A 57,379-nucleotide genomic window follows, 5' to 3' on the forward strand; every position below is an offset into this window, starting at 1 on the left:
TGGCTTGGGTTGCGACAAAAGAACCGAGCGAGTATCCATGAACTAACAGATGTTTTGGGTGAATCTCTTGTTTTACGTAAACAATTTGCTGTTTGGCATCAGCCAACAAACTAGCGACATCGGCCTTGCCATCACTGGCACCTAAACCTCGCCGATCAAAGATCACCATATCTTGCTGATATTCCGCCAATGACAACATGGCATCAATACCGCCTTGCGCCAGTTTCATGCCATTGCCCGCAATGTAATAGATCAGATCATCTGATGTTTTATTATCGAAATACAGACCAACTAACGTTGCCTGCCCATCACTACTGGCTAAGGTTAGTTTTTTGATTTGATAATTGGGGAATTGTGTTTGCCACTCAGCAATCATGGCATCACTTACTGCAATGGGGGTTTCATCTTGCGCGATAATGTTATCGGTCACTGCAGCGGTACAACCAGAAAGAACCACTAACGAAATGCCGATAAGGCCTAACTTCTTAAACATATGACATCCTTGTTTATACGATTTGTTATTTTAAGCCATAAGCTTTAGTGACTAATTAGCAAACTCAATAACTCGCTATCAATCATTTACTTGTAAGCAAGCATGTAGACCACGGAACAGATAACATGTTCATTAAGAAGCAGGTTTTTCTAAACACGCTGCACTTACCGAGTGAACTCCAACCCGATGTAATTAAAACCTGCATAGAACCGGCGACGGCAAGTTACTGGCACTTCGCACAGAGCAACTTATTGTGGTTATTCACCTGCTGTAGGGACAAGAAGCAAGCGCCTAGTACACAGCTATTTAGTGACATTTAAGCTCGAGGCTAGCCACTGCCCCGTATGTACTGGGAATTTAGGTGAATCATCACTTATGATACCGAGCTGAAATCAGTGATGACCCGCTACTAAGCGACATTAAGGCTGAATGTCATTCAGCCTTAAACAAAAAGCCCTATTACCTTTGGTAGAGGGCTTTTTGGCAACCACACATCAAGTTTATGTTACATTAAAGCCTGTCAAATATTGAACCAATGCTAGGTGTAAACAGTTTGTGATACAGCTTTGTTGCGTAGTTATCAGTCATCCCTGCAATATAGTCGCATAAAACCCTTTCTTTATTTTCAGCAATTTCATACTGATGAAGAGTACTAGACGGCAGTAGTCTATTAGGGTTTTCTTTGAGTACTTCAAACAGTTTAAGCACAATCTGTTGCCCTTTGTATTCTAAAACTTGAACCTCTGGAGTTTTAATCACTCTTTTCATTACAAATTTTTTTAAAATTTTTAGAATTGCTTTGCTGTCACCAGGCAATATCGCCTGATACCTGAGCAATGGGGTTTCAAAATCAGTATTTTCGGCTATCGAAACTGACGATATGAAATGACCAATTAATTTGCTTATTGCATGTTTTCTTTTTTTATTTGAATCTGAAAATAGATTTTTAGTGTAAAAATCAATATCTTTAACTATGTCATTAGATGAGTATTCCATTATTTTTTCTACAACATCACAGCGCCACATATTTTCGTTTATTAGTCTGAGTGCTATACCATCTTCAAAATCATGCACACCATATGAGATGTCATCTGCTAATTCCATGATGCTTGTATCAAATGATTTAAACTTTGTTTCCGCATGTAAATTCTCACCATAACTCAGTGATTTGAATAACTCTTTATCACTCCTTGGTATTTCATGAAGTATCCAATCCAACTCGTCTACCTCATCATCTAGTATGCATTTTGGTGGATGCCAATTATCGAGATTAATTGACGATATGGGTGTACTTATTGGTTTGTAATTTTGTGATTGACTATATGGTACAGGATATTTAATCAAACCAAGTAATGTTCTTCGAGTAAGATCCATTCCGTGTTCAGGAGAATACTCAGATAGTTTAGTAACAATTCGAAGCGTTTGACCATTACCCTCAAAACCACCATATTTAAGCATTGAAAAATTTAAAGCAACCTCACCACCATGACCAAAAGGTGGGTGACCTAAATCATGTGAAAGACCAATCGCCTCTATCAAACTAAGTGAGGGTAACCACAAGGTATAGTCTTGATTCCCACTATATTTCTCACTTAAATATTCACTAATACCTGAACCAATTTGCGCGACTTCTAATGAATGAGTTAAACGAGTTCGATAAAAATCATTTTCACCAATACCTAAAATTTGAGTTTTAGATTGTAATCGTCGAAAAGCTGATGAATGAATTACTCTTGCTCTATCTCTTTGAAACTGTGAATCAGCCGTATCTGAATTAAATCTTTTCCGAGGATATTTTTCATCACTATTTCTTTTTCTTTCTGTCCAATAATCCATATATCCTCCTTTAATATAAAATTATATTAAACGACATAGTGCCGTAATTTCACGCCGTATAATGCTGTCACCCTTACCAAATACGGTTCAATTTATTCCGATATATCACTGAACACAATAGAAAATCAGAAAATTTTGCTGCATATCTAACAACAAACAGTTAAACGTTTCTAAAGTTACAAACAACTCATAGCTGGCAGGATAACACCGAGAATACCCAGCACAGACAGGCTTGTGGCCGTCGCCAGCATGGATGCTGGCGTCGAGCTTACATGGACGTATTCACAGCGTGCCACAAGCATGTCTGTGCATTGCCCACCGCAGGTGATTAAGCACTCCACACTAAACAAACCACGCCGTAGCCAATTGGCAATAAACAAATCCACCAGCAACACCAACGAACCTAATCTGAAATTGCCAAATTTCAGGCATAAAAAAACACTCGCCGAAGCGAGTGTTTTTAAAACCAAAAGCGTAATGAACTAACGCAAATTAGTTCACGCTCTTTTCTCTAAGGCTTAGTTAACCAAGCCACGACGTTTCAACAGTGCATCAACCGTTGGTTTCTGACCACGGAAGTTGATGTAATCTTGCATCAAATCGTGGCTGTTACCTTGTGACAATACCGCTTTACGGTATTTGTCGCCGTTTTCGCCTTTCAGACCGCCCATTTCCATCATGTGTGCAAATGAGTCAGCGGCGAATACTTCGGTCCACAGGTACGCGTAGTAACCGGCGTTATAACCGCCTGAGAAGGCGTGGCTGAAGTAGGTTGAGCGGTAGCGTGGCATGATTGGCGCATAGTCCAAACCATGTTTTGCTAGGGCTTTGGCTTCAAACGCTTGGGCATCTTTGATTTCGGTGCCTGGTTTGATTGAGTGCCATTCCATATCCAGCAGTGCTGCGCCCAAGTATTCAACGGTGTTGTAACCTTGGTTGAAGCTAGCTGCCGCTTGGATTTTTTTCAGCAGTTCAGCTGGAATCGCTTCGCCCGTTTTGTAGTGTTTGGCGTAGTTTGCCAGCACGGCTGGGTCCAATGCCCAATCTTCGTTAGCTTGTGATGGGAACTCTACGAAGTCACGTGCAGTAGAAGTACCTGCCAAGCTTGGGTATTTAACTTGTGAGAACAGGCCGTGAATACCGTGACCAAATTCGTGGAACATGGTGACCACTTCGTCAAAGGTCAGCAGGGTTGGTTGACCCGCCGCTGGTTTTGGAATGTTCAGCGCGTTGTAAACCACTGGTTTTTGATCTTTGAGGAAGTTCTGCGTCACGATCTCATCCATCCATGCGCCACCGTTTTTGCCGGTACGGGCATAGGGATCAAGATAGAACAAGCCGATGGTGCTGCCGTCTTTGTCGTGTACTTCCCACGCTTTGACGTTTTCTTCCCATACTGGCAGATCTGGACGTGGCTTGAAGCTGATGCCATACAGTTTGTTCATGGCGAAGAACAGGCCGTCGTTCAGTACGGTGTTAAATTCAAAGTACGGTTTGATTTGGCTTTCGTCCAAGTCGTACTTAGCTTTGCGTACTTTCTCGGCGTAGAAGTTCCAATCCCAAGGTTGCAGTTCAAAATCGCCGCCTTCAGCTTTGATTTCGGCTTGAATATCTGCGGCTTCTACTTTGGCTTTAGCCACGGCTTTGGGCGCTAAGTCGTCCAAAATGCCAAATACCGCTTCTGGGTTACCGGCCATTTGGTCAGCCAGTTTGTAGTCTGCCCAAGTGGCATAACCCAGCAATTTGGCTTTGTCGGCACGCAGTTCAGCTTCTTTGATCACGATTGGACCGTTGGTGTCTTTGGCGCGATTGGCTGAGGTTTCCCAGATTTTTTTACGCAGTTCGCGGTTTTCTAGGCTCATCAGGATCGGTTGGCGAGTGGTGTTCACCAAGGTGATCAAATAACCTTCTTTACCCGCAGCTTTGGCGGCATCAGCCAGTGCGGCGATTTCATCATCGCTCAGGCCAGCCAGCTCAGCTTTGTCAGTCACCAGAATGGTGTCATCTTTGAATGATTTCAGGATGTTCTGACCAAAATCAGTCGACAGTTTAGACAGTTCGCCGTTCAGCTCGCGCAGTTTGGCTTTGTCAGCGTCTGACAGTTGCGCACCGGCGCGAACAAAATCTTCGTAATACTTAGTGACCAGACGTTGTTCAACTTCGCCCAAGCTATCTTTGGCATCGTAAACCGCTTTAACGCGCGCAAACAGTTTTGGATCCATGTAGATGTTGTCTGAGTGTTCAGTCAGACGCGGCATGATGTCGCCTTCGATTTTCTGCACTTCGTCGTTTGACAGCAAGCCAGAGTATTGGAAGAAGGCGCGCAGGGTGCGATCCAAAATTTGGCCGCTTTGTTCCATTGCCACAACGGTGTTGTCGAAGCTGGCCGCTTCGCTGTTGTTGATAATGCTTTGGATCTGTTCGTTATGCTGTTTCAGACCCGCTTCGAATGCTGGTACAAAGTCGCTAATTTTGATTTTGTCGTATTGTGGCGCTTCGTAATCCAGTGGGCTTTTGCTCAGCAGTACATTTTCTGCAGTAGCTGCGGCCGGTGCTTGAGTTTGCGCGGCAGGCGCTTTGGTTTCAGCTACAGGGGCTTTTGATTCACCACAGGCGCTCAGCACCAGTGTTGCGCCAATTGCTGTAGCAATAATAGTTTTACGCATCTTGACTCCATTTATTATGGTAGGTTACCGCTTCGTTATAAGCTCCAGTGCCGTCACTGCAGTTGGCGGTAATCCAAGGTTAGACCGCTGCAAACCATAGCAATTTTCACGGCGAAGAAACAACTTAGAGTTGTAAGAATTTCTGCCTTAATGCCAATAAAATGGCGATTCGTACAAATTGCCAACGTTTGCTTAGCAAGCGCATACGCCAATTGCTGCAATTAGCGACAACACGGGCGTTTTGTTACAACTCCAACGGCATTTTTAATTCACACTTGCCGCCGCACACGGCAAACTATGCGCACCAAAAGATTCAACCAAGAAAACTGTTTAATGGCCCTTAATAAACCCTTTATGCTCTCGGCGCTGACACTGCTGGTTGGTAGCAGTGTGGTATTTAATGCCGCTGCGGCCGCCACCGAAGTGAAACTGCGTGTGCTAGAAACCTCAGATTTGCACACCAATATCATGGATTACAACTATTACGCCGACACGGTAGATCCCACCATTGGTTTGGCGCGTACCGCCAGCTTAGTTAAAGCCGCACGCGCCAGCGCCACAAACAGTGTGTTAGTTGATAACGGTGATTTACTGCAAGGCAGCCCGATGGGCGACTACGTGGCGCACCATGGCATTGATAAGGGTGACATTCATCCGGTGTACAAGGCGATGAACCAACTGGGTTACGCCGTGGGCAACATTGGTAACCACGAATTTAACTACGGTTTGGAGTTTCTGCAGCAGTCACTGGCGGGCGCCAAATTCCCCTATATCAATGCCAACGTGTATTGCGATGCCGATGAATGTTGGGACGGCAAAAAGCGCGGCGACCATCTATTTACGCCGTACCTGATCAAACCCACCAAAGTGGTTGATGAAGCGGGCCAAGAGCACACGCTGAACATTGGTTATATCGGATTTGTGCCGCCGCAAATCATGCTGTGGGATAAACAAAACCTGCGCGATAAAGTGCGTGCCGATAGCATTCTGACCACTGCACAAAAGCTGGTGCCAGAGATGAAAGCCAAAGGCGCTGACATCATTATTGCAGTGCCACATTCAGGCATTGGTTCGAGTGAGAACCCAGGCGATCCCAACGCGGAGAATGCCGTGTATGCGCTGACCCGTGTTGACGGTATCAATGCGATTTTGTTCGGTCACAGCCACTCTATCTTCCCTGATCCACGCTACAAAGATCTGCCGAACACCGATATTGCCAAAGGGCTGATGAACGGCATTCCAGCCGTGATGCCGGGCCGTTGGGGCGATAACATGGGGCAAGTGGATTTCACCTTAGCGTTGGAAGACGGCAAATGGCGTGTGGTGGATGCCATCGCTAAATCGGTACCGATTTATGATGGTGCCGCGCACCAATCATTGGTAGCGGCAGATGAGCAGGTGCATCAAGCGGTAGCTAAAGAACACCAAGGCACTATCGACTTTATGTCGCGCCCAATTGGTCGCGCGTCTGGCGATATGTATAGCTTTTTGTCGCAAGTACAAGATGACCCAACAGTGCAGATTGTGGCTGATGCGCAGCACATCAAAGTGGCGCAAATGCTGCCGATGGAGTTGAGCAATCTGCCAGTATTATCGGCGGCAGCACCATTTAAAGCCGGTGCTCGTCAAACATCGGCCAGCGATGCCAACCAATATATTGAAGTAAGTAAAGGGCTACTGACCTTTAAAAATGCGGCGGATTTGTATCTGTTCCCAAATACTTTGGTGGCGGTAAAAGTGACTGGGGCGGAACTGAAAGATTGGCTGGAATGTTCAGCGAACCAGTTTAACCAGATCGACCCGAACAGCGGTGCGCCACAACCACTGATCAACTTCAATCACCCCACCTATAACTTTGACGTGATTGATGGCGTGAGTTATCGCATCGACATTACCCAACCAAGCAAGTTTGATGATAACTGTCAGGTGGTTAACCCGAACGCTTCTCGTATCACCAAACTGAGTTATCAATCAGGTGACGGCCATATGTTTACCGGCAAGGCGCTGGATGCGATGGAGTTTATCGTGGCGACCAACAACTATCGCGCCTTTGGCGGCAAGTTTGCTGGCACCGGTGCCGACCACGTGGTGATGGAACTGCCAGATACCAACCGTAAAGCCTTGGTGGATTACATCAGCATGATGTCACAAGCCGATGGTCACGGTGGTTTTAAAGCGACCGTGCGCCCAGAAGCTGACTACAACTGGGACTTTGTTGATATCCACAGCGCCACACCGTTGGATATTCGCTTTTCTACCCAAGATAGCGCCAAAGCGGAAAGCTTTATTAAGGCGAACCATCGCCGACCGATGACCAAAATTGGCGTAAAAGATAACGGATTTGCGGAATACCGTATCGACCTCAGCGGCAAATAAACGCTAGCTGCATGGTAAAAACGCCCCCGTCATCGACTGGGGCGTTTTTATATTGTAAGTAAACTCCACTACCTTTGACGCAGCGCCCTTTCATAGCGTCGCCCCTAGATGCACTGATAATAATGAGCGGCTCGCCGACACAGATCATTATTGCTGCTCTGACACTGTCACATGTGACGCCTCGCTAACTATTGCGATGAAACATTGACCGGTGCATTTTTAGTCGAATAGGTAAATCAACTATTTAGATCCGTTTCCGCCAAACATGAACCACTGATACTCACCGACCAATAAGGACCAACGCCATGGACCAGTTTGAATACCAGATCAAACTCATTAACGGATTATTTAAACTGCGCTCAACGAAAACGGCTGAGATGCAGAGCGTATGCACTGAGATGGGAAAAGATGGCTGGGAATTAGTCACTGTCACCTACGACTGGCTAACGGTTTCATATCACCTTTATTTCAAACGTAAGCTTATTGGCCAATCATGACGTACGAAATCAACACAGTGCCATTCATTCAGGTGAGCGATTTTATGGCTATCATCTGCGCTAACGCGTTAAAAAACAGCATTATCCAGTAAAAAGCTCCTCTATGGCGCCTTTGGGATATTGCCAATTGGCTTCACGCCAAGGGCAAAATATCAGGTAGCATGCTCGCATCCGCTAAAACAAAAAGTCTGATTAATGCCGCCTTAGAAAATCGACTTTACCAGCAGGAGTTCTTTAGCGCTGAGGTACAGAATGTTCAAACAAAAATCCGAGTGTTTATGGCACTCGGATTTTTTATCGCGGTTCTACTGCTCGCTGAGTAACCTAGTTAGATACTCACCTGCACGCGTTTAGCAAAATCTTGCTCAGCAAAAGCGAGTAATTCAGCAGCAGAAGTGATCGGCGCACTGGCGCGTAACAGCTTAAGACGACCGGGTTCGGAGAAGTGGGTAAAATGCACCTCTTCATCATCTTTCATCACTACATAATCACACTGATCGTTAGCGGCACACCAGATAACCCGCTCGGCGGTGGTATGTTCGCGCATGGATTGCTCAACGGTAAATTTGGCTGTCATGTTCGCCCTCTTAATCGTTACGGCTAATACCGCCATTGTAGAAAGCTTGCTGGTCTTGCGTGAGCCGCGCTTAGTTACAAAAGGTGCGAGATCGCATTTTTACCGCATGACAGACAGCAGTACTTATACGATAAAGCTGCGAATACGCGCGGCGATGGTTTGTAACTCGCTGGCATCCGCCGGTTCACTGGCATGAGCTTTCAACGCTTTGAGCGGCCCCGGCACCAGATGAAAATGCAGATGTGGCACGGTTTGTCCGGCATAACTGCCGTTATGTTGAAACACGCTGCTGCCATCAACCCCCATCGCTTGTTCTAACGCTTTCCCCACTTTTTTAATGGTGGCTAACACCCCGCTGGCCGCATCATCGGGCAGTTGATATAAGGTCACCGCGGGTACTTTAGGAAGCACCAACAGGTGCCCCGGCATTTGCGGCATGATGTCCATAAACGCCAGCGTGTGCTCATCTTCATACACCTTAATGGCGGGCAGTTCGCCACGAATAATGCGCGCGAAAATATTGTTAGTGTCGTAATTTAAATCCATGATGTGATGCTCTATTTTTTGGTTGCCATAGTGTTGCAGAACACAAATGAATTGAACAGCATTGGCGAGAACATCTTAATTCGACGCGCAAAAGCAGTTAAGCTATGCGCCATTAGCAGCAGCCCGTGATTTGAGGACGACATCATGGCGACCATTCGTCAACTTACGCATACCAATGGCTTAGAATATCTGCAGATTGTTTCCGCCCGCAGTGAAGCGCGGATCTTTTTGCAAGGCGCGCAAGTGGAGTATTTTGCGCCTAGCGGCAAAGCGCCGTTATTGTGGGTTTCAAGTGCCGATGAATATCAGCCGGGAACTGGCGGTATTCGTGGTGGCATTCCGGTGTGTTGGCCGTGGTTTGGTAACCATGAAAATAGCGATTGGCCGGCGCACGGTTTTGCTCGCAACAAAACGTGGGATTGGATTGGCACACAGGTGGAAGACGAAGTGGTCAGTTTGCGCTTCACTTTGGCACCTGAAAAATATGAGCGCCAATATTGGCCGCACGATACTCGGGTTGAGCTGGAAGTGATTCTGTCAGACACGCTGACGCTCAAACTGACCAACATCAACCTTGGCAATAAAGCGGTCACGCTCACCCAAGCGCTGCACAGTTATTTCCCGATTGGCGATATCCATCAATTGCAGGCCAGTGGTTTTGCAGGCGCAAAATATATTGAGTTCGGTGCCGGGCCGTATGCGCAAGATGGCGACCGCGTCAGCTTTGAGAAAGAGACTGATCGGGTCTATACCCAACTGGGGCCAGTGCAACAGTTGCACAGCGTCAATGGCACCATCGAAGTCAGCCGTAGTAACAGCCAATCGGCAGTATTGTGGAATCCGTGGATTGATAAAGCCAAGCGGCTATCACGCTTTAATGATGACGATTACCTGCAGATGGTCTGCCTTGAAGCGGCCAACGTGTTGGAGGATGCCGTGACATTGGCGCCGGGTCAAAGCCATACATTATCCACTAGCATTCGCTGGTTGGATTAATCTTCCCCCACCGCAACAAGGAGTCGATTGCGCGTGTTAAGACGGATGTTGCTTTGGAGTGGTATCAGCCTCGTGCTGCTACTTGCAGTATTAGCGGCGGCGCTCACTTATCTGCTGCAACATCCGCAGTGGTTGCTTAAACATGCCAATGACGCCTTGGCGCCCTACCAGATCCACATTCGCCAGCTCGATTGGGAGATTCCGGATCGGCGTACCTTGCAGCTGCCAGAGTTAGCGCTGGATTACGCTGACAATCAGCTCAGCTTTCATGATATTCAACTGACACTGAAACAACCGCTGACGTGGTCGCAGCTGTGGGATTGGTATCAACTGGACGATAGCCACGCACAACAACAAGCCATAGTGAATGCAATTGAGGCGCTAAGTTACCGTAGTGCCGACATTGATGTACCGGTGGAGCAACTGCGGCCCTCCACCAGCACTGAGCCACTGTGGCTCCCCATCGCGGGAACCATTCCTCATATCGATTTTGGTGTGACCAATATTCGCCTTAAAGATGCAACCGAGCCGTTGGGGCTGCAACTGCGCCATCTCACCTTTGATGCATCTGGGCAGCTAAGCAGTGAACTCGCCAACCTAACAAGCGATACGCCACTTTGGCAGTTGGCAGGGCGATTACCACTACGCGGCAGCGAAGATTGGCAACTGCATACCCAAGTGCAGTTGGCGCAGCTTTACCAGATACAACAGCAACTGGTAGATAGCCCAACAGCAGCACCGCTACTGCAAGCGTATCCTTGGTTGGCGCCAGATTGGCCCTTGGCTGGTGCCAAAGCCTTTGGTGAATTGAGTGGTGAGATAAATTTATCCCGCAAAACGGGCGCACTGGCGGCAGATGTTTGTTGGCAAGATCCAGCGGTAGAGTTTTCCGCAGCGGCTGCAACGCGTATTCAATTGCAAGGTAGCGCTGCTGGCAGTGAGCAATGCCCGACTAAGGCCATCGCGCTACATTATCTGCAGCAGCCTGACGCCAATACCATCAGTCTGGCGCCACTAAACCTCAGCGTATCACTCAGCCAAGCACAACGTGCAGCATGGCAGCAATGGTTACCTAAAGCGTCACAAAATACGATTCCAACGCTGGAACAACAACTGACGCAACTGCATCAGCAACTGTCGTTACCCGATCAGCCGTTACCTGCCAATAACGATATTGGCTTACAACTTGACTTGCCCCAAGGACTACAACTCAGCCGCAACGCCGATAACGATTGGCACGCCAGCCTGCCAGCATTTACCATCAAACCGACGATGTTTAATTGGCTTAACGTCAACGACGCAGCCGTGTTCACTTTGGCGCTCAACCAAACACAAGCCACCCTGCCCGCAGCCGACCTACAGCAACTGTCGTTCAATAGTCGCTATCAACTGACATTGACCTTGCCGCAAGGATTAAAATTCGACCAAGGCAATTGGTCTGCCAGCGGCAGCGCACTCAGCATGCAGTTACCCGGTGAGGTAATGTGGGATGCCAAAGACAATAAAGCCGAGGTTACCTTGGCAGCAGATGCTGCCTTGAGCGCCGATAAGCTGATGGCGCAGTTGGGTACACAGCACTTCAGCATGGCGCATCTACAAACATCGCAACAAGGCGTGGCACGGGCAAGTTGGCAGCACGGCGTTTGGCAGTTTAATTTACCGGCGACCTCGCATCAGTGGCGACAAATCAAGGCTAACCTAGCGCCACATCAACTCAGTTTGCAGCAACTCGATGCCAGCCTGCCAGCGATCAGCTCACTGACGCTTGATAGCCAGCAACCTTTATTGCCGCAGTTACAGCAACAAGCGCTCAAAGGCCAAATGACCTTGGCACTCGAGCTACCACATATTTCAACGACCAAGAAAACCCGCCTTGGCACTAGCGACGAGAGTTTACTCAACCTACGACGACTAAGCTTGGCACAGCAGCTTGATTGGCACGATAACCAACTGCAAAGCCAAGAAATTTGGCAAATCGATGATGTAACGCTACACAGCGATCATCGCTTTACGCCACAGGCCAATGGCTATCAACTACACGCCAACTGGCAGACACAAGCCTCACTGCTGGCGCTGCAACAAATTGCCGCCAAAAATCTGCAACTCGAGGATACATGGCAGATCACCGGTCAAAGCCAATTTGATGCCCAAGTCGATCTTTCCCAGCAGGGGCAGCAACTGGAATTAGCGGTTGATATGCAGCCGCAGATAATCGGTGCTGCGGGGCAATATCAGCAGTTACCGTTTGCCGATATGAATCTTAATGCTCGCTGCCATTACCGCCTATTCGTGAGCGCTGATACGCTCGATTCTAGCAACATTGGTTGCCAGCAGTTTGCGCTTACCGCCAGTAGTTTTAATCCGGGGATCCAACTGAGCCAAATTGATATTCGCGGCCGTGGTAAGTTTGAGCCGATGGCGCCCAATACTAAGGTGGACAGCTGGCTACTACCGGGGATGAAAGATGCCAAGCTGCAACTGCAAGCCTCAGCCACAGCGCTGAACGGCGTGATCACCATTCCTGACTTTGACGTCGATTTGCAAGGTCGATCTCACGGCGTATTGTTGGTGCAAGGCTTGGATATTGAGCAGTTATTGGCACAACATCCACAAGACAGCATCAGTGCTACCGGCATCTTCGACGGGGTATTGCCGATGACGATGGAGCATCGCCAAATCAGCATCAGTGGCGGTCATCTGGCCGCGCGCAGCGAAGGCATTATTGAAATCCACAACACGCCAGCGATTGCCCAAATGCGCCAAAGCCAACCGTATCTCGATTATGTGCTCGATTTTATGCAGCAGTTACAGTACCAAGAGATCTTGGGCCAACTCGATATGAATGGCCAAGGTGACACGCAAATTGAGTTAAAAATCAAAGGGCATGGTCAAGGCGTCGATCGCCCAGTACACTTAAACTACTCTCACGAGGAAAATCTGCTTCAGCTGTTGCAAAGCCTGACTATTGGCGAGCGCTTGCAATCAGGGCTGGAAGCATCGATGCAGTAAACACAGGGAGCTGCGATGAAGCTATCGAATCAAGTCTTAACCATGGCGCTGGTGCTTGCCAGTTATACCTTGGCGGGATGTACACCCACAGTAAAAATTGACCCGCCAGATAAGCCGATTGTGATTAATTTGAACGTTAAAATTGAGCATGAAATACGGATTAAAGTAGATAAGGCGTTGGACGATCTGCTGACCAACCAAGAGCTATTTTAGTGCGACTCACGTGGTAAGGAACCGATAATGAAACTACGACTCATCACCTTTTTGACAGCGCTTTCATTGAGCTTTGCAGCCGCCGCGTTGGATTTACAACAAGCCAAAGATCAAGGCTTGGTAGGCGAGCAAGCGAACGGCTATTTGGCACCGCTAAAAACCAGCGCCGATGTCACCGCCTTGGTGAAAGAAGTAAACGCCAAACGTACTGCGGCTTATGAACAGATTGCCGCCAAAAACGGCATCAGTGTGACGGATGTGGCCAAATTGGCGGCCAAGAAAATCATCGCCAAGGCAGAGAAAGGCCATATGGTGCAAGATGGCAGCGGCAACTGGATTAAAAAGTAGCCAAAAGCAATAACTTATTACGCTGAAGATCACGGCAAACATTCCGTTACTGCATGAATCTATGGCGTTAATTCATGAGCCATTTAGCTAAAAATCAGTAAAATTTGGGGCTCTGAAGTGCTTTTATTTGGCCTCCTCGCGTATGTGGAGGCTTTTTTTTGCCTGCAATTTAGCAGCGGTTACTTGGGCGACACTTTAATATTGTTCAGCGCCGTTTGCTCACTCTCCAACCCTGTTCCCGCAATGGCAATTTCAATCGCGGCACGAATCGTGTAGTGACCGATAACGGGCTTCGGCTTGATAGCCCCAATTCGAGTTAAATCGGCTTCAATAAAGCAGCCAGTGCCGTGGGCAATTTGTTGTAAGGTTTCGTCCATGCGCGGCAGCTCTAGCTGATAATCAGCGGTTTTCTCGCAACTGCCGGTGACATCTTTAGTGGTGCCGTCTGGGACAAGATCACATGCTGTTAGTGGCAGTAACAACAATACAGCGACTAATTTTTTCACATTATCGTCCTTAATCTAAAAGTTTTTGCCAAAACTCAGCGATACCTGTATCCGCGCGCAATTGATAAGGCGCAAAACCGGCCTTGATGTAGGCTTCGCGGGCCGTGAGATTGTGCGATAACACTTCAAGAGTAATCTTACAACATCCTAGCGCTTTCGCATGTTGAGTGGCGACCGCCAGCAGTTGTTGCCCAATACCTTGGCGCCGCATGCTGCTGTGGACCACTAAGTCATGAATATTAAGGATAGGCGCACAATTAAAAGTAGAAAACGCTAAAAAGCAGTTTGCTAAGCCCACGGCACGCTCACCTTGATAGGCCAATAAACTTAATGCGGTTGGCGTTGAAGCCAGTGTTGGCAAGAGTTGTTCCACCACCCGATCCGCCAATGGCTGCGCACCGCCCATTGGGTCCTTGGCATAATGCTGCATTAATTGCAGCAGATCCGCCCCCTGCTTAGGGTGACGATAATTCACTTTGACGATGTTAATCTCAACGCTACTCACAACTGCTCCTGCTTCCTTGTTCCACGTACTAAGCTTACTGCTCAACTAAGCCGCGCATCAGTCCCTTTAACCAATTTAACGACGCCACGCCCTCATGCAGTGGATGCCAGACGCAGTTAAGTTGATAATTGGGCATATCGGCGGGCAACGCAACTTGCCGCAGTAATCCGCCAATGCATAACATTGCCGCCACCCGCTTAGGCAAAACTAACAGATGATCGGTTTGGCTGACAATCGCCGCGGCCGACATATAGCTTTGGCTATTCACCGAAATCTGTCGCGCTAAGCCTTTGCCCTTCAAGTAACGGTCGATGATCGATTCGTGGGTACCGAGCGGCGAGTGAAACACATGCGGGGTTTCCACCAGTTGCGCGAGGGTGAGTTGCTGTTTGATGGTGGGATGATGGCGCCGCACGAGGCCAGCCAGCGGCTCAGTTAGCCAAGTCTCACGCGCTAAATAAGCAGGCACCTGCATATATTCATCAAAACCCAGCACCAGATCGATATCACCATGCGCTAGTTCAGCCTCGGGGATTTTCTCGCGTAAGATTTCGATTTCAATATGCACGCCAGGCGCTAGCTGCTTGAGCTTGCTAATGAGCGGCGGGATTAACACACATTCAACATAGTCAGTAGTGCTGATAACAAAACGGCGGTTAGAGCTGGCGGCATCAAATTGCTCTGGCGCGGCTAACTGTTGCTCCAGTAACTGTAACGCCTGCTGCACACCGGCATGCAATGACAGCGCCCGCGCGGTGGGCAACATGCCCTGCGGCGAGCGTACTAATAACGGATCATTAAATGCGTGCCGCAAGCGGTTCAGCGCATGGCTCATCGCCGGTTGGCTCAGATATATCCGGTTGGCGGCACGGGTGACATTGCGCTCCAGCATCAAGGCATCAAACGCCAGTAGCAAGTTGAGATCTAACTGGTGCAGTTTCATATACCATTATTCACCATATAAATAGTGAGATTAATATTATTCATTTGATGGATTTTGAGCAACAACTTACACTTTTGCTATGCTTGGGCAGCTCGCCCTACCCGTCCATCAACACTGGAGATGAGTTCATGGCAAAAGTTACCGTCGCTGCGACCCAAATGGCTTGTTCTTGGGATATCGAAGCCAACATCAAAAATGCTGAAAAGTTAGTACGCCAAGCCGCCGCTCAAGGTGCCCAAATCATTTTGATTCAAGAGCTGTTTGAAGCGCCGTATTTCTGTATCGACCAAAGCCCTGAGCATTTTGCTTTGGCGCAAACCGTTGAAGACAGCAAACTGATCAAACACTTCCAAGCCGTGGCTAAAGAGCTGGAAGTGGTGCTGCCGCTGTCATTCTTTGAACGTCGTGGTAACGCGCACTACAACTCACTGGTGATGATTGATGCCGATGGTAGCTTGTTGGACGTGTACCGTAAGACGCACATTCCTAACGGCCCTGCCTATCAAGAAAAGCAGTTCTTCACCCCAGGTGACACTGGTTTTATGGTATGGCAAACCCGTTATGCCAAAGTTGGCGTAGGCATTTGCTGGGATCAATGGTTCCCTGAAACTGCCCGTAGCTTGGCATTGCTGGGCGCAGAGCTGATTTTCTTCCCAACCGCTATTGGTTCAGAGCCAGCTTACCCAGAAATCGACTCACAACCGCATTGGACTCGCGTACAGCAAGGCCATGCAGGTGCTAACTTAGTGCCAGTGATCGCCTCAAACCGTATCGGTACCGAGAAGAGTAAATTTATTGAAGGCTTAGAAATGACCTTCTACGGTTCTTCATTTATTGCTGACCAAACCGGCGCATTGGTAGCGCAAGCGGATAAAACCAGCGAATGCGTGTTGGTACATGAGTTCGATTTAACTGAAATCGACAAACAACGCATCTCTTGGGGTTTGTTCCGCGATCGTCGTCCAGCGATGTACGAAGCGGTATTGACCTCAGACGGCGAAACTAGCTGGTAAGGGAATCAAGTTATATGTCTAACACCCTGCACAGTTTGCCGAAAAACAACGGCTTTTATATGCCTGCCGAGTGGGCACCACAACAAGCGGTATGGATGATTTGGCCATACCGCCCAGATAACTGGCGCGAAAACGCCAGCATCGCCCAACGGACGTTTGCTGGCGTTGCCAAAGCTATTGCTGGCGCTACCCCCGTGTTTATGGCGGTGCCTGCAGCGCAGATTGAGCTTGCCAAAAGCGTGATGCCGAAGGAAGTTACTTTGGTGCCAATGGAAAGCAACGATTGCTGGACCCGCGACTCAGGCCCAACCATGGTCATCAACGGCCAAGGCGAATGCCGTGGTATTGACTGGGGCTTTAACGCTTGGGGCGGCTTGCAAGGCGGTCTGTATTTCCCTTGGGATAAAGACGAGCTAGTGGCTAACAGCATCCTTAAACATCATGACTTCAAACGTTATGTGGCGCCGCTGATCCTTGAAGGCGGTTCAATCCACGTTGATGGCGAAGGCACCTGCTTAACCACTGAAGAGTGTTTGCTGAATACCAACCGCAACCCAGATTTGAGCCGCGAGCAGATTGAAGAGTACTTAAAACAGTACCTCAACGTGGAAAAAATCATCTGGTTGCCGGAAGGCGTTTACATGGATGAAACTGACGGCCACGTTGATAACATGTGCTGTTTTGCTCGCCCTGGTGAAGTGATCCTGCACTGGACTGACGATGAAAACGATCCGCAGTATCCACGCTCAAAAGCGGCGTTGGACGTGTTGCAAAACACTACGGATGCCAAAGGTCGTCAACTGAAAGTGCATCTGTTACCACAACCGGGCCCGCTGTTCTGCACTGCAGAAGAAGCCGCAGGTGTGGCAACAGGTACTGGCGTGCCACGTACGGCAGGTGAGCGTTTGGCGGGTTCTTATGTGAACTTTCTCATCACCAACAACCGCATCGTCTACCCATTGTTGGATGACAGCATGGATGCGCTGGCGGCCAAAGAGCTGCAAGCGATTTTCCCTGAGCATGAGATTGTTGGCGTACCTGCGCGTGAAATCCTGCTCGGTGGCGGTAACATTCACTGTATTACGCAACAAATTCCTAGCGCCTAATTTTAGTTAGCCGCTAAACGACAAAAGCCGATGACATTTACGCTATGTATGTCATCGGCTTTTTTAATGCACTAAATCTGCTCAAGCTAATGATGTTCTTGCTCGTGCGCCCCGCCAATCACCCGCGTTTCAGCGTGTACATGCAGATGCTCGTGCGGATGACGATGCATCACCGCATTGCTCAACTGCCCTGCTGCTAACATCACCGCCCGTGTGGCCAAACGTTCCAGCACACTGCGATCATGCGACACAATAATCATCGCCTGCGGCAAACTATCGAGATGGCTCAGCAAACGTTGCTGCGCGCCATCATCTAAACCGTTGGTCGGCTCATCGAGCAACAACACTTGCGGCTCCATGGCTAAGACGGTGGCGAGGGCGATCATCCGTTTCTCACCGCCCGACAAACGATAGGTAATACGCTCAGCAAAGTTTGCCATACCGAGCGATGCCAACACCTGTAATGCCTTGTCCCGCGCAGCGCTGGCCGATAAGCCCAAATTGAGCGGTCCAAAAGCAACATCTTCAAGCACTGTTGGGCAAAATAGCTGGTCGTCCGAATCCTGAAACAGGAAGCCAACCCGCTTACGCAATTGCTGAAAGTCAGCTTCTTGCCGACACACCTGCCCGAAACCGTGGATCTGCCCGCCTTGCGCCGCTTGCAAGCCGACTAAGGTACGCAATAAGGTGGATTTACCGGCACCGTTAGCGCCGACAAGCGCGAGGCGTTCCCCCGCATAAAGATCGAAACTGACTTGGCTTAGTACCTTATGGTTAAGGTAACCCACAGATAGCTGATGTACTGACAACAACGGCGTTTTAATCACGGCAGCAGCGTCCATTTAATGCTCCAAAAACAGCTGTAAACCGAGCGGTAACAGCGATAACAACAGCAATAACGCCAAGGCGATACTGTCCTTGCGGCGCCACTGCAGTTGTTGATTGAGGTACAAGCTACCATCGAAACCACGACAGCGCATGGCATCAACAATACGTTGCGCCCGCTCCATGCTGCGCACTAACAACATGCCCATCATCCAGCCATAACTGCGCCACGTGTGCCAATTACTAGCAGGGGCAAAGGCTCGGGCTTTCATGGCGTTGCGTAGCCGCGCAAACTCCTCGCCTAGCACTTGAATGTAGCGCACCGTCATCATAAACAGATGGATAAGCTTGGGAGAAAAACCCAGCGCCGCCGCACCATAACCTAAATTGATCGGCTCACGAATCGCCAATAATGCCAGTAGTGTCAGCACCACCGCGTTGCCGCGCAAGATGATAGCGAGCGCCTGCTTGGCACCCTCAATTGACGCCGTCATGCCCCATAGGCTGAACCACGTTTGGCCGCTGATAGAAAATGGCAGTAACAGCACCAGCAACAACATAAAAGTTTCAAACGCCAGCAGCCGCTTACCGACCGAACGCCACCGCGTCCCAGCCAAGCCATTGAGTAATAACGCGATGACTAGCAGCAACACTAAGGCGCTGAGCTGATGCGACAACACCGCGACTAAGGCGAACACGCCTGCCGCCAACATATTCACCCGAGGATCGGTGTGCGATAACCAGCGCAACTGGTGTTGCGCTTGTAATTGAGAGGCTAACATTAGCGCTTACGGCTCCGCCACCACAATGCAATACCTGCGATGCCAAAGATAAACCCTAGTCCGCCAATCACATCCGATAACTTGGCACGAGATTCAGCTTGTTGCAGTTCCATCCGTAGCGGCCCAATCTCTTTGGCAACCGCAGTTTGAATCGCTTCGGTGAGTTGCGTGCAGTTAACGCCGTTACTCTGAGTTGTGGCTTCTGGCTCGGCCAAAATATTGAAGCGTTTGGTGGGTTTGCTGGATGTTTGCTCACTCGCTATGGGCGCGGGATTAGCGCCTGCAGGTGAACTGGTCACTTCTGCTGCGGGGATCTGCCAGTGCGCCACATGACCATCACCGGTGTTAGCCTCAATATCGTAGCCTTGGCTAAAAGGCACGGTAATACGAAAACTGCCATCAGCCTCGGGATGGATGTTTGCTAACGCCTGCTGCTGCGCATCAAACACCACAATATTGGCACCACCCGCCGCAATGCCGCCAGCAAAGTAGGCGTTGCCGACAATCTGTTGCCCTTCCATCCACGCAAACACTTTGAGCAAATGCGCCGATGCCGATGTGCTGAGTAACAACAACAACAGCAGTGGCAGATAGTTAAAGCACTTCAGCATTGGTCTGCTCCTCCGCCAGCGGTTCAGTTTGCGCTTGTAGCAACATCTCGGGCGCCACTTTGGCGATAAAGCCAACCACGGTCGCGGTAACCAACATCTCCACCATGGCTAACGGTAGATAAGTGATGGCAATAATCTTGGCGGCCGAGGTATACGCGGCGGAACTCACCACTAACGATAAGCACACCATAGTGCCAGTACCGGCAACACCGATTAAGCCAGCAGCACCACCTAACAGATAGATTTGTCGCCGTTGTTGCGCCTGCACTGCGCTAGCAAGCACTGGCCGAATCAAGCCGGCGGCGAGTAGCGCAGGCAGCGCCATATTAACGGCATTGACGCCTAAGACTAGCGGCCCACCAAAACCAAAGAACACCGCTTGCAACGCCAACGCCACCACAATGGCAGGCACGGCGGTCCAGCCGAGCAACAACCCCATCAAGCCATTAAGCAGTAAGTGGACACTGCTTGGCCCAGCAGGCACGGCGACTAATGAGGCAACAAAAAAGCAGGCGGCTAATACCGCGGCGTGAGGAATTTTACTGTAATCGAGTTTTTTCACTGCATAGCACAGCGCGGCCACCGCCACGACACCACCAGCAATCAACACTGGGGCAGAAACCACTCCTTCGGGAATATGTGCCATGTGCCCGTCCTACTTCATGTCTCGTGCGTTAACCCAAATCAGCCCACCCTGCTCGACCGGCACCAATTTGCCGTCTGGGTTTTTCATTGGCTGTTCGCCTTCGATTAACGCCGCAAAACCCCACCAACCAGATTTAGGCATCACGTAGCTGAACGTGCCATTGGCATCGGCGTGAACCACTTGGGTGATATAAGGATCTGACGGTGGTGTGATGGAACCATCGTTGTGCCACTCGACTTCGACTTCGGCGAACGGCACTGGTTGACCGTTACGTTTCACCACGCCTTGAAATAGGTTGCCGGTCCACAGCCCAAACGGGCGCGTTAGCGGCACAATCTCGGTTGGCAAACCAAGCTCTGTATCCCAACCGTCTTCCATGCCGTACGCATCAACCACCACCTTGGTGTAATGCACAATCATCTTGCCTTCGGCAGGTTCCCAATACGGCTGCGGCTCAGCATAAAACAGGTAATCGCCTGGGCGCTTAATTTGGTAATCCGCGGTGAAATATTGCTGTTTATCCTGTTGCTGCGCTTGCAGTGTGCTCAGCAAATCCTGCTTGCCCATCGGCCCTACCACAGCAAACTGAGTTGGGTGAACGAGATTCATCAGTGGCCCTTGGGACATTGGATGGGTAAATTTCATACTGAATTGCAGCTTAGCTTGCTGCGGTGTGGCAACAATATCTGTACTGGGTAATAATTCTAAAAAGTGCGCATTTGCGTTGATAGAACAGCACATTAGCGCCAGCAATGATGTACGACCAAAGCGGGTTTTAGATAACAACGGCATGGGGACCTCGGTTACCGAGTCGAAAAGGCTCAAGTTATTACGAAATAAATAATCGTAATAACGATACCACCACAATTTGGGCGAAGCACTTATCCAACAGGGATTTACCCAAGTGATAAATCAGAATGCTAACTAGCTCACAAACTCGACAAAGGCCCAATTGCTGTCATTGGCAAATTTTCATCGAATAATGAGCAGCCAATAGCTAACTTTCATGATACAAAGGTAAAAAATCTGTGAGTGTATTCACGGAGGCTAAAACAGAGTTGTTGGTAAAATTCATCGGTGTTGGTTCACGTGTTCCACGCTCATAAAGCTGTTTCTGGCTCGACTCACTAACAAGGAGTAACGGAATACTCAATGAATGTTGATTGGATCGCTTACATCGTCGTTGCCTTAGGGCTGATGTTACTTGTCCGCAGCCTCAAGCCCGCGGCACTCATCTGCAAAAATGATGACGCTATCGGCTGGAAGGCGTTAATCACCCTGCTGATACTCTTCGTCATCGGTTACAGCCTGTTTTTTATCAACCTGTTTTACAGCAAGATTGATACATCATTGCAGCTCATCTCCGTGATGTTGCTCGGAGGCGCCACCTTTGTGGCGATTATTATTCCGCAGGCGCACAAAACCATCCTAAAGATTGAGTCCATTGCCGCCACTGAACGGCAAAATTCACTCACCGATAGCATGACTAAACTCGCCAACCGTAAGAGTTTACTTGAGCATCTCAGCGCGCTATCCGGTGGCAATAAACCGTTCTCATTGTTCTTTATCGACTTAAATAACTTCAAGCAGATTAATGATGGTTTGGGCCACTATTATGGCGACCAATTTCTGATTGCCGTCGCTAAGCGGCTGTCGACCATTATTCCCGACAGCGCTCGCCTATTTCGTATCGGTGGTGATGAGTTTGCCGTGGTGTATCGTGAATATCGCGAAGATAAACTTATCGGTCTGATTGATAGCTTACACACCAGCCTGCTGGCCCCGATTAAAGTCCACACGCATTCAATGAAAACCTCCGCCAGCATTGGTATTGCTTGTTATCCTAAACACAGCAATGAGATGTTCGACTTAGTGAAAAAAGCGGATATGGCGATGTACGACTGTAAAAGTCGCCAAGGTAACTTCACCTTTTATAACGACAACATCGGCATGCGCGCAGAACGCAAACTGGCGTTGTCGCAGATGTTGTCAGACGCAGTACAAAAGAATCAGTTCAGCCTGTTTTATCAACCAATCATCAACGCAGAATCCGGTCAAACCTTATATGTAGAGGCGTTGTTACGCTGGCCACAAGCTAACGGCACGGTGCTAATGCCAGAGCAGTTTATCCCCATGGCGGCCAAAAGCACCTTGATCAACGCCATCACTTATTGGGTGGTGGAACAAGCGTGTACCGACTTACCACGACTCCGCGCCCTCGGTTTTAATCGTCGCGTCCATGTCAACCTCACCGCGCGGGATCTACAAAGCGATAACTTAGTACAGCAACTGCGCGTGCTTAAGCAACAGAATAAGCTCCAACCGCAAGATTTGATGTTTGAACTGACCGAAAGCGACTTAGTGGAAGACCTCAGCAAAGCCAAACGGGTCATGCATAAGATCAGTCGCATGGGTTTTGAGTTCTGCGTCGATAATTTTGGCACCGGTTTTTCATCATTGGTACTTCTGCGAGAGTTGCCCATTTCGCAGATAAAAATAGATCGATCATTTGTGAATGACTTTTTGGTCAATGAGATTAGCCGCTCGATCATCTGCCATATCATCGCCTTAGCTGGTGACCTTAACTGCAGTGTTATCGCGGAAGGCGTGGAAAACGAACTGAACGCCGCAGAGCTGATCCGTCTTGGTGCCGAGCTACACCAAGGATGGCTCTATTCCGAAGCATTACCACTGGATAAATTGCCAGCAGCAACGCCTGCGGCCAACAGCGAGAGCAACTTATTGGTAGGTTAACGAAGCCTTAGCCGCTCAAGCGCTAAGGCCTCGTCAAGGGTGCTAAATTGGGTTGTCGATATCGACAAAATGGTGCAACAGACCAAATTTATCGGCCAAGTGTTTGCCAAGTGCTTCAATACCATAACGTTCAGTGGCATGATGACCAGCGGCAAAATAATGCACATTTTGTTCTACCGCACTGTGGAATGTCCGTTCCGATGCCTCACCGCTGATAAAGGCATCCACGCCGAGTTCGTAAGCGGTATCAATATAATCTTGCGCGCCACCGGTGCACCAAGCGACAGAGCTGATCTGCGTTTTTTCTGCGGCTAAATGAATCGGCTCACGCCCCAGCCGCTCAGTAATACGCGCCATAAACTGTGCGGGTGTTACCGGCACTGTCAGCTCAGCTCGCCACAGTAAATTTTGCGGCACTTGTTCAACAATACGCACATTGTCAAAACCGATGACTTCCCCTAAACGCGCATTGTTACCGATCACCGAATGACCATCTAACGGCAGGTGATAACCAAATAAGCTAATATCATGTGCTAACAACGCTTTAATGCGACGCTGCTTCATGCCCACAATGGTTGCTGGTTCGTTTTTCCAGAAAAAACCGTGATGAACTAATAACGCATCAGCGCCTAACTCAATGGCACGGTCAATCAATGCTTGGCAGGCAGTGACACCTGTTACTATGGTACGGATCTCATCCCGCCCCTCAACCTGAAGCCCATTCGGCGCATAATCCTTAAAACGATCAATCTGTAAATAGTCTTTTAAATAGGCTTCAAGTGCTTGTCGCTGCATGTTGGACCTCCTCATCAACAATGTGTGGCGCATGGTACCACAATCCTCTAAAACCTCGGATTTAGGGTAAAAAGTGTGTCAATCTAACGTTTCTACACGCAAATTGGCGCTCAAATTGGACTTTCCCCCAGTTTGCTCTATAAAATCCTTCGAACTTTGAAATCAACATTACAATAAATAGGCCTAATTCAATGACCAAACTGACTAAAGAAGATGTCATCAGCCAATTGGAAGCAGCTCTTTCAAAGCGTGAAGGAAAAGCTATCAGCATCGAACAAAGCGGTAGCTGGTACAAAATCGATGGTGAAAAATCGGTTCGCTTCGCGGAACTAGAACAGATGTTAGCGGAACTGGATGCACCTGAGGCAACAGCGCCGCAATCGGCCACCAAAGCCAAGCCTGCCAAAGCACCAGTGGCAAAAGCTCAAACTGCGGCGCCGACAGCTGCGGCAAAGGGTAATGCCCAAGGCAAAACACCTAAACAGCTGTGGCGTGAAAAACTGGCGCAGCAAGCGGGCAACACACTGCCTCGCGGTTTCTAAGCGCTAGGGGTTGCTAACCTTTAGCTAATCAGATGTGAGCGCCATTTACATTTGGCGTTCACATCGCCTTGTCGACTCTGACACCTTGTTTAAAATACACCACACGCACTTTATCACCTGATTGTAATGGCATATTAGCCGCTGGCTCTTGCACCACCATCACCTGTTGACCATCATCTTGCTGAATCATCAACTCCTGTAATGGGATTTGTCGTGTCCGTACATCATTAGCGTGATATTGCCCAACGCCCGCCCCCACCAGTGCCCCGAGCACAGTGGTGACATCTCGCCCATGACCGCTGCCGAATTGATTACCTATCACGCCACCTAATAAGGCACCACCAAAGGTTTTCCAACCACTATTTTTATCGCGCTCTAACTCGGTGCGAGACACATCACGAATCGATGACAGCGTGCCGTAAACCACTTTCTCCACTGGCATCGCTTGATTACGCGGGAACTGCTCGGCTTGCGCTATGCTATTGAAAAGCGCTAACGTTGACAGGCTGAATACGAAGATTAATATTTTCCACATATGCTGAGTTCCGTTAACTTAGTGAACCAACTCTGAGTGACCCTATTAAACTGTGAATACACTATCTTTCTTGCAAGGTATTGCTGACCCGTTTCCGGCGCCCGAGTTGGCTTTAACGGAACCGAACGGTTTGCTCGCTGTGGGTGGCGATCTGCATCCGCAACGATTATTAACGGCATACTACCAAGGCATATTTCCTTGGTTTAGCCATGAAGATCCTATCCTTTGGTGGTCGCCCGACCCGAGAGCCATTTTCCTCCCTGATGAGGTAAATGTCAGCCGTAGTTTGCGTAAGTTTATCAAAAAAACAGGCTGGCGGTTTACCATCAATCATGCCTTCGCCGATGTGGTCGCCGGTTGCGCCATGCCGCGAGAGCAGCAGGTTGGCACTTGGATCACTGGAGAAATACGCCTAGCCTACCAGCAACTGCATGAGATGGGCCGTGCTCATTCCATTGAAGTGTGGCAGGGGCAACGCCTTATTGGTGGCCTTTATGGCATCAATGTCGGCCAAGTGTTTTGTGGCGAATCTATGTTCCATCGCGAGACCAATGCCTCTAAAGCAGCGTTCGTTATGCTCAGCCAACATGTTAAAGCGGCAGGCTATCAACTCATTGATGCCCAAGTGATGAACCCTCACCTGCTATCATTGGGAGCGAAAGCATTAAAACGCGCTGACTTTATCGCACGCCTGCAGCAACTGCGAGATGGTGCCACAGCGGCCAACTGCTGGGATAAACAAGAGGTTCAAATTGCACTCTGAACAACAAACCGTGGACGTTGGCCTAACACATACTTTTCCCTGTAGTTACTTAGACGATAGGCAGGAACAGTTGCTGGTGATCAAAGAGCCATTGATGCAAGCACAACTGTTTGAGCGGCTACTGTCTATGGGCTTTCGCCGCAGTGGCAGTATGATCTACAAACCGCGCTGTCCACATTGTCAGGCGTGCCAGCCGATTCGGGTTCCGGTCGCGCATTTCACTCCGTCAAAACGGCAAAAACGCACCTTGGCAAAGAACCATGACATAGAGATTGCCGTCAGCAACCAATTCCGCGATGAACACTACGCACTCTATGAACGTTACATCAGTGCGCGCCATTTTGATGGCCCTATGTACCCACCAACGCTAGAGCAGTACCAAGGTTTTGTCGGCTGTGATTGGATGCAACCCGCATTATTGGAGCTGCATTTAGAGGGCAAATTGATCGGCGTAGCCGTGACGGATCTACTGCAAAATAGCTTGTCGGCGGTATACAGTTTCTTTGAGCCAGATCTCAGCCATCGTTCATTAGGCAGTTTTATGATTCTGCAACAATGTAAGTTGGCGGTATCGATGAATAAGTCGTTTCTTTATTTGGGATATCAAATAGATGATAACCGCAAAATGAGTTACAAACGCCTCTATCGACCCTACCAAATTTTGACTCAAGCAGGCTGGCAAAATCAGGATGCATTGCCCTAAATACCTTTACACTACGGGGATTTTGCGGCATGATACGGCGGTTTTTATTTCCTAGAGGCTAACAGGACAAAAATTTAATGGCGAAAGAAGACAGTATTGAGATGCAAGGGACTATCCTTGAAACCTTGCCAAATACGATGTTTCGAGTTGAGCTGGAAAACGGTCACGTTGTGACTGCTCACATTTCCGGTAAAATGCGTAAAAACTACATCCGTATCCTGACTGGTGATAAAGTCACCGTCCAACTTACCCCGTACGATTTGAGCAAAGGCCGTATCGTCTTCCGCGCACGCTAATATCCATCCAACGTAACAGCTGGTCTACTGGTGTAACGCACGAGTAGCAAGGATTATTCTTCATAGCCTGTTAAGATGCCACCAAAAAAATGGCTGCGTAATGCAGCCATTTTTTATAGGCGGAGTTAAACGATTACGAGACTTTCTCGGGGGTATCCACCTGAATATCCAGCTCGCCATCGACCACATCCACTTTCGCCACACCACCGAATTCCAATTTACCAAACAGGATTTCGTCAGCTAATGGCCGTTTCAGCAAGTCTTTCACAACACGAGCCATCGGCCGTGCCCCCATCGACTTGTCGTAGCCTTTCTCAGCCAAGAAGGTACGCGCTTCATCAGAGACTTCCAGCATAACGCCTTTGGCATCCAACTGGGCTTGCAGCTCGACCAAGAACTTATCAACCACTTTGGCGATGATGGTCATATCTAAGCTGTTGAACCAAACAATGGCATCCAAGCGGTTACGGAACTCTGGCGAGAACACGCGGTTAATTTCCGACAGGGCATCATGGCTGTGATCTTGCTGTTTAAAGCCGATAGACTTTCTCACCGTCTCCTGTACGCCCGCATTGGTGGTCATCACTAAGGTGACATGGCGGAAGTCTGCTTTGCGACCATTGTTATCGGTCAACGTACCGTGATCCATCACTTGCAGCAGCAAGTTGTAGATATCAGGGTGCGCTTTTTCAATCTCATCCAACAACACCACACAATGTGGATTTTTGATCACTGCATCAGTCAGCAAACCACCTTGATCAAAACCGACATATCCCGGAGGCGCACCAATCAACCGTGAAACGGTGTGGCTTTCCATGTACTCCGACATATCAAAGCGCACCAGTTTCATACCAAGGCATTGTGCCAACTGATTGGTGACTTCGGTCTTACCTACCCCGGTTGGGCCAGCAAATAGGAAGCTACCCACCGGTTTATTGTCGTTACCTAGACCACTACGTGCCAAGCGGATGGCGGAGCTTAGCGTTTCAATCGCTTTATCCTGACCAAATACGGTCATCTTCAGATTGCGCTCAAGATTTTTCAGCACATCTTTTTCGGTCGAAGACACGGATTTTTCAGGGATGCGCGCCATTTTGGCAATGACTGCTTCGATTTCCGCTTCACCGATAGTTTTCTTGCGCTTACTCAGCGGCAGCATCGCCATACGCGCACCGGCTTCATCAATCACGTCAATCGCCTTATCGGGCAGATGACGGTCGTTGATATGACGGTCTGACAAGCGTGCCGCTGTGGCTAGCGCCGCCTTGGTGTAGCGAATGTGGTGATGCTCTTCGTAGCGAGATTTTAATCCTTCCAAAATCTTGGTGGTTTCTTCTACGCTAGGTTCATTGACATCAATTTTCTGGAAACGACGCGCCAATGCGCGGTCTTTCTCAAAAATGCTTTGGTATTCTTGGAAAGTCGTCGAGCCCATGCAACGCAGCTTGCCGCTAGATAACAGAGGTTTGAGCAGGTTGGACGCATCCATCACGCCACCAGAAGCCGCGCCGGCACCGATAATGGTGTGGATTTCATCAATAAACAGAATCGCTTGTTTGTCTGCGGTCAGCTCTTTGAGCAAGTTTTTCAGACGTTTCTCAAAATCACCGCGATATTTGGTACCTGCCAGCAACGCGCCCATATCAAGCGAGTACACGGTGGCATCACGGATAACATCCGGCACTTCGTCAGAAACAATACGATAGGCCAAGCCTTCAGCAATGGCGGTTTTACCGACGCCAGCTTCCCCCACCAACAGTGGGTTGTTTTTGCGGCGACGACAAAGAATTTGAATACTACGCTCGATTTCATCGTGACGGCCAATCAGCGGATCAATTTTGCCCTGAGCGGCTTGCTCGTTGAGGTTGGCAGCAAATTGACTCAACATGCTACGGTCTTCAACGGTTTCAGCTTGCTCTTCAGACGCTTCATTGGCGGCGTTATCTTCTGACTCATCATTGTTTTTGGCAAAACCATGAGAGATGTAGTTGACCACGTCAAGACGGGTCACGTCATAACGGCGTAACAGGTAAACAGCTTGTGATTCCTGCTCGCTAAAGATAGCCACCAGCACGTTAGCGCCAGTCACTTCATTGCGACCAGAAGATTGCACATGGAATACGGCGCGCTGTAACACGCGTTGGAAACCTAATGTGGGTTGGGTCTCACGTTCGTCAGTAACGTCAGAAATCACAGGTGTGGTTTGCGTAATAAAGCTGGCAATATCATCACGCAACTTCTCAATGTTGGCACCACAGGCGAGTAAAGCATCACGCGCGGCGGGGTTATCAATCAACGCTAACAATAGATGTTCTACGGTCATGTATTCATGCCGTGCATCTCTGGCCTGCTGAAATGCCAAGTTTAACGTGACTTCCAGATCTTTATTCAGCATAAGCACCCCCTAACTTCAGTGATTGCTATTTTTGTTACGCTTTCTCCAAAGAACATAGCAGCGGGTGCTGATGTTGTCTGGCGAATTGATTCACCTGGGCCACTTTGGTTTCTGCAATCCCGAACGGATAGAGTCCGCAGACGGCCTTTCCTTGGTGGTGCACCAATAACATGATGTCAGTGGCTTCCTGATGATTTTTATTGAAGAACAGTTGCAATATCTCAACGACAAAATCCATTGGAGTATAGTCATCGTTGAATAACATTACCTTATACATTGGTGGTGGCTGCAACGCTTCTTCAACGCCCTTATCCACCGTTTCAATCTGACCACTTTTTCCCATAATTCAATACTAGTATCTGTATCACAGTTAAACCAACCACTCTAATAGAATGATTCGATGTCTTCGTGCGATTTTCTTCACTGATGATGAATTCACTATACGATCAACTTAAGGAAGTTGTCTAAACCAAATAGAGCGGATTAATTAATATTTCTGATTAACTTACCCTGTAGTGTACATATTGTTCGAAAATCGATTTTCAAGGGTGATAGCCACATTTTTTACCGAACAGCGTGTTTATTATTCTTTAGTCTTATAAATGTTGTAATTATGTTAATTTACGCTTGACATCGTTGCGCAACAATCTCATTCTGTCGTGGTTAGTAGATATTTCGTACAACGGAATATCGGTGTAATGGAGCAACAGTAGAAGGAAGTAGATGTATGGCAAGCGGAACTGTAAAGTGGTTCAACAACGCCAAAGGTTTCGGGTTTATCTGCCCAGATCAAGGTGGTGAGGACGTTTTTGCGCACTATTCAACCATCGATATGGATGGCTACAGAACTCTGAAGGCAGGTCAACCTGTGCAGTTTGAAGTTGAGAAAGGACCGAAAGGCATGCATGCCTCGTCTATTTCTCCTGTCAAATAACACCAGACCACAATTCATATAAAAGGCGGGAAGTTCCCGCCTTTTTATTTGCTTAACATTTGGATTAACAGCGACGCCAAGCGCCGCCGCTAATCTTTAACACCTTAGTAAGCTAACAAGCCGTTCAGCGTTGCGCTTGGACGCATAGCCGCAGTTGCTTTGGCAGTATCTGGACGATAATAACCGCCCATATCCACCGCACCACCTTGCACGCCATTTAGCTCAGCAACAATTTTGTCTTCTTGCGCAACCAATGCATTGGCTAAGTCAGCAAACGCTGCTTTTAAGTCGCCGTCTTCGGTTTGTGCGGCCAACGCTTTGGCCCAATATTGTGCCAAGTAGAAGTGGCTACCGCGGTTATCAATCTGACCGACTTTGCGAGAAGGTGATTTGTTGTTATCCAAGAACTCGCCAATCGCTGCGTCTAAACAGTCAGCTAACACTTGGGCTTTGGCATTGCCAGTAGTTTGGCTCAAGTGTTCCAGTGACGCGCCCAATGCTAAGAATTCGCCGAGTGAATCCCAACGCAGGTGGTTCTCTTCTTCAAACTGTTGTACGTGTTTTGGCGCACTACCGCCCGCACCAGTTTCAAACAAACCACCACCATTCATCAACGGCACGATAGACAGCATTTTTGCGCTGGTACCAAGCTCCAGAATGGGGAACAAGTCAGTCAGGTAATCACGCAGTACGTTACCGGTGACAGAGATAGTATCTTGACCCGCTTTCATACGAGTAAGCGAGAAACGCGCTGCGTCTTTTGGTGCCAGAACGCGGATATCTAAACCATCGGTATCTTCTTCCGGCAGATACGCGTTAACTTTGGCGATCACTTGGGCATCGTGAGCACGCTCAGCATCTAACCAGAACACTGCTGGCGTGTTGCTCAAACGGGCACGACGTACCGCTAGTTTCACCCAATCACGGATTGGTGCGTCTTTGGCTTGGCACATGCGCCAGATATCGCCAGCTTCCACCTTATGTTGCATCAACACATCACCCGCTTGGTTGATGACTTTCACCACACCTGCAGTTGAGATTTCAAAAGTTTTATCGTGGCTGCCGTATTCTTCCGCTTTTTGCGCCATCAAGCCCACGTTAGGCACAGTGCCCATGGTGGCAGGATCAAACGCGCCGTGCTCTTTACAGAAATCGATGGTTTCTTGGTAGATACCGGCGTAGCAACGATCTGGGATCATCGCTTTCATGTCTTTCAGTTGACCGTCTGGCCCCCACATCTGACCACCAGCACGAATTGCCGCAGGCATTGATGCATCGATGATCACATCGCTAGGTACATGCAGGTTGGTGATGCCTTTATCTGAGTTCACCATCGCCAATGGCGGTTGCGCAGCATAGATAGCCGCAATGTCCGCTTCAATAGCGCTTTTCTCTGCCGCTGGCAGCTCAGCAATTTTTGCAACCACGTCACCGAAGCCATTTTTCACGTCAACGCCGAGGGATTTGAAGGTGTCACCATATTTGGCAAACAGCGCTTTGTAATACGCCTTAACCGCCAGACCAAACATAATGGGGTCAGACACTTTCATCATGGTGGCTTTTAAGTGCAGTGATACCAGCACGTCTTGCGTTCTCGCCGCTTCGATTTCGCGCTCAAAGAAGGCCTGCAACTTAGCCGCACTCATGACTGAAGCATCGATGATTTCACCCGCGAGCACTTTCAGATCAGATTTCAAACGCACCGGTGTGCCAGCAGTTGGTTCTAATACGATATTGACGCTGTCAGCATCAGCCAACGTGACCGACTGTTCGCTGGCGTAGAAGTCACCGTCTTCCATGTGCGATACGTGGGTTTTGCTGTCTTTACTCCAAGCGCCCATAGAATGTGGGTGTTTACGCGCATAATTTTTTACTGACAACGGTGCGCGGCGGTCTGAGTTACCTTCACGCAATACTGGGTTTACCGCACTGCCTTTGATCTTGTCATAGCGCGCTTTCACGTCTTTCTCTTCAGCAGAAGCCGGCTCTTCAGGATAGTTTGGTAAATCGTAACCTTGCGCTTGTAGCTCTTTAATACAGGCGCGCAGCTGTGGAATTGAGGCACTGATGTTAGGCAACTTGATGATGTTTGCTTCTGGCTTAGTCGCCAGTTCGCCCAACTCAGCCAAATGGTCGCCAATTTTCTGCGCCTCGGTCAGACGCTCAGGGAACGCGGCAATCACGCGACCAGACAGCGAAATATCGCGGGTTTCTACCGCAATACCGGCAGGTTTAACGAAAGTTTTGATGATTGGCAGCAATGACAGGGTGGCCAGCGCAGGCGCTTCATCTGTTTCCGTGTAGATGATAGTTGGGGTTTTGTCAGTCATTTTCAGTCCTATGCGTACATGCAAGAAACAAAGTAGGAACTATTCCCCAAAGAACTTTTCATAAAGTTTTATGATTTAAGATTCAATAAGTTAGATAAATATAAACACCTATCAACTGCGGGGTATAGATCACATTTTGGCAATCATCATAGTGCATTCTTTCAAAGATTCAAATTCCGCATCATGCTTTATCGCGCTAGACTATTGTCCGATTGAAATCCTCTATTTAAAACGACACAGCCAAAGCACTGATGAGCATGCCAGCCAAAAAGCCCGCAATAAAATCAAAAACTAACCGCAGCCAGCCCAACAAAAATACCCGTTGGCCCCATCGACCACGCCCAGCAGCTCGCGCCAAAAATGTAGCCAAGCCGCAAGTCAGCCTCGCGGATACGCGGGTGGTGTTGTTCAATAAACCGTTTGATGTGCTGTGTCAGTTCACCGATGAGCAAGGTCGGCAAACACTGAAAGATTTTATCGCGATCAAAGATATCTACGCCGCTGGCCGCCTTGACCGTGACAGCGAAGGTTTGTTGCTGCTGACCAATAACGGTCAGCTGCAGGCAAAACTCACCGAACCGAAGAAACACACCTATAAAACCTACTGGGTGCAAGTTGAGGGTGATGTCAGCGCGAGTGCCATTAGTGCATTGGAACACGGCGTTGAGCTAAAAGATGGCATGACCTTACCGGCAAAAGTGCAGCGTATTGAGGCACCTGATGTGTGGCCGCGCACGCCACCGATTCGTGAACGCGCCAATATTCCTACCACATGGCTGGCTATCTCTATTCGTGAAGGCCGCAACCGCCAAGTACGCCGCATGACGGCGCAGGTAGGTTTTCCCACGTTACGGCTGATCCGTTTTAGTATTGGTGATACTTCGTTAATGCAACCTGGTACCTTGATCGCTAACGGCGAATATTGCGAACTAAGCCCAAGCGAGATTGCTAAACTCATGCAAAGTTAACTGGCCAATTAACACAAGGAATTTGAGCATGGCTGAAAAACCACGTTATCGCCCCAATGTGACTGTGGCTTGTGTCATTGAAGCACAAGGTAAGTTTCTGCTGGTTGAAGAATGGATTAGCGACAAGCAGCAGTTCAATCAGCCTGCCGGACACTTAGAGGCGCACGAAAGTTTAGTGATGGCGTGCGAGCGCGAGATTTTAGAAGAAACCGGCTTAAGCCTGACGCCACAGGCGCTCGTGCGTATTGACCAGTTTTCTGCCAGCCCGGAGTTAGCATTCTTACGCTTTACCTTTTGCTGTTCGCTGGCCAATGCCCTGCCAAGCCAGCCACAAGATGCCGATATCACTGCGGCCCACTGGCTCAGCTACGCAGAAATTAGCGCCCGCCAGTCGCAACTGCGTAGCCCGTTAGTGCTCGATACCATTGATGCCTATTTGCGTGGGGAAAGGTTGCCACTCGAATGCTTAAATTCGCGCTTTCTGACATTAGCCCCAGCGGCCGATGCGTGCTAGAATACGCGCCCTAATAAAGTCGGGCGATTGGCCATTTTTAAGAACAAACTGTTCGAGTCGGTCGCTATTAATGTTTGCTGTTCAATGGTTGTTAGCCTCATATGAATTTTACTGATCCCAATCCATCCGCTAAAAAAGTCATCGTCGGTATGTCCGGTGGTGTTGATTCCTCCGTTTCTGCTTATCTGTTAAAGCAGCAAGGATATCAAGTGGAAGGCCTGTTCATGAAGAACTGGGAAGAAGACGATGACACTGAATATTGCTCAGCAGCCGAAGACTTGAAAGACGCCCAAGCGGTATGTGATCGCCTCGGTATCAAACTGCACACCGTTAACTTTGCTGCCGAATACTGGGACAATGTGTTCGAATACTTTTTGGCTGAATATAAAGCCGGTCGTACACCAAACCCAGACATCATGTGCAACAAAGAGATCAAATTTAAAGCGTTTCTCGACTTTGCCGAAGATATCCTCGACGCCGACTATATCGCCATGGGTCACTATGTCCGCCGTGGCGAACTGAATGGCAAAGCCACCCTGCTGCGTGGTGCCGACGGTAATAAAGATCAAAGCTACTTCCTCTATACTTTGAGCCATGAGCAAGTAGGCCGCAGCCTGTTCCCGGTGGGTGACTTAGAAAAACCTCGCGTGCGTGAAATCGCACTTGAACAAGGGTTAGTCACCGCTGCCAAAAAAGACAGCACCGGTATCTGCTTTATCGGCGAACGTAAATTTACTGAGTTCCTTGGCCGTTATCTGCCCGCACAACCCGGCGTAATTGAAACCGTTGACGGTGAAGCGATTGGTAAACACCAAGGGCTGATGTATCACACACTGGGCCAACGCAAAGGCCTTGGCATCGGCGGGATGAAAGACAGTAACGATGATCCTTGGTATGTGGTTGATAAAGATTTGACCCGTAACGTACTGATCGTGGCTCAAGGCGGCCATCACCCACGCTTGATGTCTAACGGTCTAATCGCCAATCAGCTCGATTGGGTGGACCGTGAAGGCCCAACGGCGGGTAGCCGCATTACCGTCAAAACCCGTTATCGCCAAGCTGACGTGCCTTGCCAAGTGCAATATAACGACGCCGGCGAGTTAGTGGTGACCTTTGACGAGCCGGTGGCAGCGGTAACTCCGGGGCAATCAGCAGTATTTTATGACGGTGAAGTCTGTCTTGGCGGTGGCATTATTGACCGCTTAATTAGAGAGTAAAGGACGCAATGGATAGTCTCGAAAACAGAACCATGGCGCTGGCTGCTACCCTGCAAGCCATCGCCCAAGTTCAGTATATTGCTCGTCACGGCGAAACCGACGAGCAGCAGTTGGCCGCAGCACTGAATACCATTTTAGTGACAGAACCCGATTCCATCGACGATATCTATCCAGACAAACAAGTGTTAGCCAATGGCTTTCGCTGGGTGCTTAATCAACTCGGCGATAGCCAACAAAAAGATGTCGAAGTCACCCGCTACTTAGTCGGTTTGTTGTCACTAGAACGCAAACTGAGCCGCAACAACGGCGCGCTGAATGTGCTGTCAGAGCGCATCAATCAAGTACATCGCCAACTGCAACACTTTACTATTACCGATGAACAAGTCATCAGTAACTTCGCCAGCATTTACAGCGACGTGATCAGTAACATTGGCCCGAAAATCCAAATTTCCGGCAACCCTCACGTGCTACAACAACCTTTAGTACAACATAAAATACGCGCCTTGTTGCTTGCAGCAATGCGCAGCGCCGTATTGTGGCGTCAGCTAGGTGGGAAACGCCGTCAACTGGTGTTCACCCGTAAAGCTATCGTCGATACCGCGACAAAATTCCTTACCCTACATTAAAAAACGAGTTCATCAAGGAGCTTACAATGGAACTTTCCGCACTGACTGCTATCTCCCCGGTTGACGGGCGCTATGGTAGTAAAACCACCGAGCTGCGGGGGATATTCAGCGAGTACGGTCTAACCAAGTATCGCGTACAAGTTGAGATCAACTGGTTGAAGCTGCTGTCTAGCTGCCCAGAAATCGAAGAAGTGCCGCCGTTTAGTGAAGCAGCGTTAGCACTACTTGATAGCATTCGCGACAACTTCAGTGTAGACGACGCACAGCGCGTAAAAACCATTGAAGCCACCACCAATCACGATGTGAAAGCGGTGGAGTACTTCATCAAAGAAAAAATCGCCGACAACGCAGAATTGAACGCTGTGGGTGAATTTGTGCACTTTGCTTGTACCTCAGAAGACATCAACAACCTGTCACACGGTTTGATGCTGACTGAAGCGCGTGACCATGTGCTGCTGCCGTACTTAAACAAAATTCTTGATGGCGTTAAAGCACTGGCGCACAGCTACAAAACTGTGCCATTGATGTCACGTACTCACGGCCAACCAGCCTCGCCTTCGACTTTGGGTAAAGAGATGGCCAACGTTGCCGTCCGTCTGGAACGTCAACTGAAGCAGATCGCTGCGGTTGAAATCATGGGTAAAATCAACGGTGCCGTAGGTAACTACAACGCGCACCTGTCTGCTTACCCAGAGGTTGACTGGCACGCACTGTCACAACGCTTTGTGACCAGCCTAGGTTTGAACTGGAACCCATACACCACCCAAATCGAGCCACACGATTACATTGCAGAGCTGTTCGATGCGGTTGCCCGTTTCAACACCATTTTGATCGACTTCGACCGTGACATCTGGGGCTACATCGCGCTGGGTCACTTCAAGCAAAAAACCATTGCGGGCGAAATCGGCTCATCAACTATGCCGCACAAAGTTAACCCAATCGACTTCGAAAACTCCGAAGGTAACTTGGGTATCGCCAACGCATTGATGCAACACTTGGCCAGCAAACTGCCCGTATCTCGCTGGCAGCGTGACCTGACCGACTCAACCGTGCTGCGTAACTTGGGCGTAGGTTTTGCCCACTCACTGGTTGCTTACCAAGCGACGTTGAAAGGCATCAGCAAGCTGGAAGTGAACGAACAGCACCTGCGTGACGAACTGGATCACAACTGGGAAGTATTGGCTGAGCCAGTACAAACCGTGATGCGTCGTTACGGCATCGAAAAGCCATACGAAAAACTGAAAGAATTAACTCGCGGCAAACGCATTGATGGTGCCCAGCTAGCCGCCTTTATCGACACTCTGGAACTGCCAGACGCGGTAAAAGCTGAGCTAAAACAGCTGACACCAGCAACATACATTGGCCGCGCCGAAGCCTTTGTTGACGACTTGAAATAAGCGTCACAGAACAAGACCTTGGGCGGGCACTTTTAGTGGCCGCCTTTTTCATTGTAGGAAGAGATATGTACCAACTCACGCTGGATAAGCAGGATTTCCTTAACAACATCTGGCAGAAAAAGCCGATGATTTTCCGTCAAGCGTTTAAGAACTTCGCCGACCCAATCGCGGCGGATGAACTGGCTGGCCTTGCTTGTGAAGAGGAAGTCGCATCACGTATCGTCGTTACCCAAAACGATGGTAAAGACTGGCAAGTCATCAACGGTCCGTTTGAAGATTACGACCAATACGGCGAAGAAAACTGGCAGCTGTTGGTACAAGCGGTTAACCATTGGTATCCAGACAGCCAACCTTTCGTGGAAGCGTTCCGCTTTCTGCCAGACTGGCGCTTTGACGATCTGATGGTGTCATTCGCCACGCCGGGCGGTGGCGTTGGCCCGCATATCGACCAATACGATGTGTTCATTATTCAAGGCGAAGGCCGTCGCCGCTGGACCGTTGGCGACATCGGCAGCCATCAACAACGTGGTGGTAACCTCACCTCACCGTTGATTGAAAACTTCAGCCCAATTATTGACGACATTTTAGAGCCGGGCGACATGCTGTACATTCCGCCAGGATTCCCACACCAAGGCTTTACCCTGACGTTGGCCTTGTCGTACTCCATCGGCTTCCGCGCGCCAAGTCAGCAGGAGTTGATGAGCCAAATGGCCGATTACCTGATTGATGAAAATATTGGTCATCGCCGTTTCACCTCCACTACCAATGCTGCAGGCAAAGGTGTGGTGGCGCAAGAGCAGCAACTTGGCATGATGGCACTGATTAAACAGTTAACCGAAGATCCGCAATATTACCAAACCATGTTGGGTAAACTGCTAAGTCAAAACCGCTTTGAGTTGGACATCTGTGAAGGCGAACCCGTCAGCGCAGCAGAACTAACTGATGCGATTGAAGATGGTGCCGTGCTAAAACGCATCGGCGGCTTGAAAGTACTGTTGCTGGAAAACGATCTGCAACCCCGCTTGTTTATCAATGGCGAAGCCTTTGCCTTTGATGCGGCCGATGCCGAGTTAGCCAAGCAGTTGAGCGATCAAACTGAATTTAGTGGTGATGCACTGCAAGCCCTGCATCAATCCGCCAGCCTACAAGCACTGTTGCTTGAGCTGTTGAAAAAAGGTTGGTTCTATCTAGCTGATGCCAACGAGTAGTTGGTTCAATGGCGCATCAGCTAATAAAAAACCGCTCTCGTGAGCGGTTTTTTTTAATCGACCAAATAACGCTTACAGGTTGTCAGCGTTTTCAGACAGGTAAGCAGCTACGCCGTCTGGGCTACCTTGCATACCTTTGTCGCCTTTGCTCCAACCAGCTGGGCAAACTTCGCCGTGCTCTTCGTGGAATTGCAGTGCGTCGATCATACGCAGCATTTCATCGATGTTACGACCCAGTGGCAGATCGTTCACTACTTGGTGACGAACTACGCCTTCTTTGTCGATCAGGAACGAACCACGGAAAGCTACGCCTGCTTCTGGGTGTTCAACATCGTATGCTTTGCAGATGTCGTGACGAGTGTCAGCAACCAAAGTGTATTTAACTGGGCCAATACCGCCTTTGTCTACTGGGGTGTTGCGCCATGCGTTGTGAGTGAATTGAGAGTCGATAGACACACCAATAACTTCTACACCGCGTTTTTTGAACTCTTCCAGACGATGATCAAAAGCGATCAACTCAGAAGGACATACGAAAGTGAAGTCGAGTGGGTAGAAAAAAACCACCGCTGGTTTGCCTTTGATTGCCGCAGTCAGATTGAAGCTATCAACAATTTCACCTGAACCCAGCACAGCTGCCGCAGTAAAGTCGGGAGCCGGACGGCCTACTAATACGCCCATTTTCTTTCCTCCATCTATGGATTGAGCAGTGAATAAAACATTCCGTTTTAACTACCCAAGCATTATAGGCGGTGGCCGCTAAGTAACAACCTATTTATGATCCATATCACTGTTTTTAGAGTGTTATTCAGACAAGTGATAACATTTGTCCCATGTAATCGATTGTGCCTTAAGCAACTCTGCGCTGCGGCTGTAACATATCCGTCACTTACGACTAGACAGCAGCCGTTCACTTGCCGACAATAGCCGTCCCCCATAAAGAACAACGATAAAACACAATATGAATGCTGTGGTGATTGCGGTCTGCCTGATGTTGGCAATGAGTATCGCGCGAATAAATGTGGTTATCGCCTTAACAGTCAGCGCTGTGGTCGCAGGTGTTGTTGGCGGTTTGAGTATTGACCAAACTGTGACGGCATTTAACGATGGCTTAGGTGGCGGCGCAAAAATAGCATTGAGCTATGCGCTGCTGGGCGCTTTTGCGGTAGCGTTATCACATTCAGGATTGACCAATTTGGTGTCATCCTCGGTGTTAAAATTTTTAGGCAAAGAACAGCAACAGCAAAGTAGTGGCATTGTGCGCTACGTGTTGATTGCCGCACTGGTTGCCATGTCGATCAGCTCGCAAAACATTTTGCCGATCCACATTGCCTTTATTCCAATTCTCATTCCACCGTTGCTACAACTGATGACCCGCTTGCAGCTGGATAGACGCTTAGTTGCTTGCTCGCTCACTTTTGGTCTAGTGACCACTTACATGGTGTTGCCTGTGGGGTTCGGCGGTATCTTCCTCAACGATATTTTGCTGACCAACCTCAATGAAAACGGCCTATCACTGACATCAGCCGATGTTCCCAGCGCCATGTTGATCCCTGCGATGGGCATGGTCTTGGGCTTATTAGTCGCAATATTTATCTCTTACCGTAAGCCACGCCAGTACCATGAATCCAAAGAGTTCACCGCTACCGTCGCAGCCAAGGTCAGCAAAAAAGATTTAGCCATCGCTATCCTCGCCATTGTGGCAACGTTAGCAGTGCAGCTACGCACTGACTCAATGATTTTTGGCGCGTTGGTCGGCTTTATCATCTTTAGTTTTTCTGGCGCATTGAAGCAGGTAGATAAAGATGACGTGTTTACCCGTGGCACCAAGATGATGGCCAGCATCGGCTTTATTATGATTGCCGCCAGTGGCTTTGCCGCAGTAGTGGATGCCACCGGCCAAGTGGCAACGTTAGTAAAGACTCTCGGTGAAGTGATTGGTGACAACAAAGGCTTGGCAGCATTTTTGATGTTGGTAGTGGGCTTGCTGATCACTATGGGCATCGGCTCGTCGTTTTCGACCATCCCGATTATTGCCACTATCTATGTCCCGTTGGCACTACACTTTGGCTTTTCCAGCACCGCTGTTGTGGCGTTAGTGGGCACCGCAGCAGCCTTGGGCGATGCTGGCTCACCGGCATCCGATTCGACCCTTGGCCCAACCGCAGGTTTGAACGTGGATGGACAGCATGACCATATTCGCGACAGCGTGATCCCCACTTTTATTCACTACAACATTCCGTTGCTAATTTTCGGCTGGATTGCCGCCATGGTGCTGTAAACGCATGAGTGAATGTTAACCATTAAAAAAGCCCGCATTGCGGGCTTTTTCATTCATCCGAATGATAAATTATTTGGTACCGAAGATCTTGTCGCCCGCATCACCCAGCCCCGGCAGAATGTAACCGTGTTCATTCAAACAACGGTCGACAGAGGCACAATACAGCTCGATGTCAGGATGCGCAGCTTCCAACGCTTTGATGCCTTCTGGCGCGGCCACTAAGACCAAGGCTTTGATGTTGGTACAGCCACGAGCTTTGAGCAGATCAACAGTAGCAATCATTGAGCCACCAGTAGCCAGCATTGGGTCAACCACCAATGCCAAACGCTCTTGCAAATCACTGGCAAATTTTTCGAAATATGGCACAGGCTCTAAAGTTTCTTCATCGCGGTACATACCGACCACGGAAATACGTGCACTTGGAATGTTTTCCAATACACCGTCCATCATCCCCAAACCAGCACGTAAAATGGGTACTACGGTGACCTTTTTCCCTTTGATCTGATCAACTTCCACGGGACCATTCCAGCCATCAATGGTCACACGTTCTGTCACAAAATCCGCAGTTGCCTCGTAGGTTAACAAGTTGCCCACTTCAGACGCCAGTTCACGAAAACGTTTGGTGCTGATATCGCCTTCGCGCATCAAACCTATTTTGTGACGGACTAATGGGTGTTTAACCTCAACAACTTTCATGGTAACTCTCCTGAACTATCTCGCGGGTTTGGCACAGACAAGCGTTGAAACTCGGCTGTGACAGGCAAATTTGTGCAAGTTTAGTAGATTTGACCTAAGTGGAAAACATAAAGTTTTGTTTATCAGTCAATTCGTGAGCCCTATCCGGTTAGGGATGCGCCACGTTTCGCTTTCGACCCCATCCTCAAGCTGATAGAATACCGCCGCATAATATTCATATACCCTGTACCCGAGAGGATCAAGTGAGTACTCCTACCCCACTGAGCTACAAAGACGCCGGTGTCGATATCGATGCGGGCAACGCCTTGGTTGATAACATCAAATCTGTTGTTAAGCGCACCCACCGCCCTGAAGTCATGGGGAATCTGGGGGGCTTCGGAGCCCTGTGCGAATTACCTACCAAATATAAACACCCTGTACTGGTATCAGGTACCGACGGTGTTGGCACTAAGCTGCGTTTAGCCATCGACTATAAAAAGCATGACAGCGTAGGTATCGACTTGGTTGCCATGTGTGTGAACGATTTGATTGTTCAGGGTGCAGAACCGCTGTTTTTCCTCGATTATTACGCTACTGGTAAGCTGGACGTAGAAGCCGCAACTGCTGTAGTAACGGGTATAGGCGAAGGTTGTCATCAATCAGGCTGCGCCTTGATTGGTGGCGAAACTGCTGAAATGCCTGGCATGTACGAAGGCGCTGATTACGACTTAGCGGGCTTCTGTGTGGGCGTGGTTGAAAAAGCAGACATCATCGACGGTTCAAAAGTGGCCGCTGGCGATGCACTGATTGCACTGGGTTCTTCTGGCCCGCACTCCAACGGCTATTCACTTATCCGTAAAGTGCTGGAAGTTAGCCAAGCTAACCCGCAACAAGATCTGGCTGGTAAGCCACTGATTGAACACCTGCTCGAACCCACCAAAATCTACGTGAAATCTGTGCTCGACCTGATCGAAAAACACGATATCCACGCACTGGCTCATATCACTGGCGGCGGCTTCTGGGAAAATATCCCGCGTGTACTGCCTGACAATGCCAAAGCGGTTATCAAAGGTGATTCATGGCAATGGCCGGTGGTCTTTGACTGGTTGATGAGCGCTGGCAACATTGAAAAGTACGAAATGTACCGCACCTTCAACTGTGGTGTGGGTATGGTTATCGCCCTGCCAGCTGACCAAGTTGACGCCGCTATAGCCCTGCTAAACAGCCACGGTGAAAAAGCATGGCACATCGGCGCCATCGCCACTCGCGCTGATAACGAAGCGGCAGTGGAGATCATCTAATGTCGAAATTGTGTCGCGTCGTGGTACTGATCTCTGGCAACGGCAGCAACCTGCAAGCCATTATTGACCAGAGCAGCAAAGCGCCTTATCAAGTTGTGGGTGTTATCACAAATAAGGCTGACGCTTACGGTATTCAACGTGCAGCTGAGGCAGATATTGCGACAAGCACTGTGCTTGCCCAAACTGGTGAATCACGCGACCAATACGACCAACGCTTACAGCAAGCCATCGACAGCTATGAGCCTGATTTAATCGTGTTGGCTGGCTTTATGCGCATTTTGAGTGACGACTTGGTACAACGGTATCAAGGTAAAATGCTCAATGTGCATCCATCACTGCTACCACGCTTTACTGGCTTAAATACCCACCAACGCGCCATTGATGCTGGTGACAGCGAACATGGCGCCAGTGTGCATTTTGTGGTGCAAGAGTTAGATGCCGGCCCGGTGATCCTACAAGCCAAAGTGCCAGTGTTTGATGATGACACCGCCGAGTTATTGGCCGCCCGCGTGCATGAGCAGGAACATGCCATTTACCCGCTAGTGGTCAAATGGTTCGCTGAAGGTCGCTTAACAATGACTGACGACGTAGCGCTACTTGATGGCAATCAACTCGCTGCCCATGGCTACGCTGCTGATTAAATTAAAGAAACATTCATAAAAAGGAGCCTCGTGCTCCTTTTTTTATGCGTGCTTTCATAGTTTAATAAAATAGTCGATTACACCATTGCAATTGTATGATAATTATCTTTGAATAGTGGCAGTTTATATAAACGATGAGATGGGCATGAAAAATATTATCTGTGACATTGATGGCGTGCTGATGCACGACAACAAGCTGATCCCTGGCAGTGAGAAGTTTATCGCCCGGGTACTGGAACAAGGCAACCCACTAGTTGTACTGACGAACAACCCTGCCCAAACCGGCAAAGACCTGCAGAACCGTTTAGCATCTGCTGGTTATCCATTAATTCCTGAAGAGTGTTTTTACAGCTCTGCTATGGCGACCGCTGCGTTCTTGAAACAGCAAGCAGGCACCACGGGTGCCAAAGCCTATGTGATTGGCGAAGGTGCGCTGACTCATGAACTGTATAACGCGGGCTTCACCATTACCGACATCAACCCTGATTTTGTTATCGTTGGTGAAACTAAAACCTTTAACTGGGACATGATCCACAAAGCGGCGCGCTTTGTCGCAAACGGGGCGCGCTTTATTGCAACCAACCCAGACACTCACGGCCCTAACTACTCACCAGGTTGTGGTGCATTGTGTGCGCCAATTGAGGTGATTTCTGGCCGTAAGCCGTTCTTTGTGGGTAAACCAAGTTCATTGATCATTCGCTCAGCGTTGAATCATATGGGCGCTCATTCAGAAGATACCGTCATCATCGGTGACAATATGCGTACCGACATTCTGGCGGGCTTCCAATCTGGGTTAGAAACCATTTTGGTGTTGAGTGGTGTCACCAAACCTGAAGATATTGAACGCGAACCCTTCCGGCCGAACCACGTGTTCCGCTGTGCCGGCGAAATCGATATCGTTTAACCCGCCTGACAACAACAAACCCGCCGCTTTGGCGGGTTTGCTTTTTAAGCCCCTTAGAAACACAAAGTAACATTCTATTCACAATCTCACATTGAATAGCTGCTACCATGCAGCCATTCAATCATTCGCCCAACATGCAGGACTTTTTATGCGGTTATTGACGTCTTTAGGCACCGCGGTGTTACTCCTTGGTTGCCAACAAGCGCCCTCTCCTTCTCCTCTAGCAAACTTTGACGAACAGCTTTATCGGCAAGATCTCAAAACCTTATCTTCCGATGCATTCGAAGGCCGAGCGCCAATGACTCATGGCGAACAGATGACGCTCGATTACCTGAGCAACGCCTTTAAAGAGATGGGGCTAACACCCACTGTTGACGGTAGCTACTTACAAAAAGTACTGATGGTGAATTACGAAGCTGACGAGCAGCAACAAGTCACCTTAGCCGGACTGCCGCTACAATACCGCAAGGACATTGTGCTCAACGCGCATAACAAAGTTGATCATGTCGCAATTGAAAATGCACCGCTAGTATTTGTGGGTTATGGCATTAATGCGCCCGAATACCAGTGGAACGATTATCAAGGGCTGGATATGCATGGCAAAATCGCCATCATCATGATTAATGATCCCGGCTTTGCTCAGCCAGAATCGGGTAAGTTCAACGGTAAAGCGATGACTTACTATGGCCGCTGGACCTACAAATATGAAGAAGCCAGCCGTCAAGGTGCTCTCGGTGCCATTATTATTCACGACACCGCACCAGCCTCTTATCCTTGGTCGGTGGTGGAACATAGCTGGACCGGACCACAGCAAGATTTGGTCACTAAGCAAGATGATTACCGAGTAGCCGTTGAAGGTTGGATGACTCGCGATGCCGCACAAAAAGTGTTTGCAGCTTCGGGGTTAACCCTAGATACCGCTATGAAACGCGCGGCACATAAAGCCATTCAACTGCCATTAGAACAAACGGCAAGTATCGCGTTCCGCAATAGTGTGTATTACGCCGACAGCTACAACGTAGTAGCAACGCTTGAAGGAACCAGTGCCAAAGACGAGCATATATTGCTAACGGGTCATTGGGATCATTTAGGTAAAGATGACAACTTGGAAGGCGACCAGATTTTCAACGGTGCAATGGATAATGCCACTGGCGTCGCCGGAATATTGGCTATCGCCCGCCAGTTAAACGATGCCGCTAAAGCAGGTAAGCCACTAAAACGTTCAGTGACCTTTGTGGTCACCACCGGCGAAGAGCAAGGCCTGCTTGGCTCACGCTATTATGCTGACAATCCGATTTACCCATTAGCACAAACAGTGGGCGTGTTTAACCTCGACAGTACCAATATCTATGGTCGTACCAAAGATGTCACCATTGTCGGTAAAGGCAAGTCAGAGCTAGAGCAGTATATTGAGCAAGCGGCTAAAATGCTGGGCCGCGAAGCCAAACCTGAGTCCCACCCAGAAGCTGGCGGCTACTTTCGCTCAGATCACTTCAGTTTTGCCAAACTGGGGGTTCCCGCCGTATACGTTGCTGGTGGCAGCGAGCCAATAGATGCTACAACTGCCGCTTACAAAGAACGCATGCAGCAAACCATGAACGGTTGCTATCACAACACTTGTGACGAATACCATGAAGATTGGGACCTTTCCGGCACCTTGGATGATTTGCAACTGCATTATCAGGCAATCCGCGCTTTGGGTGACAGTGACGCCAAACCGGGCTACTACCAAGGCACCGAGTTTTACTCACTTCGACCAGCCAGCGGCATTAAACTCTAATCCGCAGGCTCAATAGAACAGTTGGGCTCTGCTATTGCCAACTGTTCTGGAGAGGTGCGAACAACTCTTCGCAACACGCTGGATTTGTAAGCCAAAACCGTCAGCTAACGCAGCAACGCGTTAGCTGACGAATCACCATAGGGCAACGCAGATTACGTACGGGACTTAATTCCACCTTTACTCGCTCATTAAATAACCGATTAAAATTAAAGTGTTTTCTGGTCACATTTTTGTTGTACTGTGACACCATTACATTTTCACTAAAATCGCCCGCCCCAATAAAACAAAAATAGAAACTCATCAGAAATTCGTTATATTTTTTGATGAATATTTATTTTTTAGCTTTTATTGATAAATTAGACACGCATAAAAAGCCAATTTTGATCAACATAATATAAAAATTAACCTTGCTTTTTCAGCGTATGCTGGCAAAGTAACCTGCATATTGTTTTGTGATTGCCCGGAGTTTTTTCTTATGTGTTCGATTTTTGCCATTCTTGATATTCAGTCTGATGCGGCGTCACTGCGGCAAGTTGCCCTAGAAATGTCCAAACTCATGCGTCACCGCGGCCCAGATTGGTCCGGTATCTACACCTCGGATAAAGCGATTCTAGTGCACGAGCGTTTAGCCATTGTCGATATTGAGCACGGCGCACAACCGCTGTATAGCGAAGACGGCAGCATAGTGTTAGCGGTGAATGGCGAAATCTACAACCACAAAGAATTGAAAGCTAAATTGGGTGATAAATACCGCTACCAAACCAACTCTGACTGCGAAGTGATTCTGGCGCTGTACCAAGAATACGGTTGTGAGTTTCTCGACATGCTCAACGGCATCTTTGCCTTCGTGTTGTATGACGAGAAAAAACAACAATTCCTGATTGGTCGTGACCATATCGGCATTATCCCGCTATATACCGGTCGCGATGCTGCGGGTAACTTCTATGTCGCATCAGAAATGAAAGCCTTGATGCCAGTATGTAAAACCGTTGAAGTGTTCAAACCAGGCCAGTATTTCTTGAGTGGCGCTGCTGCACCGGTGACCTACTATCAACGCGAATGGCGTGACTACGACGCCGTTAAAGACAACGCGGCCAGTGTTGCAGAGCTGCGTAGCGCGCTGGAGGCCGCAGTAAAACGCCAATTGATGTCAGACGTACCTTACGGCGTACTGCTTTCCGGTGGTTTAGATTCCTCGGTGATCTCGGCGATCACCCAGACGTTTGCTAAACATCGTATTGAAGATAACGACCAATCTAACGCATGGTGGCCACAACTGCACTCATTCGCGGTTGGTTTAAAAGGCGCGCCAGATCTGATTGCCGCCCAAAAAGTGGCGGATGCCATTGGCACTATCCACCATGAAATTAACTTCACCTTCCAAGAAGGTTTAGATGCCATCAAAGACGTGATTTATCACTTGGAAACTTACGACGTCACCACCATTCGTGCAGCCACACCTATGTATTTGATGGCACGTAAAATCAAAGCCATGGGCATCAAAATGGTGTTGTCGGGTGAAGGTTCTGATGAGTTATTTGGCGGCTATTTGTACTTCCATAAAGCGCCAAACGCTCAAGCATTCCATGAAGAATTGATCCGTAAGCTAGATAAACTGAACCTGTACGATTGCCTGCGCGCCAACAAAGCGATGGCGGCTTGGGGCTTGGAAGCACGTGTGCCCTTCCTCGACAAAGAATTTATGGATGTGGCGATGCGCCTCAACCCACAAGCGAAAATGTCTGGCAACGGTAAAATTGAGAAGCATATTCTGCGCGAAGCATTTGAGCATGCATTGCCCGCCGAAGTGGCATGGCGTCAAAAAGAACAATTCAGCGATGGTGTAGGTTATTCGTGGATTGATGGCTTAAAAGCACACGCCGCAGAACTGGTCGATGATAAAGAGCTGGCGAATGCGCATTTCCGCTTCCCTTACAACACGCCAGAAACCAAAGAAGCGTATTTCTACCGCTGTTTCTTTGAAGAGCTGTTCCCACTGGAGTCTGCGGCACAAACGGTACCGGGCGGCAAATCGGTAGCCTGCTCAACACCCGAAGCTCTGGCTTGGGATGCAAGCTTCCAAACGATGGCAGATCCTTCGGGTCGTTCGGTGCGTTCTGTACACGCTGATGCCTACTAATCCCTTGTACTACTAGCAAAAAAGGCGCTTTAAGCGCCTTTTTTATGCGGTTGCCTCAGTAGCCGCTGCTGTCAGCGGCGAAAATACGGCGTTAACTCTGCCTGACGCGCACGACAGCGCACTAATATTTGCCGCTTCTCATCATCAGTTGCACGGTGCCAAGCAGTAATTTCAACCAAAGTACGGCCACAGCCTAAACAAACATCTTCATCGTTTAAGCAACAGTTGCGTACACAAGGGGAACGCAACGGATCATGACCGGATACTGGCTGTTCGCTCATGGTTTAACCTTTCACGTAACTCAGCGGCAGATCAAGCACCTCAACTGACAGACTAGCGTCAACCAATTCATTAACTGCATCAAACACACCTTGGCTGAGTGCACGCTTTTGCTCTTCAGTGCGGCCGGGCAGTAACCTGATACTGATATGCACAAAGTTATCGGCATCTGCGGCACCAAGATGAAAGAATTCATAGGCATGCGCACGGCTTTTAATGGCGATAGGATTAAACAAGCCGCTAGCCTCTGTCGCTTGATGGGCACATGACACTAACTTATTAATATCGACTTGCTGCGCTACCGCTTGGTTGTATTCAATAATCACATGAGGCATGAGTTACTCCTAACTTATAAGGTTTGAATGATGCCGCTGATCAGGCCAATTAAGCCACCAAAAATGCCACCCCAAACAACTAACCAACCTAAGTGGCGCCGAATCAACTGCTGTACTATCTCTTTCACCATCTGTGGCGTCAGTTCATCTAGACGCATCGCGACGATCTGTTCGATTTTAGCGCGTAGATGCAGCATGGTATCACTTTGCTGTAGCTGCTGTTTCAGCAAATCATTAAATTGCTCACCTTCTGCGATATCGGCTAGCGATTGCTGCATCTTCTCGATAAACGGTTGTTTTAGTGGTGTCAGCGCTTCCGCGCCGCCAAACATAGCTAACATACTGCCAAGCGAGGATTGCGCGACCGTCGCCACCAAGGCATCAAACGCCGGTGCTAAATCGATTTTATTGAGCATGCCGCCGATATCCAGCTTCGGGGCAGCCGATTGCTCAAGGAAATTGTCGATATTCTGTTGATTAAAAAATTGCTCCATCATCATCGCGCTAATCGCCCGTTTGAATGCATCAAAACGCGCAGGGATCACCCCTGAACCATAGAGGCCGGGCACCTTTTCAAACAACATGTAGATTGCGAGCCAGTTGGTCAGCGCACCGGACAAGGCAAATAGCCCGATACTCACTAAAATATTCTGTTTAGAGACTAAGCCAATCACCAAAAACAACGCCGCAACGAGGTTGGTAATCAGACTAACATTCACCCGCACTGGGCTAGATGCTTGAGACTGAGACAACACCATACTCCTACTGTAATAACAAACATCGCTATGTTAACCGCGGCATACCACGAGTCAACTTAGCCATGCTGATTTAAAATCAATCACCTACACCTTTGTACAGGTTTTGCTTTGTCGCCATCCACCAGCCACAGCGCTTTACTGATAAATCCTGTGCACCTAACGGCTTAAGTCGCTATGATGCTGTATCGCCTAAGCCTAAGGGATTGAATGACTCCTGTGAAAACCTTTTTAAATTTGTCACTATCACTATGCGCCATTGCCGCCATCACCGGCTGTGCGGGCAACACAGAATTGCCACCTTTGGGACCTGTTACCGATGCATTTAGCACGCAAATTCTCAGCGATGGCACCAAGATGTTTACCTACCGCATCGACATGAAGCGAAGCCATGCAAGTGCAATGGCACCTGATTACGGTCAATTGACCAACATGAGTCGTAACCGCAACAGTCGCCGCCAAGATAGCGGACCGAGTTTACTTGAGTTACACATGGTAGAAAACGTCAAACAGCTAATAAAACAAACGGGTTATTGTGCTGACAACTATTATGAATTATCACGCATGGTAATGAGAGAGCACGCAGAGTTGCGCGGCGAGTGTTATGAAGGCGCGAGTGCTGAAGATAAAACAAAATTCCCGAATAAAGAGTAACACTCTTAAATTAAACTTAATTATTCAGATTTTCGGCAATAAAAAAACGCGGAACTTTTCAGCGCCGCGTTTTTAAGAAACTGTCAGTCAGTCTTAGCCGATAATTTGAACGTTCTCAGCTTGAGGACCTTTCTGGCCTTGAGTTACAGTGAAGCTAACTTTTTGACCTTCGTCCAGAGTTTTGAAACCGTCAGCTACGATAGCGCGGAAGTGAACGAAAACGTCTGGGCCCGCTTCTTGAGCGATAAAGCCGAAACCTTTGTCAGAGTTAAACCACTTAACAACACCAGTTACTTGAGACATAGTCTTAATTCCTGTAAATAAAACAATACGTAAGCCTTTGCGGCGGTGGAGCTGAAAATGCCGGTATTACTTATGTTTACAGGACGACCCAGTCGAATTGAATACATAAAAATAAGCCCAACTTTCAAGCTGCATTGACTATAAATCATTCCCACAATAAGTCAACTAACTTCAATGTTTACGCGAAACTTTCGCGCATATTTTGTATTAAATATTTATTGCAATTCGACTTTCTATTTAAGCCGTTCAAAAATATCGATTTTAAAATCTATTTCGCAAATTAATCCGTTCAACTTTAACGCATTTTTTTGTTGCTCAGTAAATTTCCAAGCGTACGGCGTCATTTGCAAAAAGGCGCCGCAAATGTCACTAGCGGGTAGATTCATGCTCCATTGCAACCGCTCTTCATGCAACAGCTTAAACCCCGCTAAATTAGCCTCTCGCGCCGGATGCAATCTAGGCTGCTCATAAATAAGCTCTTTCACTGCAAAGTGGTGCTTAGGACCCGCTGATACATTGATGACAATGCCGTTATCGGCACAGATCCGTGCCAACTCATCATCGCTCCCCGGCGCAAAAATCCGCAACACTAAATCAGCGACACCATTGGCGAGTGGTAAATCAAAAGCGCTAGCGACAGTAAACTGAATATCGCGGTAACGTTTAGCGGCATAGCGTATTGCCGCGCGGGAGATATCAACCCCGATAAGGTCATGCCCGACGTGCTGATGTAAAAGTGAAGTGTAGTAACCCTCACCGCACCCCACATCAACGGTGCACTGAGGTTTAAGCTTAAATTGCTCAATGAGCGTTAGAATCCGATCTATCAGTGGTTGATAATGACCGCTGTCTAAAAACAGTCGACGCGCCGCCATCATCTCTTTGTTATCGCCGGGATCTTTACTGTTTTTCTTGTTCACCGGCAGCAGATTGATGTAGCCCTCTTTAGCTACATCAAAGTGATGTCCCCGCGCGCAACACCATACATTGCTGCGGTGATCTAAAGGCTGCTGACATACCGGGCACCGAAAATACATATTTCACCTTGTTATTCTGCAAGCGAGATTTTGCTCTCATCGCTCACCATCATGTTCACTAACTGGGTTAGCTCATCAGAAGCTAACATCTCATACAATGCCAAGCGCCGAGCGTCTTCCCGTCCGAGGCTACCATTGGCACTTTGCCCCAAGTTGCCGCGATCCATCGCAATACAATAATGGCGATAAACCCACTGTCGTTTCGCCTCAAGTTGCTGCTGTAATTTATCAATGGTCTGCATCAAACTCGGGACTTGTTGCAACGCAGTTTGCGTAGCAAATGTCGTCAGTTCACTATTGACCTGCAACAGCTCACTCAGCTCTAACACCAGCTGATTGGGGGCGGCAGTATAATCAAATGGTTGGTTAAGTACAGCCTTGGCACGACTAATTGCAGTTGGCTCACTGGTGAGATATTGGTCTTGCTCAAGCGGCACTAAACTGAAATAAGGTGCGTCGAAATTCACCGCTAATAACTGTGCCTGCGGATAAACGACGAGATCGATCCCCTGCCGCAACTGCGCAATACACGCACTCTTACTCACCTTTAATGCTTGGTACACCCGACAGCCTTGCCCAATACCGCGCACCACCGTAGCGGTGGGAAGTTGGTTCGCCGCGTCCAGCACCTCAGAATAAAAGCATGGATGCAATCGCAAGTTTAACGCCAGAACATCTTGTTGCTCGCTTTGGCTGACGATGATTTCGCCAATAGCGGCGTTAGTAGCTTCTAACAACAGCAGATCATTGATACCTGCAATAGGTAATATTCTAATACGACAAGGCTGCAGCACATTAATTAACTGCGGTGTCGATAGTCGATATGGCAACATTCTAATCCATCAGAACTCATACAACATAATGCGATCACCATACACTTAATTGCGGCTTTTGGCGTCCCTGAATAACTTACTATTTGAATCAATTAGCAAAACGAAACGTCGGATTTTTTCACCCACTTTGGCAAAAGTGGTAGACTGTCACAAATTTTCTGTATGAGTTGCAATTATGACGCAAGCGCCGCACGGAGCGAGCATTTTTTGGCACGATTATGAAACATTCGGCGCCACCCCTGCCACCGATAGACCAGCGCAATTTGCCGGTATTCGTACCGATATGGATCTTAATATCATCGGTGAACCCGAAACCTTTTATTGCCAAATTGCTCCCGACTACCTGCCTGCGCCAGAGGCGATTTTAATCACCGGCATCACGCCGCAACTTGCTAACAGTAAAGGCATGCCTGAAACCGAGTTTATGGGCAAAATTCACCAGTTGTTTAGTGTGCCCAACACCTGTGTTGCGGGTTACAACTCGCTGCGGTTTGACGATGAAGTGACCCGTTATGGTTTTTATCGCAACTTTATCGATCCCTATGCCCGCGAATGGCAACACGGTAACTCTCGCTGGGACATTATCGATTTAGTGCGTGCTTGTTACGCTTTGCGTCCCGATGGTATCAATTGGCCGACACGCGAAGACGGCAGCCCAAGTTTTAAATTAGAACATCTGACCGCGGCCAATGGCTTGGGCCATGAAAAAGCCCACGATGCAATGTCAGATGTCTACGCCACCATCTCGCTGGCAAAGCTGATTAAAGAGCGGCAACCGCGCCTGTTTGATTACTACTTTAATCTGCGCAAAAAGCAGCGCGCAGGCGAATTGATTGACGTGCTAAACATGACGCCACTGGTGCATGTCAGCTCAAAAATTCCCGCCAGCCAAGGCTGCGCCACCTTGATTGCGCCGTTGGCGTATCATCCAACCAATAAAAACGCCATTATCTGCATCAATTTGGCGCTGGATGTACAACCGCTGCTCGATTTAGATGTAGAACAACTGCGTGAACGGATGTACACCGCCCGTGCGGATTTAGCCGAAGATGAACTGCCCGTCGGCATCAAGTTAGTGCATCTCAATAAATGCCCATTTATCGCGCCGGCGAAGACCCTTACCGATGAACGCGCAGCAGCGTTAGGTTTCGACAAAGCGTTCGCCCGCGAGCAGTTTAAACGCTTGAAGAATGCCCAATATGTGCGACAAAAGTTGACCGAGTTATTTGAGAGCGAATCATTTAAAGAGACCACTGATCCTGATGTGATGCTCTACTCTGGTGGATTTTTCTCGCCAGCAGATAAAGCCAAGATGGAGATGATCCGCAACACCGCACCGCAAAACTTAGCGGCACTTGAGCTAAACTTTGACGATGCTCGCTTGCCCGAGATGCTGTTCCGCTACCGTGCGCGTAATTATCCCAACACTCTTAGCGATGCTGAAAACCGCAAGTGGGCGCAGTTCTGCCAACAACGTTTGAGTGACCCAGATTATGTGTTACGCATTGAAAACCTGTTGGAAGAAACTGCTGATAATGACAGCAAGCAAAAGTTGCTCAAGGCGTTGGTGCTTTACCTTCAGTCGCTTTAGCTGCATCATGCTTATCCAATTCCGCTCGGATAATCGAACATGCAAGACAGATTTATCAAGCAGATAAGCCTACTCCCGGCAGATTTAGCCAATGAGTTAGTGCCGTTATTAAACCAGCAATTTTCTGGTCATCTTGATGCACAGCAGGTGGCTACCCTGCTGCAAAAAACCGGTTTAACTAAAGCCGAGTTGATGTTCCAACTGCTCAATATTGCTAAAGCATTAGCGCTAGCGCCTATCAGCCATTTTTATGTTGGCGCGATCGCCGAAGGCAACAGTGGTGATATCTACATGGGCGCCAACATCGAGTTACCGGGCCGAGCCTTGTGTCATTCGGTACACGCGGAGCAGCATGCCATTAGCCATGCGTGGTTGAGCGGTGAAAGCGGTATTCGCGACATCTGGATCAACGCCACACCATGCGGCCATTGTCGTCAATTTATGAACGAGCTTGTGGATGGCGGCAAGATCAACATCCATCTGCCGGATACCAAGGCGCAAACACTACAACACTATTTGCCTAACGGCTTTGGCCCGAAAGATCTGGGTATCCTGCAGCCATTAATGCAAAAGCAGCAGCATGAGCTGTATTGTGAAGACCATAATGATCCGCTGATCATCGAGGCACTTGACCACGCCAGCTTGAGCTATTCGCCTTACAGCCACAACCATAGCGCTGTGGTGTTGGAGATGGCCGATGGCCGCACCTACTCTGGCCGCTATGCTGAGAATGCGGCGTTTAACCCGAGTATGATGCCAATGCAGATGGCGATAGCCAGTTTGGTGCGCCACAACCAAAGCTTTGCAGATATCAAGCGCGCATTGTTGGTTGAGTCATCCGTCGGGGAATTGTCATTAATTGATGTCAGTAGTGATGCATTGCTGTCGGTATCAGCAGTACCGCTAGAGCATATTGTCGCAGAGCCAGTCTAGCGACCCAGTGTCATAAAAAACGCAGGTCAGCATAGCTACCTGCGTTTTTTGTTATCAGCGGTTATTCAAACGCTGGATGGCGTTAGATTATTGCTGTTGGCACTTTTTCTGCCGCGCCATCAAGCTCGAAGTATCCCAGCGATTACCGCCCATCGCCTGCACTTCGGCGTAAAACTGATCTACTAACGCAGTCAGCGGCAAGGTTGAGCCATTACGGCGCGCTTCATTCAACGCAATGCCTAAATCTTTGCGCATCCAATCGACGGCGAAACCAAAATCGTATTGGTCTTTGAGCATAGTTTGATAGCGGTTTTCCATCTGCCAGCTTTGAGCGGCCCCCTTGCTGATCACTTGCACCACTTTTTCACCATCAAGCCCAGCATTTTGGGCAAAGCTCAGCGCTTCTGACAAGCCTTGTACGATGCCAGCGATACAGATTTGGTTAACCATTTTAGTCAACTGACCTGCGCCACTGTCGCCCATCAGCACGGCACTTTTAGCATAGCAATCGATGACCGGTTTTACCGCAGCAAATACTTCGGCATCGCCACCCGCCATCACCGTCAGCACGCCATTTTCTGCGCCAGCTTGTCCGCCAGAGACTGGCGCATCAATAAAACTGATGTGTTTGTCGTCCAGCGCTTGCGCTAATTCGCGCGCCACATCCGCAGACGCAGTCGTATGGTCAACAAATACCGTATTGGCCGCCATGCCATGCACCGCACCTTGGTCACCGAGTACCACTTGGCGCAGGTCATCATCGTTGCCGACACAACAAAATACAATTTCTTGTCCTGTTGCCGCTTCCGCCGGTGTGGCGCAACGGCGACCACCGTGTTGAGCTACCCACGCCTCAGCCTTCGCGCTGGAACGGTTGTATACCGTCACCTCATGCCCGTGCTTCAGCAAATGTCCCGCCATAGGATAGCCCATGACACCCAATCCCAAAAACGCCACTTTAGCCATTGGAAGTCCTTATCTAATATCGGTAAAAAATAAAAAGGCATTTGCCGAAACAAACGCCTTTCAAGATGAAAGAGGTATTTAAGGATGCACGTGGGCTTCCATCTCTACCCCAATTTTTTTGCGCATCTCCATTAAACGAATTGCCGAGTCACGCAGCTCAATATCTCGCTCGGTTTGCGGCACCCACTCTGGCACGTCGGTTGGCGAGCCATGTTCGTCTACCGCCACCATAATCACGATGCAGTGTGTGGTCAATTGACGGTCGCAGAATTTAGGGTCGCAGGCGCGCACATCGATACCAATGTGCATTGAAGTACGACCGGTGTAGATCACCTTAGCGCCAACCTCAACAATATTACCAACGAGGATCGGTTTAACGAATCGAATACCGCCCGCATACGCCGTGATGCAATACTTACCGCTCCAGCCTGCCGCGCAAGCATAAGCCGCTAAGTCAATCCACTTCATCACCGCTCCACCATGAACTTTGCCACCAAAGTTCACATCACCCGGTTCAGCTAAAAAACGGAGGGTAATTTCTCTTTCCATACCGGCCATTAATGTCCTCTCATTGTCCCGTAGGCTTGGCGCAATCGCGCTGACCGTTTGAGTGTATTCGAATTTATCGGTTAAGGAAATCCTTACCCTTGGCTATCGCCTACAATGCGAGGGCAACTTGCGGTAATTATGGATATAAAGCAAGTGAAGTTGATCGTGTCGGACGGTTGCCGATTGATATTCATGTTACGCTTGGCTTCAGGCAGCAGCAATCAATCGCTGTACACACTGGGCGCGGGTGGGGACATTTTTATACGCGTTATCAACGATGAGTAGATAATACGATTCGCCGTTAGCGGGAACACGAGCATCAGATGCAGAATTGGGGATAGAAGAGGAAAGCTAACATCCAGCTGCTCGAATGAAAGAGAGCTATATGTTGTATCGTAGAAACAAAAGGCGAGCCGTTAGCTCGCCTTGAAATTTACCACTGCAGATTACACTTTTTTCAGCAACAGTGAGCCGTTAGTGCCACCGAAACCGAATGAGTTACACAAAGCGTATTCCATATTCACTTGGCGAGCGGTGTGTGGCACGAAGTCCAAATCACAACCTTCATCTGGGTTATCCAAGTTTATCGTTGGTGGAACCGCTTGTTCTTGCAGTGCCAACGCTGTGAAAATGGTTTCTACCGCGCCCGCAGCGCCAAGCAAGTGACCCGTCATCGATTTAGTCGAGCTTACCATCACTTTATTGGCCGCAGCACCAAACACGGCTTTAACCGCAGCAGCTTCGGCTTTGTCGCCAGCAGGGGTAGATGTGCCGTGGGCATTGATATAACCCACTTTTTCTGGGTTCAAACCACCATCTCGCAAGGCATTAACCATCGCCGCCGCGGCACCTTTGCCGTCAGCCGGAGGTGATGTCATATGGAATGCATCACCACTCATACCAAAGCCAACCAGCTCAGCGTAGATTTTGGCACCACGCGCTTTGGCGTGTTCA

At 48.8% G+C, this 57,379-nt stretch carries 58 protein-coding genes (2 of these 58 only partly in view); 29 read left to right on the forward strand and 29 right to left on the reverse strand.

Annotation, left to right across the window (positions count from 1 at the left end; translation table 11 throughout):
- The 3 genes from L9G74_RS09190 to L9G74_RS09200 all read right to left on the reverse strand — a co-directional run.
- Positions 1–493 carry the 5' portion of an alpha/beta hydrolase gene (locus L9G74_RS09190; RefSeq protein ID WP_238896016.1) on the reverse strand. Its footprint begins 365 nt before the window's first position, so only the first 493 of its 858 coding nucleotides appear in the window; it begins with the start codon at positions 491–493; its stop codon lies off the left edge, out of view.
- Positions 494–1,003: 510 nt separating this feature from the next.
- Positions 1,004–2,329 (reverse strand): anti-phage deoxyguanosine triphosphatase, encoded by a 1,326-nt coding sequence (locus tag L9G74_RS09195; RefSeq protein ID WP_238896017.1) that lies wholly within the window; start codon positions 2,327–2,329, stop codon positions 1,004–1,006.
- Between the two features lie 518 nt (positions 2,330–2,847).
- Positions 2,848–4,995, reverse strand: coding sequence for a M3 family metallopeptidase (locus tag L9G74_RS09200; protein WP_238896018.1), 2,148 nt, complete (start codon positions 4,993–4,995; stop codon positions 2,848–2,850).
- Positions 4,996–5,328: 333 nt separating this feature from the next.
- On the opposite strand from L9G74_RS09200, the gene L9G74_RS09205 reads away from it, so the two are divergent.
- Both L9G74_RS09205 and L9G74_RS09210 read left to right on the forward strand, forming a co-directional pair.
- Positions 5,329–7,371: a bifunctional 2',3'-cyclic-nucleotide 2'-phosphodiesterase/3'-nucleotidase gene (locus tag L9G74_RS09205; protein WP_238896019.1), complete on the forward strand. Its 2,043-nt coding sequence runs from the start codon at positions 5,329–5,331 to the stop codon at positions 7,369–7,371.
- Positions 7,372–7,676: 305 nt separating this feature from the next.
- Entirely contained in the window at positions 7,677–7,868 is a 192-nt protein-coding gene (locus L9G74_RS09210; RefSeq protein WP_238896020.1) for a DUF4177 domain-containing protein, read from the forward strand.
- Between the two features lie 328 nt (positions 7,869–8,196).
- Here L9G74_RS09210 and L9G74_RS09215 read toward each other — a convergent pair whose 3' ends face one another.
- Entirely contained in the window at positions 8,197–8,445 is a 249-nt protein-coding gene (locus L9G74_RS09215; RefSeq protein ID WP_238896021.1) for a hypothetical protein, read from the reverse strand.
- Between the two features lie 123 nt (positions 8,446–8,568).
- Entirely contained in the window at positions 8,569–8,991 is a 423-nt protein-coding gene (locus L9G74_RS09220; protein ID WP_238896022.1) for an HIT family protein, read from the reverse strand.
- A gap of 144 nt (positions 8,992–9,135) precedes the next feature.
- On the opposite strand from L9G74_RS09220, the gene L9G74_RS09225 reads away from it, so the two are divergent.
- Genes L9G74_RS09225 through L9G74_RS09240 form a run of 4 tightly spaced genes read left to right on the forward strand, consistent with a single transcriptional unit; the run spans position 9,136 to position 13,557 of the window.
- On the forward strand, positions 9,136–9,987 hold the full coding sequence (locus tag L9G74_RS09225; RefSeq protein WP_238896023.1) for a D-hexose-6-phosphate mutarotase: 852 nt from the start codon (positions 9,136–9,138) through the stop codon (positions 9,985–9,987).
- Between the two features lie 33 nt (positions 9,988–10,020).
- On the forward strand, positions 10,021–12,996 hold the full coding sequence (locus tag L9G74_RS22390; protein ID WP_238896024.1) for an intermembrane phospholipid transport protein YdbH family protein: 2,976 nt from the start codon (positions 10,021–10,023) through the stop codon (positions 12,994–12,996).
- A gap of 15 nt (positions 12,997–13,011) precedes the next feature.
- A complete protein-coding gene (locus tag L9G74_RS09235) occupies positions 13,012–13,209 on the forward strand; it encodes a YnbE family lipoprotein (RefSeq protein WP_238896025.1) in 198 nt (65 codons plus the stop codon).
- A gap of 27 nt (positions 13,210–13,236) precedes the next feature.
- Positions 13,237–13,557 carry a YdbL family probable chaperone protein gene (locus L9G74_RS09240; RefSeq protein WP_238896026.1) on the forward strand — a complete coding sequence of 107 codons (321 nt, stop codon included), beginning with the start codon at positions 13,237–13,239 and terminating at the stop codon, positions 13,555–13,557.
- Positions 13,558–13,736: 179 nt separating this feature from the next.
- Here the strand turns inward: L9G74_RS09240 and L9G74_RS09245 are convergent, their stop codons facing one another.
- From L9G74_RS09245 to L9G74_RS09255, 3 genes are read right to left on the reverse strand one after another with little or no spacing between them, the layout of a single operon-like run.
- Complete coding sequence (locus L9G74_RS09245) at positions 13,737–14,063, reverse strand: hypothetical protein (RefSeq protein WP_238896027.1); 327 nt, start codon at positions 14,061–14,063, stop codon at positions 13,737–13,739.
- 10 nt (positions 14,064–14,073) lie between these two features.
- On the reverse strand, positions 14,074–14,568 hold the full coding sequence (locus L9G74_RS09250; protein WP_238896028.1) for a GNAT family N-acetyltransferase: 495 nt from the start codon (positions 14,566–14,568) through the stop codon (positions 14,074–14,076).
- Positions 14,569–14,602: 34 nt separating this feature from the next.
- Positions 14,603–15,511 carry a LysR family transcriptional regulator gene (locus L9G74_RS09255; protein WP_238896029.1) on the reverse strand — a complete coding sequence of 303 codons (909 nt, stop codon included), beginning with the start codon at positions 15,509–15,511 and terminating at the stop codon, positions 14,603–14,605.
- A 128-nt stretch (positions 15,512–15,639) separates the two neighbouring features.
- On the opposite strand from L9G74_RS09255, the gene aguB reads away from it, so the two are divergent.
- Positions 15,640–16,524 carry an N-carbamoylputrescine amidase gene (gene aguB, locus L9G74_RS09260; protein WP_238896030.1) on the forward strand — a complete coding sequence of 295 codons (885 nt, stop codon included), beginning with the start codon at positions 15,640–15,642 and terminating at the stop codon, positions 16,522–16,524.
- Between the two features lie 14 nt (positions 16,525–16,538).
- On the forward strand, positions 16,539–17,630 hold the full coding sequence (aguA, locus tag L9G74_RS09265; protein ID WP_238896031.1) for an agmatine deiminase: 1,092 nt from the start codon (positions 16,539–16,541) through the stop codon (positions 17,628–17,630).
- A gap of 86 nt (positions 17,631–17,716) precedes the next feature.
- Here the strand turns inward: aguA and L9G74_RS09270 are convergent, their stop codons facing one another.
- Genes L9G74_RS09270 through L9G74_RS09290 form a run of 5 tightly spaced genes read right to left on the reverse strand, consistent with a single transcriptional unit; the run spans position 17,717 to position 21,286 of the window.
- Complete coding sequence (locus tag L9G74_RS09270) at positions 17,717–18,472, reverse strand: energy-coupling factor ABC transporter ATP-binding protein (protein ID WP_238896032.1); 756 nt, start codon at positions 18,470–18,472, stop codon at positions 17,717–17,719.
- Complete coding sequence (gene cbiQ / locus L9G74_RS09275; RefSeq protein ID WP_238896033.1) at positions 18,473–19,237, reverse strand: cobalt ECF transporter T component CbiQ; 765 nt, start codon at positions 19,235–19,237, stop codon at positions 18,473–18,475. It lies immediately after the preceding gene.
- A complete protein-coding gene (locus tag L9G74_RS09280) occupies positions 19,237–19,848 on the reverse strand; it encodes a NikL family nickel/cobalt ECF transporter subunit (protein ID WP_238896034.1) in 612 nt (203 codons plus the stop codon). The genes cbiQ and L9G74_RS09280 overlap by 1 nt, the downstream gene beginning before the upstream one ends.
- The gene (gene cbiM / locus L9G74_RS09285; RefSeq protein WP_238896035.1) at positions 19,832–20,494 is read right to left on the reverse strand and encodes a cobalt transporter CbiM; all 663 of its coding nucleotides are present in this window, start codon (positions 20,492–20,494) and stop codon (positions 19,832–19,834) included. Before cbiM ends, L9G74_RS09280 begins: the two co-directional genes overlap by 17 nt.
- 9 nt (positions 20,495–20,503) lie before the next feature.
- A complete protein-coding gene (locus L9G74_RS09290; RefSeq protein WP_238896036.1) occupies positions 20,504–21,286 on the reverse strand; it encodes a DUF4198 domain-containing protein in 783 nt (260 codons plus the stop codon).
- 360 nt (positions 21,287–21,646) lie between these two features.
- Between L9G74_RS09290 and L9G74_RS09295 the strand changes: the two genes are divergently transcribed.
- Positions 21,647–23,248 carry a putative bifunctional diguanylate cyclase/phosphodiesterase gene (locus L9G74_RS09295; RefSeq protein ID WP_238896037.1) on the forward strand — a complete coding sequence of 534 codons (1,602 nt, stop codon included), beginning with the start codon at positions 21,647–21,649 and terminating at the stop codon, positions 23,246–23,248.
- Positions 23,249–23,290: 42 nt separating this feature from the next.
- Here the strand turns inward: L9G74_RS09295 and L9G74_RS09300 are convergent, their stop codons facing one another.
- Positions 23,291–24,043, reverse strand: a complete 753-nt coding sequence (locus L9G74_RS09300) for a Nif3-like dinuclear metal center hexameric protein (RefSeq protein ID WP_238896038.1) — start codon at positions 24,041–24,043, stop codon at positions 23,291–23,293.
- Between the two features lie 191 nt (positions 24,044–24,234).
- Here L9G74_RS09300 and L9G74_RS09305 point away from each other — a divergent pair, with 191 nt between their 5' ends.
- The gene (locus L9G74_RS09305; protein WP_238896039.1) at positions 24,235–24,585 is read left to right on the forward strand and encodes a hypothetical protein; all 351 of its coding nucleotides are present in this window, start codon (positions 24,235–24,237) and stop codon (positions 24,583–24,585) included.
- Positions 24,586–24,643: 58 nt separating this feature from the next.
- Here the strand turns inward: L9G74_RS09305 and L9G74_RS09310 are convergent, their stop codons facing one another.
- Positions 24,644–25,120, reverse strand: coding sequence for an outer membrane lipoprotein (locus L9G74_RS09310; protein WP_238896040.1), 477 nt, complete (start codon positions 25,118–25,120; stop codon positions 24,644–24,646).
- Positions 25,121–25,172: 52 nt separating this feature from the next.
- Between L9G74_RS09310 and aat the strand changes: the two genes are divergently transcribed.
- The 3 genes from aat to infA all read left to right on the forward strand — a co-directional run bounded on the left by aat (position 25,173) and on the right by infA (position 26,882).
- The gene (gene aat, locus L9G74_RS09315) at positions 25,173–25,883 is read left to right on the forward strand and encodes a leucyl/phenylalanyl-tRNA--protein transferase (RefSeq protein ID WP_238896041.1); all 711 of its coding nucleotides are present in this window, start codon (positions 25,173–25,175) and stop codon (positions 25,881–25,883) included.
- Positions 25,873–26,586: an arginyltransferase gene (locus tag L9G74_RS09320; RefSeq protein WP_238896042.1), complete on the forward strand. Its 714-nt coding sequence runs from the start codon at positions 25,873–25,875 to the stop codon at positions 26,584–26,586. The genes aat and L9G74_RS09320 overlap by 11 nt, the downstream gene beginning before the upstream one ends.
- 77 nt (positions 26,587–26,663) lie before the next feature.
- Positions 26,664–26,882 (forward strand): translation initiation factor IF-1, encoded by a 219-nt coding sequence (gene infA / locus L9G74_RS09325; RefSeq protein WP_037439960.1) that lies wholly within the window; start codon positions 26,664–26,666, stop codon positions 26,880–26,882.
- 133 nt (positions 26,883–27,015) lie between these two features.
- On the opposite strand, the gene clpA is transcribed toward infA, so the two are convergent.
- Entirely contained in the window at positions 27,016–29,277 is a 2,262-nt protein-coding gene (gene clpA, locus L9G74_RS09330) for an ATP-dependent Clp protease ATP-binding subunit ClpA (RefSeq protein ID WP_238896043.1), read from the reverse strand.
- Between the two features lie 34 nt (positions 29,278–29,311).
- Complete coding sequence (clpS, locus tag L9G74_RS09335; protein ID WP_238896044.1) at positions 29,312–29,620, reverse strand: ATP-dependent Clp protease adapter ClpS; 309 nt, start codon at positions 29,618–29,620, stop codon at positions 29,312–29,314.
- Between the two features lie 384 nt (positions 29,621–30,004).
- On the opposite strand from clpS, the gene cspD reads away from it, so the two are divergent.
- Positions 30,005–30,211: a cold shock domain-containing protein CspD gene (gene cspD, locus L9G74_RS09340; RefSeq protein ID WP_238896045.1), complete on the forward strand. Its 207-nt coding sequence runs from the start codon at positions 30,005–30,007 to the stop codon at positions 30,209–30,211.
- 104 nt (positions 30,212–30,315) lie between these two features.
- Here the strand turns inward: cspD and L9G74_RS09345 are convergent, their stop codons facing one another.
- Positions 30,316–32,541: an NADP-dependent isocitrate dehydrogenase gene (locus L9G74_RS09345; RefSeq protein ID WP_238896046.1), complete on the reverse strand. Its 2,226-nt coding sequence runs from the start codon at positions 32,539–32,541 to the stop codon at positions 30,316–30,318.
- 257 nt (positions 32,542–32,798) lie between these two features.
- Here L9G74_RS09345 and L9G74_RS09350 point away from each other — a divergent pair, with 257 nt between their 5' ends.
- The 6 genes from L9G74_RS09350 to L9G74_RS09375 all read left to right on the forward strand — a co-directional run bounded on the left by L9G74_RS09350 (position 32,799) and on the right by L9G74_RS09375 (position 38,471).
- On the forward strand, positions 32,799–33,509 hold the full coding sequence (locus L9G74_RS09350) for a pseudouridine synthase (RefSeq protein ID WP_238896047.1): 711 nt from the start codon (positions 32,799–32,801) through the stop codon (positions 33,507–33,509).
- Between the two features lie 28 nt (positions 33,510–33,537).
- Positions 33,538–34,023 carry an NUDIX hydrolase gene (locus L9G74_RS09355; protein WP_238896048.1) on the forward strand — a complete coding sequence of 162 codons (486 nt, stop codon included), beginning with the start codon at positions 33,538–33,540 and terminating at the stop codon, positions 34,021–34,023.
- A 101-nt stretch (positions 34,024–34,124) separates the two neighbouring features.
- Positions 34,125–35,240: a tRNA 2-thiouridine(34) synthase MnmA gene (mnmA, locus tag L9G74_RS09360; protein ID WP_238896049.1), complete on the forward strand. Its 1,116-nt coding sequence runs from the start codon at positions 34,125–34,127 to the stop codon at positions 35,238–35,240.
- An 8-nt stretch (positions 35,241–35,248) separates the two neighbouring features.
- Positions 35,249–35,866: a high frequency lysogenization protein HflD gene (gene hflD / locus L9G74_RS09365; RefSeq protein WP_238896050.1), complete on the forward strand. Its 618-nt coding sequence runs from the start codon at positions 35,249–35,251 to the stop codon at positions 35,864–35,866.
- Between the two features lie 26 nt (positions 35,867–35,892).
- Complete coding sequence (purB, locus tag L9G74_RS09370; protein WP_238896051.1) at positions 35,893–37,263, forward strand: adenylosuccinate lyase; 1,371 nt, start codon at positions 35,893–35,895, stop codon at positions 37,261–37,263.
- Between the two features lie 65 nt (positions 37,264–37,328).
- On the forward strand, positions 37,329–38,471 hold the full coding sequence (locus tag L9G74_RS09375; protein WP_238896052.1) for a ribosomal protein uL16 3-hydroxylase: 1,143 nt from the start codon (positions 37,329–37,331) through the stop codon (positions 38,469–38,471).
- Between the two features lie 72 nt (positions 38,472–38,543).
- Here the strand turns inward: L9G74_RS09375 and L9G74_RS09380 are convergent, their stop codons facing one another.
- The gene (locus L9G74_RS09380; RefSeq protein WP_238896053.1) at positions 38,544–39,149 is read right to left on the reverse strand and encodes a peroxiredoxin; all 606 of its coding nucleotides are present in this window, start codon (positions 39,147–39,149) and stop codon (positions 38,544–38,546) included.
- A gap of 280 nt (positions 39,150–39,429) precedes the next feature.
- Here L9G74_RS09380 and L9G74_RS09385 point away from each other — a divergent pair, with 280 nt between their 5' ends.
- Complete coding sequence (locus tag L9G74_RS09385) at positions 39,430–40,749, forward strand: Na+/H+ antiporter family protein (RefSeq protein ID WP_238896054.1); 1,320 nt, start codon at positions 39,430–39,432, stop codon at positions 40,747–40,749.
- A 69-nt stretch (positions 40,750–40,818) separates the two neighbouring features.
- Here the strand turns inward: L9G74_RS09385 and upp are convergent, their stop codons facing one another.
- Positions 40,819–41,445: a uracil phosphoribosyltransferase gene (gene upp, locus L9G74_RS09390; RefSeq protein WP_238896055.1), complete on the reverse strand. Its 627-nt coding sequence runs from the start codon at positions 41,443–41,445 to the stop codon at positions 40,819–40,821.
- 242 nt (positions 41,446–41,687) lie between these two features.
- Here upp and purM point away from each other — a divergent pair, with 242 nt between their 5' ends.
- The 5 genes from purM (at position 41,688) to asnB (ending at position 48,190) form a co-directional block, all read left to right on the forward strand.
- Complete coding sequence (purM, locus tag L9G74_RS09395; protein WP_238896056.1) at positions 41,688–42,725, forward strand: phosphoribosylformylglycinamidine cyclo-ligase; 1,038 nt, start codon at positions 41,688–41,690, stop codon at positions 42,723–42,725.
- Positions 42,725–43,366, forward strand: a complete 642-nt coding sequence (gene purN / locus L9G74_RS09400) for a phosphoribosylglycinamide formyltransferase (RefSeq protein ID WP_238896057.1) — start codon at positions 42,725–42,727, stop codon at positions 43,364–43,366. Before purM ends, purN begins: the two co-directional genes overlap by 1 nt.
- Before the next feature lie 145 nt (positions 43,367–43,511).
- A complete protein-coding gene (locus L9G74_RS09405) occupies positions 43,512–44,270 on the forward strand; it encodes an HAD-IIA family hydrolase (protein ID WP_275297336.1) in 759 nt (252 codons plus the stop codon).
- A 148-nt stretch (positions 44,271–44,418) separates the two neighbouring features.
- Positions 44,419–46,050 carry a M28 family metallopeptidase gene (locus L9G74_RS09410; protein WP_238896058.1) on the forward strand — a complete coding sequence of 544 codons (1,632 nt, stop codon included), beginning with the start codon at positions 44,419–44,421 and terminating at the stop codon, positions 46,048–46,050.
- 475 nt (positions 46,051–46,525) lie between these two features.
- Complete coding sequence (gene asnB / locus L9G74_RS09415) at positions 46,526–48,190, forward strand: asparagine synthase B (protein WP_238896059.1); 1,665 nt, start codon at positions 46,526–46,528, stop codon at positions 48,188–48,190.
- A 71-nt stretch (positions 48,191–48,261) separates the two neighbouring features.
- Here the strand turns inward: asnB and L9G74_RS09420 are convergent, their stop codons facing one another.
- Genes L9G74_RS09420 through L9G74_RS09430 form a run of 3 tightly spaced genes read right to left on the reverse strand, consistent with a single transcriptional unit; the run spans position 48,262 to position 49,523 of the window.
- Positions 48,262–48,471 carry a DUF1289 domain-containing protein gene (locus L9G74_RS09420; RefSeq protein ID WP_238896060.1) on the reverse strand — a complete coding sequence of 70 codons (210 nt, stop codon included), beginning with the start codon at positions 48,469–48,471 and terminating at the stop codon, positions 48,262–48,264.
- A 3-nt stretch (positions 48,472–48,474) separates the two neighbouring features.
- Entirely contained in the window at positions 48,475–48,804 is a 330-nt protein-coding gene (locus L9G74_RS09425) for a 5-carboxymethyl-2-hydroxymuconate Delta-isomerase (RefSeq protein WP_238896061.1), read from the reverse strand.
- A 14-nt stretch (positions 48,805–48,818) separates the two neighbouring features.
- The gene (locus L9G74_RS09430; RefSeq protein WP_238896277.1) at positions 48,819–49,523 is read right to left on the reverse strand and encodes a DUF445 domain-containing protein; all 705 of its coding nucleotides are present in this window, start codon (positions 49,521–49,523) and stop codon (positions 48,819–48,821) included.
- Between the two features lie 246 nt (positions 49,524–49,769).
- On the opposite strand from L9G74_RS09430, the gene L9G74_RS09435 reads away from it, so the two are divergent.
- Entirely contained in the window at positions 49,770–50,213 is a 444-nt protein-coding gene (locus tag L9G74_RS09435; protein ID WP_238896062.1) for a hypothetical protein, read from the forward strand.
- Between the two features lie 93 nt (positions 50,214–50,306).
- Here the strand turns inward: L9G74_RS09435 and L9G74_RS09440 are convergent, their stop codons facing one another.
- The 3 genes from L9G74_RS09440 to L9G74_RS09450 form a co-directional block, all read right to left on the reverse strand.
- Positions 50,307–50,516: a cold-shock protein gene (locus tag L9G74_RS09440; protein WP_207356271.1), complete on the reverse strand. Its 210-nt coding sequence runs from the start codon at positions 50,514–50,516 to the stop codon at positions 50,307–50,309.
- 233 nt (positions 50,517–50,749) lie between these two features.
- Positions 50,750–51,553 (reverse strand): 23S rRNA (guanine(745)-N(1))-methyltransferase, encoded by an 804-nt coding sequence (gene rlmA, locus L9G74_RS09445; protein WP_238896063.1) that lies wholly within the window; start codon positions 51,551–51,553, stop codon positions 50,750–50,752.
- An 11-nt stretch (positions 51,554–51,564) separates the two neighbouring features.
- Positions 51,565–52,386, reverse strand: coding sequence for a hypothetical protein (locus tag L9G74_RS09450; RefSeq protein ID WP_238896064.1), 822 nt, complete (start codon positions 52,384–52,386; stop codon positions 51,565–51,567).
- A 175-nt stretch (positions 52,387–52,561) separates the two neighbouring features.
- Here L9G74_RS09450 and sbcB point away from each other — a divergent pair, with 175 nt between their 5' ends.
- Both sbcB and cdd read left to right on the forward strand, forming a co-directional pair.
- The gene (sbcB, locus tag L9G74_RS09455) at positions 52,562–53,977 is read left to right on the forward strand and encodes an exodeoxyribonuclease I (RefSeq protein WP_238896065.1); all 1,416 of its coding nucleotides are present in this window, start codon (positions 52,562–52,564) and stop codon (positions 53,975–53,977) included.
- Positions 53,978–54,016: 39 nt separating this feature from the next.
- A complete protein-coding gene (gene cdd / locus L9G74_RS09460) occupies positions 54,017–54,910 on the forward strand; it encodes a cytidine deaminase (protein ID WP_238896066.1) in 894 nt (297 codons plus the stop codon).
- An 87-nt stretch (positions 54,911–54,997) separates the two neighbouring features.
- Here cdd and L9G74_RS09465 read toward each other — a convergent pair whose 3' ends face one another.
- From L9G74_RS09465 to fabF, 3 genes are all read right to left on the reverse strand, one after another.
- Positions 54,998–55,876, reverse strand: coding sequence for an NAD(P)-dependent oxidoreductase (locus L9G74_RS09465; protein ID WP_238896067.1), 879 nt, complete (start codon positions 55,874–55,876; stop codon positions 54,998–55,000).
- Positions 55,877–55,954: 78 nt separating this feature from the next.
- Positions 55,955–56,434: an acyl-CoA thioesterase gene (locus L9G74_RS09470; RefSeq protein WP_238896068.1), complete on the reverse strand. Its 480-nt coding sequence runs from the start codon at positions 56,432–56,434 to the stop codon at positions 55,955–55,957.
- A gap of 437 nt (positions 56,435–56,871) precedes the next feature.
- A protein-coding gene (fabF, locus tag L9G74_RS09475) for a beta-ketoacyl-ACP synthase II (protein WP_238896069.1) crosses the window boundary here: on the reverse strand, positions 56,872–57,379 show its end. 731 nt of this gene lie beyond the right edge of the window; 508 of the gene's 1,239 nt are visible here — the last part of the coding sequence; the start codon falls outside the window, past its right edge; the stop codon is at positions 56,872–56,874.

Source organism: Shewanella electrica (assembly GCF_022321485.1).
Lineage (GTDB): Bacteria > Pseudomonadota > Gammaproteobacteria > Enterobacterales > Shewanellaceae > Shewanella > Shewanella electrica.

Excerpts from the sequence above, each read along its gene's own strand:
- L9G74_RS09195 (WP_238896017.1), bottom strand. The coding sequence starts at position 2,329 with ATGGATTATTGGACAGAAAGAAAAAGAAATAGTGATGAAAAATATCCT.
- L9G74_RS09200 (WP_238896018.1), bottom strand. The coding sequence starts at position 4,995 with ATGCGTAAAACTATTATTGCTACAGCAATTGGCGCAACACTGGTGCTG.
- L9G74_RS09205 (WP_238896019.1), top strand. The coding sequence starts at position 5,329 with ATGGCCCTTAATAAACCCTTTATGCTCTCGGCGCTGACACTGCTGGTT.
- L9G74_RS09210 (WP_238896020.1), top strand. The coding sequence starts at position 7,677 with ATGGACCAGTTTGAATACCAGATCAAACTCATTAACGGATTATTTAAA.
- L9G74_RS09215 (WP_238896021.1), bottom strand. The coding sequence starts at position 8,445 with ATGACAGCCAAATTTACCGTTGAGCAATCCATGCGCGAACATACCACC.
- L9G74_RS09220 (WP_238896022.1), bottom strand. The coding sequence starts at position 8,991 with ATGGATTTAAATTACGACACTAACAATATTTTCGCGCGCATTATTCGT.
- L9G74_RS09225 (WP_238896023.1), top strand. The coding sequence starts at position 9,136 with ATGGCGACCATTCGTCAACTTACGCATACCAATGGCTTAGAATATCTG.
- L9G74_RS09235 (WP_238896025.1), top strand. The coding sequence starts at position 13,012 with ATGAAGCTATCGAATCAAGTCTTAACCATGGCGCTGGTGCTTGCCAGT.
- L9G74_RS09240 (WP_238896026.1), top strand. The coding sequence starts at position 13,237 with ATGAAACTACGACTCATCACCTTTTTGACAGCGCTTTCATTGAGCTTT.
- L9G74_RS09255 (WP_238896029.1), bottom strand. The coding sequence starts at position 15,511 with ATGAAACTGCACCAGTTAGATCTCAACTTGCTACTGGCGTTTGATGCC.
- aguB (WP_238896030.1), top strand. The coding sequence starts at position 15,640 with ATGGCAAAAGTTACCGTCGCTGCGACCCAAATGGCTTGTTCTTGGGAT.
- aguA (WP_238896031.1), top strand. The coding sequence starts at position 16,539 with ATGTCTAACACCCTGCACAGTTTGCCGAAAAACAACGGCTTTTATATG.
- L9G74_RS09270 (WP_238896032.1), bottom strand. The coding sequence starts at position 18,472 with ATGGACGCTGCTGCCGTGATTAAAACGCCGTTGTTGTCAGTACATCAG.
- cbiQ (WP_238896033.1), bottom strand. The coding sequence starts at position 19,237 with ATGTTAGCCTCTCAATTACAAGCGCAACACCAGTTGCGCTGGTTATCG.
- L9G74_RS09280 (WP_238896034.1), bottom strand. The coding sequence starts at position 19,848 with ATGCTGAAGTGCTTTAACTATCTGCCACTGCTGTTGTTGTTGTTACTC.
- cbiM (WP_238896035.1), bottom strand. The coding sequence starts at position 20,494 with ATGGCACATATTCCCGAAGGAGTGGTTTCTGCCCCAGTGTTGATTGCT.
- L9G74_RS09290 (WP_238896036.1), bottom strand. The coding sequence starts at position 21,286 with ATGCCGTTGTTATCTAAAACCCGCTTTGGTCGTACATCATTGCTGGCG.
- L9G74_RS09295 (WP_238896037.1), top strand. The coding sequence starts at position 21,647 with ATGAATGTTGATTGGATCGCTTACATCGTCGTTGCCTTAGGGCTGATG.
- L9G74_RS09300 (WP_238896038.1), bottom strand. The coding sequence starts at position 24,043 with ATGCAGCGACAAGCACTTGAAGCCTATTTAAAAGACTATTTACAGATT.
- L9G74_RS09305 (WP_238896039.1), top strand. The coding sequence starts at position 24,235 with ATGACCAAACTGACTAAAGAAGATGTCATCAGCCAATTGGAAGCAGCT.
- L9G74_RS09310 (WP_238896040.1), bottom strand. The coding sequence starts at position 25,120 with ATGTGGAAAATATTAATCTTCGTATTCAGCCTGTCAACGTTAGCGCTT.
- infA (WP_037439960.1), top strand. The coding sequence starts at position 26,664 with ATGGCGAAAGAAGACAGTATTGAGATGCAAGGGACTATCCTTGAAACC.
- clpA (WP_238896043.1), bottom strand. The coding sequence starts at position 29,277 with ATGCTGAATAAAGATCTGGAAGTCACGTTAAACTTGGCATTTCAGCAG.
- clpS (WP_238896044.1), bottom strand. The coding sequence starts at position 29,620 with ATGGGAAAAAGTGGTCAGATTGAAACGGTGGATAAGGGCGTTGAAGAA.
- cspD (WP_238896045.1), top strand. The coding sequence starts at position 30,005 with ATGGCAAGCGGAACTGTAAAGTGGTTCAACAACGCCAAAGGTTTCGGG.
- L9G74_RS09345 (WP_238896046.1), bottom strand. The coding sequence starts at position 32,541 with ATGACTGACAAAACCCCAACTATCATCTACACGGAAACAGATGAAGCG.
- L9G74_RS09350 (WP_238896047.1), top strand. The coding sequence starts at position 32,799 with ATGCCAGCCAAAAAGCCCGCAATAAAATCAAAAACTAACCGCAGCCAG.
- L9G74_RS09355 (WP_238896048.1), top strand. The coding sequence starts at position 33,538 with ATGGCTGAAAAACCACGTTATCGCCCCAATGTGACTGTGGCTTGTGTC.
- mnmA (WP_238896049.1), top strand. The coding sequence starts at position 34,125 with ATGAATTTTACTGATCCCAATCCATCCGCTAAAAAAGTCATCGTCGGT.
- hflD (WP_238896050.1), top strand. The coding sequence starts at position 35,249 with ATGGATAGTCTCGAAAACAGAACCATGGCGCTGGCTGCTACCCTGCAA.
- purB (WP_238896051.1), top strand. The coding sequence starts at position 35,893 with ATGGAACTTTCCGCACTGACTGCTATCTCCCCGGTTGACGGGCGCTAT.
- L9G74_RS09375 (WP_238896052.1), top strand. The coding sequence starts at position 37,329 with ATGTACCAACTCACGCTGGATAAGCAGGATTTCCTTAACAACATCTGG.
- L9G74_RS09380 (WP_238896053.1), bottom strand. The coding sequence starts at position 39,149 with ATGGGCGTATTAGTAGGCCGTCCGGCTCCCGACTTTACTGCGGCAGCT.
- L9G74_RS09385 (WP_238896054.1), top strand. The coding sequence starts at position 39,430 with ATGAATGCTGTGGTGATTGCGGTCTGCCTGATGTTGGCAATGAGTATC.
- upp (WP_238896055.1), bottom strand. The coding sequence starts at position 41,445 with ATGAAAGTTGTTGAGGTTAAACACCCATTAGTCCGTCACAAAATAGGT.
- purN (WP_238896057.1), top strand. The coding sequence starts at position 42,725 with ATGTCGAAATTGTGTCGCGTCGTGGTACTGATCTCTGGCAACGGCAGC.
- L9G74_RS09405 (WP_275297336.1), top strand. The coding sequence starts at position 43,512 with ATGAAAAATATTATCTGTGACATTGATGGCGTGCTGATGCACGACAAC.
- L9G74_RS09410 (WP_238896058.1), top strand. The coding sequence starts at position 44,419 with ATGCGGTTATTGACGTCTTTAGGCACCGCGGTGTTACTCCTTGGTTGC.
- asnB (WP_238896059.1), top strand. The coding sequence starts at position 46,526 with ATGTGTTCGATTTTTGCCATTCTTGATATTCAGTCTGATGCGGCGTCA.
- L9G74_RS09420 (WP_238896060.1), bottom strand. The coding sequence starts at position 48,471 with ATGAGCGAACAGCCAGTATCCGGTCATGATCCGTTGCGTTCCCCTTGT.
- L9G74_RS09425 (WP_238896061.1), bottom strand. The coding sequence starts at position 48,804 with ATGCCTCATGTGATTATTGAATACAACCAAGCGGTAGCGCAGCAAGTC.
- L9G74_RS09435 (WP_238896062.1), top strand. The coding sequence starts at position 49,770 with ATGACTCCTGTGAAAACCTTTTTAAATTTGTCACTATCACTATGCGCC.
- L9G74_RS09440 (WP_207356271.1), bottom strand. The coding sequence starts at position 50,516 with ATGTCTCAAGTAACTGGTGTTGTTAAGTGGTTTAACTCTGACAAAGGT.
- rlmA (WP_238896063.1), bottom strand. The coding sequence starts at position 51,553 with ATGTATTTTCGGTGCCCGGTATGTCAGCAGCCTTTAGATCACCGCAGC.
- L9G74_RS09450 (WP_238896064.1), bottom strand. The coding sequence starts at position 52,386 with ATGTTGCCATATCGACTATCGACACCGCAGTTAATTAATGTGCTGCAG.
- sbcB (WP_238896065.1), top strand. The coding sequence starts at position 52,562 with ATGACGCAAGCGCCGCACGGAGCGAGCATTTTTTGGCACGATTATGAA.
- cdd (WP_238896066.1), top strand. The coding sequence starts at position 54,017 with ATGCAAGACAGATTTATCAAGCAGATAAGCCTACTCCCGGCAGATTTA.
- L9G74_RS09465 (WP_238896067.1), bottom strand. The coding sequence starts at position 55,876 with ATGGCTAAAGTGGCGTTTTTGGGATTGGGTGTCATGGGCTATCCTATG.
- L9G74_RS09470 (WP_238896068.1), bottom strand. The coding sequence starts at position 56,434 with ATGGCCGGTATGGAAAGAGAAATTACCCTCCGTTTTTTAGCTGAACCG.